Annotated in this window: 49 protein-coding genes (1 of these 49 running past the window's edge); 17 read left to right on the top strand and 32 right to left on the bottom strand. The window is 65.4% G+C overall.

Annotated features, from left to right (window positions below; genetic code table 11):
• Positions 1-55: 55 nt before the first annotated feature.
• Both glmU and KW830_RS10440 read left to right on the top strand, forming a co-directional pair.
• A complete protein-coding gene (glmU, locus tag KW830_RS10445; RefSeq protein ID WP_218333099.1) occupies positions 56-1486 on the top strand; it encodes a bifunctional UDP-N-acetylglucosamine diphosphorylase/glucosamine-1-phosphate N-acetyltransferase GlmU in 1431 nt (476 codons plus the stop codon).
• A 3-nt stretch (positions 1487-1489) separates the two neighbouring features.
• Positions 1490-2284, top strand: a complete 795-nt coding sequence (locus KW830_RS10440; RefSeq protein ID WP_218333098.1) for an ATP-binding protein — start codon at positions 1490-1492, stop codon at positions 2282-2284.
• Between the two features lie 100 nt (positions 2285-2384).
• Here KW830_RS10440 and KW830_RS10435 read toward each other — a convergent pair whose 3' ends face one another.
• The gene (locus KW830_RS10435) at positions 2385-2921 is read right to left on the bottom strand and encodes an Lrp/AsnC family transcriptional regulator (protein WP_218333097.1); all 537 of its coding nucleotides are present in this window, start codon (positions 2919-2921) and stop codon (positions 2385-2387) included.
• A gap of 137 nt (positions 2922-3058) precedes the next feature.
• On the opposite strand from KW830_RS10435, the gene glmS reads away from it, so the two are divergent.
• Together glmS and KW830_RS10425 are read left to right on the top strand one after the other, a co-directional pair.
• Positions 3059-4957, top strand: a complete 1899-nt coding sequence (gene glmS, locus KW830_RS10430; protein WP_218333096.1) for a glutamine--fructose-6-phosphate transaminase (isomerizing) — start codon at positions 3059-3061, stop codon at positions 4955-4957.
• Between the two features lie 254 nt (positions 4958-5211).
• Positions 5212-5466 (top strand): hypothetical protein, encoded by a 255-nt coding sequence (locus tag KW830_RS10425; protein WP_218333095.1) that lies wholly within the window; start codon positions 5212-5214, stop codon positions 5464-5466.
• A gap of 214 nt (positions 5467-5680) precedes the next feature.
• On the opposite strand, the gene KW830_RS10420 is transcribed toward KW830_RS10425, so the two are convergent.
• Positions 5681-6658 (bottom strand): bile acid:sodium symporter family protein, encoded by a 978-nt coding sequence (locus KW830_RS10420; protein ID WP_218333094.1) that lies wholly within the window; start codon positions 6656-6658, stop codon positions 5681-5683.
• Between the two features lie 112 nt (positions 6659-6770).
• Between KW830_RS10420 and KW830_RS10415 the strand changes: the two genes are divergently transcribed.
• From KW830_RS10415 to KW830_RS10390, 6 genes are all read left to right on the top strand, one after another.
• Complete coding sequence (locus KW830_RS10415; protein WP_218333093.1) at positions 6771-7580, top strand: helix-turn-helix transcriptional regulator; 810 nt, start codon at positions 6771-6773, stop codon at positions 7578-7580.
• A 246-nt stretch (positions 7581-7826) separates the two neighbouring features.
• Complete coding sequence (locus tag KW830_RS10410; RefSeq protein WP_255578269.1) at positions 7827-8330, top strand: sigma-70 family RNA polymerase sigma factor; 504 nt, start codon at positions 7827-7829, stop codon at positions 8328-8330.
• Positions 8327-9337, top strand: coding sequence for a FecR domain-containing protein (locus KW830_RS10405; protein ID WP_370626111.1), 1011 nt, complete (start codon positions 8327-8329; stop codon positions 9335-9337). Before KW830_RS10410 ends, KW830_RS10405 begins: the two co-directional genes overlap by 4 nt.
• 115 nt (positions 9338-9452) lie before the next feature.
• Positions 9453-11906, top strand: a complete 2454-nt coding sequence (locus tag KW830_RS10400; protein WP_218333090.1) for a TonB-dependent receptor — start codon at positions 9453-9455, stop codon at positions 11904-11906.
• Positions 11907-12034: 128 nt separating this feature from the next.
• Entirely contained in the window at positions 12035-12757 is a 723-nt protein-coding gene (locus tag KW830_RS10395) for a hypothetical protein (RefSeq protein WP_255578268.1), read from the top strand.
• A gap of 47 nt (positions 12758-12804) precedes the next feature.
• Complete coding sequence (locus tag KW830_RS10390; protein WP_218333088.1) at positions 12805-14961, top strand: TonB-dependent siderophore receptor; 2157 nt, start codon at positions 12805-12807, stop codon at positions 14959-14961.
• Positions 14962-15072: 111 nt separating this feature from the next.
• Here the strand turns inward: KW830_RS10390 and KW830_RS10385 are convergent, their stop codons facing one another.
• Genes KW830_RS10385 through KW830_RS10375 form a run of 3 tightly spaced genes read right to left on the bottom strand, consistent with a single transcriptional unit; the run spans position 15073 to position 18700 of the window.
• Entirely contained in the window at positions 15073-16791 is a 1719-nt protein-coding gene (locus KW830_RS10385; protein ID WP_218333087.1) for an ABC transporter ATP-binding protein, read from the bottom strand.
• Positions 16788-17717: an ABC transporter permease gene (locus KW830_RS10380; protein ID WP_218333086.1), complete on the bottom strand. Its 930-nt coding sequence runs from the start codon at positions 17715-17717 to the stop codon at positions 16788-16790. Before KW830_RS10380 ends, KW830_RS10385 begins: the two co-directional genes overlap by 4 nt.
• Positions 17718-17740: 23 nt before the next feature.
• Positions 17741-18700 carry an ABC transporter permease gene (locus tag KW830_RS10375; RefSeq protein ID WP_370626110.1) on the bottom strand — a complete coding sequence of 320 codons (960 nt, stop codon included), beginning with the start codon at positions 18698-18700 and terminating at the stop codon, positions 17741-17743.
• A gap of 273 nt (positions 18701-18973) precedes the next feature.
• Between KW830_RS10375 and KW830_RS10370 the strand changes: the two genes are divergently transcribed.
• From KW830_RS10370 to KW830_RS10360, 3 genes are all read left to right on the top strand, one after another.
• Positions 18974-20554: an ABC transporter substrate-binding protein gene (locus tag KW830_RS10370; protein ID WP_370626109.1), complete on the top strand. Its 1581-nt coding sequence runs from the start codon at positions 18974-18976 to the stop codon at positions 20552-20554.
• A gap of 10 nt (positions 20555-20564) precedes the next feature.
• Entirely contained in the window at positions 20565-22058 is a 1494-nt protein-coding gene (locus KW830_RS10365) for an amidase (protein ID WP_218333083.1), read from the top strand.
• Between the two features lie 441 nt (positions 22059-22499).
• Positions 22500-23498: a tripartite tricarboxylate transporter substrate binding protein gene (locus tag KW830_RS10360; RefSeq protein WP_218333082.1), complete on the top strand. Its 999-nt coding sequence runs from the start codon at positions 22500-22502 to the stop codon at positions 23496-23498.
• Positions 23499-23717: 219 nt separating this feature from the next.
• On the opposite strand, the gene KW830_RS10355 is transcribed toward KW830_RS10360, so the two are convergent.
• The 27 genes from KW830_RS10355 to KW830_RS10225 form a co-directional block, all read right to left on the bottom strand.
• On the bottom strand, positions 23718-25346 hold the full coding sequence (locus tag KW830_RS10355) for an ABC transporter ATP-binding protein (protein ID WP_218333081.1): 1629 nt from the start codon (positions 25344-25346) through the stop codon (positions 23718-23720).
• 66 nt (positions 25347-25412) lie between these two features.
• Positions 25413-26177 carry an SDR family oxidoreductase gene (locus tag KW830_RS10350; RefSeq protein WP_218333080.1) on the bottom strand — a complete coding sequence of 255 codons (765 nt, stop codon included), beginning with the start codon at positions 26175-26177 and terminating at the stop codon, positions 25413-25415.
• Positions 26174-27712, bottom strand: coding sequence for a class I adenylate-forming enzyme family protein (locus tag KW830_RS10345; RefSeq protein ID WP_218333079.1), 1539 nt, complete (start codon positions 27710-27712; stop codon positions 26174-26176). The genes KW830_RS10350 and KW830_RS10345 overlap by 4 nt, the downstream gene beginning before the upstream one ends.
• 29 nt (positions 27713-27741) lie before the next feature.
• Positions 27742-28647, bottom strand: a complete 906-nt coding sequence (locus KW830_RS10340) for an ABC transporter permease (protein ID WP_218333078.1) — start codon at positions 28645-28647, stop codon at positions 27742-27744.
• 1 nt (position 28648) lies between these two features.
• Positions 28649-29620 (bottom strand): ABC transporter permease, encoded by a 972-nt coding sequence (locus tag KW830_RS10335; protein WP_218333077.1) that lies wholly within the window; start codon positions 29618-29620, stop codon positions 28649-28651.
• A 9-nt stretch (positions 29621-29629) separates the two neighbouring features.
• The gene (locus KW830_RS10330; protein ID WP_218333076.1) at positions 29630-31252 is read right to left on the bottom strand and encodes an ABC transporter substrate-binding protein; all 1623 of its coding nucleotides are present in this window, start codon (positions 31250-31252) and stop codon (positions 29630-29632) included.
• A 24-nt stretch (positions 31253-31276) separates the two neighbouring features.
• Entirely contained in the window at positions 31277-31738 is a 462-nt protein-coding gene (locus tag KW830_RS10325) for a PaaI family thioesterase (protein ID WP_218333075.1), read from the bottom strand.
• Positions 31735-32748: a zinc-binding dehydrogenase gene (locus KW830_RS10320; protein WP_218333074.1), complete on the bottom strand. Its 1014-nt coding sequence runs from the start codon at positions 32746-32748 to the stop codon at positions 31735-31737. Before KW830_RS10320 ends, KW830_RS10325 begins: the two co-directional genes overlap by 4 nt.
• A gap of 25 nt (positions 32749-32773) precedes the next feature.
• A complete protein-coding gene (locus KW830_RS10315) occupies positions 32774-33883 on the bottom strand; it encodes a M14 family metallopeptidase (protein WP_218333073.1) in 1110 nt (369 codons plus the stop codon).
• Entirely contained in the window at positions 33880-34746 is an 867-nt protein-coding gene (locus tag KW830_RS10310; protein WP_218333072.1) for a VOC family protein, read from the bottom strand. The genes KW830_RS10315 and KW830_RS10310 overlap by 4 nt, the downstream gene beginning before the upstream one ends.
• A 547-nt stretch (positions 34747-35293) precedes the next feature.
• Positions 35294-36205: a type II secretion system F family protein gene (locus KW830_RS10305; protein WP_218333071.1), complete on the bottom strand. Its 912-nt coding sequence runs from the start codon at positions 36203-36205 to the stop codon at positions 35294-35296.
• 26 nt (positions 36206-36231) lie between these two features.
• Positions 36232-37221: a type II secretion system F family protein gene (locus tag KW830_RS10300; protein WP_218333070.1), complete on the bottom strand. Its 990-nt coding sequence runs from the start codon at positions 37219-37221 to the stop codon at positions 36232-36234.
• Between the two features lie 21 nt (positions 37222-37242).
• Positions 37243-38661, bottom strand: coding sequence for a CpaF family protein (locus KW830_RS10295; RefSeq protein ID WP_218333174.1), 1419 nt, complete (start codon positions 38659-38661; stop codon positions 37243-37245).
• A gap of 28 nt (positions 38662-38689) precedes the next feature.
• Complete coding sequence (locus tag KW830_RS10290) at positions 38690-39850, bottom strand: AAA family ATPase (RefSeq protein WP_218333069.1); 1161 nt, start codon at positions 39848-39850, stop codon at positions 38690-38692.
• A gap of 18 nt (positions 39851-39868) precedes the next feature.
• A complete protein-coding gene (locus KW830_RS10285) occupies positions 39869-40318 on the bottom strand; it encodes a TadE/TadG family type IV pilus assembly protein (RefSeq protein ID WP_218333068.1) in 450 nt (149 codons plus the stop codon).
• Entirely contained in the window at positions 40315-40758 is a 444-nt protein-coding gene (locus KW830_RS10280; RefSeq protein WP_218333067.1) for a TadE/TadG family type IV pilus assembly protein, read from the bottom strand. Before KW830_RS10280 ends, KW830_RS10285 begins: the two co-directional genes overlap by 4 nt.
• A 4-nt stretch (positions 40759-40762) precedes the next feature.
• The gene (locus KW830_RS10275) at positions 40763-42019 is read right to left on the bottom strand and encodes a pilus assembly protein TadG-related protein (RefSeq protein ID WP_218333066.1); all 1257 of its coding nucleotides are present in this window, start codon (positions 42017-42019) and stop codon (positions 40763-40765) included.
• Between the two features lie 99 nt (positions 42020-42118).
• Positions 42119-42316 carry a Flp family type IVb pilin gene (locus KW830_RS10270; RefSeq protein WP_218333065.1) on the bottom strand — a complete coding sequence of 66 codons (198 nt, stop codon included), beginning with the start codon at positions 42314-42316 and terminating at the stop codon, positions 42119-42121.
• Positions 42317-42363: 47 nt separating this feature from the next.
• The gene (locus tag KW830_RS10265) at positions 42364-42573 is read right to left on the bottom strand and encodes a Flp family type IVb pilin (RefSeq protein ID WP_218333064.1); all 210 of its coding nucleotides are present in this window, start codon (positions 42571-42573) and stop codon (positions 42364-42366) included.
• Positions 42574-42730: 157 nt separating this feature from the next.
• A complete protein-coding gene (locus tag KW830_RS10260) occupies positions 42731-43057 on the bottom strand; it encodes a hypothetical protein (RefSeq protein WP_218333063.1) in 327 nt (108 codons plus the stop codon).
• A gap of 13 nt (positions 43058-43070) precedes the next feature.
• Positions 43071-44570, bottom strand: a complete 1500-nt coding sequence (locus KW830_RS10255) for a type II and III secretion system protein family protein (RefSeq protein WP_255578297.1) — start codon at positions 44568-44570, stop codon at positions 43071-43073.
• A gap of 139 nt (positions 44571-44709) precedes the next feature.
• Positions 44710-45558, bottom strand: coding sequence for a Flp pilus assembly protein CpaB (gene cpaB, locus KW830_RS10250; protein WP_218333062.1), 849 nt, complete (start codon positions 45556-45558; stop codon positions 44710-44712).
• Between the two features lie 29 nt (positions 45559-45587).
• Complete coding sequence (locus tag KW830_RS10245) at positions 45588-46178, bottom strand: prepilin peptidase (RefSeq protein ID WP_218333061.1); 591 nt, start codon at positions 46176-46178, stop codon at positions 45588-45590.
• A gap of 1018 nt (positions 46179-47196) precedes the next feature.
• Entirely contained in the window at positions 47197-48492 is a 1296-nt protein-coding gene (locus KW830_RS10240) for a TRAP transporter large permease (RefSeq protein ID WP_218333060.1), read from the bottom strand.
• Entirely contained in the window at positions 48485-48991 is a 507-nt protein-coding gene (locus KW830_RS10235) for a TRAP transporter small permease (RefSeq protein ID WP_218333059.1), read from the bottom strand. The genes KW830_RS10240 and KW830_RS10235 overlap by 8 nt, the downstream gene beginning before the upstream one ends.
• Before the next feature lie 97 nt (positions 48992-49088).
• Positions 49089-50072 carry a TRAP transporter substrate-binding protein gene (locus tag KW830_RS10230; protein ID WP_066540150.1) on the bottom strand — a complete coding sequence of 328 codons (984 nt, stop codon included), beginning with the start codon at positions 50070-50072 and terminating at the stop codon, positions 49089-49091.
• A gap of 217 nt (positions 50073-50289) precedes the next feature.
• Positions 50290-50961, bottom strand: coding sequence for a GntR family transcriptional regulator (locus KW830_RS10225; RefSeq protein WP_066540152.1), 672 nt, complete (start codon positions 50959-50961; stop codon positions 50290-50292).
• A 71-nt stretch (positions 50962-51032) separates the two neighbouring features.
• Here KW830_RS10225 and KW830_RS10220 point away from each other — a divergent pair, with 71 nt between their 5' ends.
• The 4 genes from KW830_RS10220 to KW830_RS10205 form a co-directional block, all read left to right on the top strand.
• Positions 51033-51785 (top strand): LamB/YcsF family protein, encoded by a 753-nt coding sequence (locus KW830_RS10220; protein ID WP_218333058.1) that lies wholly within the window; start codon positions 51033-51035, stop codon positions 51783-51785.
• Positions 51786-51790: 5 nt separating this feature from the next.
• On the top strand, positions 51791-53407 hold the full coding sequence (locus KW830_RS10215; protein WP_218333057.1) for an urea amidolyase family protein: 1617 nt from the start codon (positions 51791-51793) through the stop codon (positions 53405-53407).
• A gap of 9 nt (positions 53408-53416) precedes the next feature.
• Positions 53417-55156 carry a biotin carboxylase N-terminal domain-containing protein gene (locus KW830_RS10210; protein WP_218333056.1) on the top strand — a complete coding sequence of 580 codons (1740 nt, stop codon included), beginning with the start codon at positions 53417-53419 and terminating at the stop codon, positions 55154-55156.
• A gap of 92 nt (positions 55157-55248) precedes the next feature.
• On the top strand, positions 55249-57671 hold the 5' portion of the coding sequence (locus KW830_RS10205; protein ID WP_218333055.1) for a heavy metal translocating P-type ATPase. The gene runs 67 nt beyond the window's last position; the window shows 2423 of its 2490 coding nt (coding positions 1-2423); its start codon is at positions 55249-55251; the stop codon falls past the right edge of the window.

Below are 57671 nucleotides of genomic sequence, written 5' to 3'. Positions count from 1 at the left end.
TGTGCCTGCCATGCAGCGCCCGGTTCTGCCTTCTGTCCACCACACACCATCCTCTATGACCGCAGCATTGGACCTCATCATCATGGCCGCCGGCAAAGGCACGCGCATGAAAAGCCGCCACCCCAAAGTCTTGCAGAAGCTGGCGGGACGGGCACTGCTGCAGCATGTGCTGCACACGGCGGGCCAGTTGCAGGCACGTTCGGCGGTGGTGGTGACCGGCCATGGTGCCGTGGACGTCGAAGCGGCCCTGGCCAGTGGCCCGGGCGCCGATGCCGGTTTTGAACTGAAGTTTGTGCGCCAGGAGCCGCAGCTGGGAACCGGCCATGCCGTGCAGCAGGCCGTGCCCGCGCTGGCGGGCGATGGTATGGCCATCGTGCTGTCGGGCGATGTGCCGCTGACGCAGGCCGATACCCTGCAAGGGCTGCTGGATGCGGCGGGCGGCGACAAGATGGCGCTGCTGACGGTGGCCATGCCCGATCCGACGGGCTACGGCCGCATCGTGCGCAACAGTGCGGGCACCGTGCAGCGCATCGTGGAGCAGAAGGACGCCAGCGAGGCCGAGCGCGCCATCACCGAGATCTACAGCGGCATCATGGCCGTGCCGGTCCGGCACCTGACGCAGTGGCTGGCCAAGCTGAACAACAACAACGCCCAGGGCGAGTACTACCTGACCGACATCGTGGCCATGGCCGTGGCCGACGGCGTGCCCGTGGTGGGCCACCGCATCAGCGATGTGCTGCAGGTGGCCGGTGTGAACAGCCCGCTGCAGCTGGCCGAACTGGAGCGGGCCCACCAGTTGCGCGCCGCCAAGGCGCTGATGGAGCAAGGCGTGCGCCTGGCCGATCCGGCACGCTTTGACCTGCGTGACGACGCCCGTGGCACATTGGCCCAGCTGCAGTGCGGCCAGGACGTGGATATCGATGTGGGCTGCATATTTACCGGCCAGGTGCGCATTGGCGACGGCGCGCAGATCGGTGCCTACTGCCACATCAGCAATGCCACGATTGCGGCGGGCGCGGTGATCCACCCCTTCACCCATATCGACGGCGAAAAGGCCGGTGCCAGCGTGGGCGAAGGCGCGCTGATCGGCCCGTTTGCCCGTCTGCGCCCCGGTGCGCAGCTGGGCCGCGAAGTGCACATCGGCAACTTTGTGGAAGTGAAGAATTCCACGCTGGCCGATGGGGCCAAGGCCAACCACCTGGCCTATCTGGGGGACGCCACCGTGGGCGAGCGCGTGAACTACGGCGCCGGCTCCATCACCGCCAACTACGACGGGGCCAACAAGCACCGCACGGTGATCGAGGCCGATGTGCACATCGGCAGCAACTGCGTGCTGGTGGCGCCCGTGACCATTGGCGCGGGCGGCACCGTGGGCGGCGGCTCCACCATCACCAAGAGCACCGAGCCGGGTGCCCTGAGCGTGGCCCGTGGCAAGCAGATCAGCAAGGCCAACTGGGCGCGCCCGGTCAAGCCCCCCAAGGCCTGAGCCATGGAGCGCGACTGCCTGCCCGATGGCGCTGCCGTCCCGTCGCCCCAGGAAACAGTGCGGGCCGAGCTGGCGGCCTGCCAGCAGCAACTGGCGCAGTTGCAGGACGCGCACGAAGGGCTGCTGCGTGCCGTCTCGCACGATCTGCGTGCGCCGCTGCGGCATCTGACCTCGTTTGCGCCGCTGCTGCGCGAGTCCGTGGAGCAACTGGCCGCGGCTGCACCCGGGGAGGCCGCAGATGAGGCCCAGGAATTTCTGGGCACCATGGAGCAGTCTGCCCACAAGATGGGCCGCATGCTGGATGCGCTGATGCAGCTGTCCCGCGCGGTGCGCCAGCCCTTGGATCCGCAGCCCGTGGATGTGTGTGGCGTGCTGCAGTCCTGCGCCGCCCGCAGCCTGCCACGGGGGGACACCGTGGCCTGGGAGCTGCCGGCCCAGCCTGCGCTGCTGCAGGCCGATCCCACCGCGCTGCACACGGTGCTGGGCGAGCTGCTGGGCAATGCTGCCAAGTTCACCGCCCGGCAGATGCTGCCCCAGGTGCAGGTCAGCCTGTCCATGCCCGTTCCCCGCTTGTGGCGCATTGCCATCCGTGACCAGGGCGTGGGCTTTGAATCGTCCCGCATGGCGGTCAGCTGGCCGCCGTTCCAGCGCATGCACCGCGAGAACGACTTTGCCGGCATGGGCTGTGGCCTGGCCCTGGTGCACGCCCTGGCCCAGCGCCATGGCGCCAGCTTGCAGCTGCACTCCCGTCCCGGCGAAGGCTGCACGGCGGTGCTGGAGTGGCCGGCCGCGGGCTGATTGATGTGACCGCGGTGGTGCCGCGTTCCTGCCGGGCAGTGCTGCATGGCATGGGATGCCTGGACCTTGCTAGCGCCCCGCGCACCCGCGGTGCGGGTGTTCAGCGGGGCAGGGTGTGCTGGTCGCCGCGGTCCGGCTCCGCTGCCAGCAGCGGCAGGTGCGGGCTGAACTTGGCGCGCTTGGTGGCGAAGAACGCCTTCACATTGCGCACATTGGCATGCTGGGCAAACAGGCGCTGTGACAGCGCCAGATAGGCCGGCATGTCCCAGCAATGCAGCACCAGCATGAAGTCTGGTCCGGGCGAGACCCTCCAGCACTGCTGCACCGCATCTTCGGCTACGGCCAGGGCCTCGAAGGCGCCCAGCGCCTCGGCACTCTGGCGGTCCAGCGTGATTTCCACCAGCGCCTGCAGACCGTGGCCCAGCAGGCTGGCCGCCCGCTCGGGTTGCAGCACCGTCACCGAGCGTTCGATCAGACCCAGTGCATGCAGCCGGCGAACGCGGCGCAGGCAGGTGGGGGCCGACAGACCCAGCCGTTCAGCCAGTGTCTGGTTGCTCAGGCTGGCATCGCGCTGCAAGGTATCGAGCAACTGCAGGTCTGTGTAATCGAGTGTTTCGTTTTCTTTATTTTCTTTCATTTGAAATTGATTATAGAAATTTAATTTCAGAATCGATGTGGGGTGAAAGAAGTTTTCAAAAATTGCATTTTAGTTTTTTAAAAATTACTTTTTAAAGCTTCTAGCATTCGCCATCCTTTTGAACCGGAGCTTGTTTTATGTGTGGCATCGTCGGCGCCGTCTCTACCCGCAACATCGTTCCCCTGCTGGTGCAGGGCCTGCAACGCCTGGAATACCGGGGCTATGACTCCTGCGGCGTGGCGGTGCACCGCCTGGTGCAGGGTAGCCCCATCAGCCAGGGCCTGCAGCGCGCCCGCAGCACTTCCCGTGTGGCCGAACTGCTGGAGCAGGTGCGGACCGAAGACCTGCAGGGCCTGACGGGCATTGCCCACACCCGCTGGGCCACCCATGGTGCGCCGGCCGTGCACAACGCCCACCCGCATTTCAGCTATGGCCCGGGCCTGACGGCCGAATCGGGTAAACCGGCCCGCGTGGCTCTGGTGCACAACGGCATCATCGAAAATTACGAACAGCTGCGCGCCAAGCTGCAGGACAAGGGCTATATCTTTGCCAGCCAGACGGACACCGAAGTCATTGCCCACCTGCTGGACAGTCACTACAACGGCGACCTGTTCGACGCCCTGAAAGCCACACGCGCCGAGCTGCACGGCGCCTATGCGCTGGCCGTGATGCACAAGGACGAGCCCCACCGCGTGGTGGGCGCGCGCGCCGGCTCGCCCCTGATCCTGGGGGTGGGCGTGGACAACAGCGAATTCTTCCTGGCCAGCGACGCCATGGCCCTGGCCGGTGTGACGGACCAGATCGTCTATCTGGAAGAAGGCGACCTGGTGGACCTGCAGCCCGGGCGCTACTGGATTGCCGCCAAGGACGGCCATGTGGTGCTGCCCGAGCAGCGCCCCGTCAAGACCGTGCACGCCCACAGCGGCGCAGCCGAGCTGGGTCCGTACCGCCACTACATGCAAAAGGAAATCTTCGAGCAGCCGCGCGCGATCGGTGACACGCTGGAAGGCATCGTCAACATCGCCCCCGAGCTGTTTGACGGTGCCGACGGCACCGCGGCGTGGCGCGTGTTCAAGGAGATCGACCAGGTGCTGATCCTGGCCTGCGGCACCAGCTACTACAGCGGCTGCACCGCCAAGTACTGGCTGGAAGCCATTGCCGGCATTCCCTGCGCGGTGGAAGTGGCCAGCGAATACCGCTACCGCACCAGCGTGCCCAACCCGCGGACCCTGGTGGTCACCATTACCCAGTCCGGTGAAACCGCCGACACCCTGGCCGCACTGCGCCACGCCCAGAGCCTGGGCATGACGCAGACGCTGACCATCTGCAACGTGGGCTCCAGCGCCATGGTGCGCGAATGCAAGCTGGCCTACATCACCCGCGCGGGCGTGGAGATCGGCGTGGCGTCCACCAAGGCGTTCACCACCCAGCTGGCGGGGCTGTTCCTGCTGACATTGGCGCTGGCCCAGTCCAAGGGCCGGCTGAGCGAAGAAAAGGAACAGCAGTATCTGACCGCCATGCGCCACCTGCCCGTGGCCCTGCAGGCCGTGCTGGCGCTGGAGCCCCAGGTCATCAGCTGGGCTGAGGACTTCGCCAAGATGCAGAACGCCCTGTTCCTGGGCCGTGGTGCGCACTATCCGATTGCCCTGGAAGGGGCGCTCAAGCTCAAGGAGATCAGCTACATCCACGCCGAAGCCTACCCGGCCGGCGAGCTCAAGCATGGCCCGTTGGCGCTGGTGGACAGTGCCATGCCGGTGGTCACCGTAGCGCCCAATGATGAGCTGCTGGAAAAGCTCAAGAGCAATATGCAGGAAGTGCGCGCGCGCGGCGGTGTGCTGTATGTGCTGGCCGACGCCAAGACCAACATCGAAAGCGAAGAAGGCATGCATGTGATCCGCATGCCCGAGAACTATGGCGCGCTCAGCCCCATCCTGCACGTGGTGCCGCTGCAGCTGCTGGCCTACCACACGGCCGTGGCACGCGGTACCGATGTCGACAAGCCGCGCAATCTGGCCAAGAGCGTGACGGTGGAGTAAGAGCCGCGACACCTCTTCCTGCTGGGACGGGCATCAGGCATCGGTGCAGACCTTCCGCTGGCACAGCGCTGAGGCGGCAGCGATGCCCCTGTGGGATGGGCGGGGTTCGCCACGTTCTGGCGGGTCGATTTCGTCAGCGCTTTTCCACTCCTTGCCGCAGCATGTCGACAGCTCTCTCAATGTAGGTTCTTTGCTGCTCGGGTGAGCCCACATCGAGTCCCAGCACTGCATGGGCTTGGGACGGGGCCGCAATCATGGACGTGAAGACTCTCACCGTGGTGAAGTCTATGGGCTGCTCCAGCTCGCCAAATTCCATGCGCAGGATATCTCAAGAAAAGCATGGAAGAAGTCATTCAGCGCGGGTGCAGGGGCCCTTCTACCGCCTGGAGCATTCGCGCAATGCGGACTTGAGCGGCGTGGGGTTCGGCATGTCCATTGCGCAGACCGTGGCGCATGCGCAGGGTGGCCAGTTGCTGCTGCGCAATGTGCCAGAGGGGGCTTCGAGGTGACGCTGAAGCTACCGCAACGGTGATGGCTTGGGGTGGCTGCGGTTTCAGTCTGTTAGCAGCTGGCTATTCTTTCGCCACCGCTTGGCAGCTGCTGAGCACGTCACGCCGAGAATACCCGGGGTCGCGATCTGCGTTTCTTGCCCAGCAGTGACTGCATCCTCGATCTGGAGGAAGTCTCGGGGGATTTACAGGCCCCCGAATCCTGTGTGCCGCTTCAGGCGTGCACCTCATCCGCGCGGTCTGCCAAGCGCTTGGAAAGCACCGCGCAGACAAACAGCTGAATCTGGTGAAACAGCATCAGCGGCAGCAGCAGCGTGCCCATGGCTCCGCCTACGAACAGCACCTGGGCCATGGGGACGCCCGTGGCCAGGCTTTTCTTGGAGCCGCAGAACAGGATGGTGATGCGGTCGGCCAGGTCAAAGCCCAGGCGGCGGCCCAACCACCAGGTCGTGCCCAGCACCAGAGCCAGCAGCACGCAGCAGGCCAGGGCCAGCACCAGAATCTGCTGCAGCGGCAGCTGTGACCACAGGCCCTCGACCACGGCGCTGCTGAAGGCCGTGTAGACCACCAGATAGATCGAGGTCTGGTCCACATGCTTGAGCACGGCCTTGTGGCGGTCCACCCAGGCGCCGATCCAGTGGCGCGCCAGCTGACCCAGCACAAACGGCAGCAGCAGCTGCAGCATGATCTTGAGGACGGCATCGCCAAACGGCAGGCTGTGCGCGCTCTGCCCCAGCATCAGCAGCACCAGCAGGGGGGTGATGAAGATGCCCATCAGGCTGGAGGTTGCGGCCGAGCAGATGGCCGCCGGGATGTTGCCGCGGGCGATCGAGGTGAAGGCGATGGACGACTGCACGGTGGAGGGCAGGGCGCTGAGGTAAAGCATGCCGCGGAACAGGTCCGGCCCCAGCAGCGGCAGCAGCACCGGCTTGAGCGCCAGCGTCAGCAGCGGAAAAAGCAGGAAGGTGCAGGCGAACACCAGCGAATGCAGGCGCCAGTGCCCCATGCCCTTGACAATGGCATTCAGTGACAACTTGGCACCGTGCAGGAAGAACAGCAGGGCGATGGCCAGGTTGGTCACGGTGCTCGCGTAGTCGGCATAGACGCCGCGCACGGGCAGCACGCTGGCCAGCGCCAGCATGGCCAGCAGGATGAGCATGAAATTGTCGGGAAGAAAACGGGGGCGTCGCATGGCAGAAGCGGAAAGACAAAGCCGCAAGCGGATTGCGGCCAAAAACGGCACGGGGCCGCGATGAACCACACTCTAGTACGCTAAGAAATTTCCTGCTAACGACATCGGGCGCATGAATATCGCTGAAACGACAAAACGCAGGGACCTGGCCTCGCGCCCTGTGCCGGTGCTGGCCCGGCTCCCGCGGACCGTCTATGCCCGCGCCGAGCAGATGCAGCGCAAGGCCGCCACCGTGGCGCATGCCCACGACTGGGTGCAGTTCTCCTATGCCAGCCAGGGCGTGCTGCAGGTACAGACGCACCAGGGCCTGTTCATTGCGCCGCCGCAGTGGGCCATCCTGATTCCGCAGCAGCTGGTGCACAGCGTGGTCAATGCGCCGCGCACCGAAATTCGCAGCCTGTACATCGCGACCCATGCCCTGCACGACCTGGGCGGGGAGTGTCGGGTGCTGGAGGTGTCGCCGCTGCTGCGCGAGATGATCCGACACTTTGCCACCCTGCCCGTGGAATATGCCGAGGAGGGGGCCGACGGGCGCCTGGTGCAGGTGCTGCTGGACCAGATCCACGCCGCGCCCCACGCTGCGCTGCGCTTGCCCTGGCCGGAGGACGAACGCCTGCGTGCCTGGTGCCGCCACCTGCTGGACGTACCCGATGCCCCGCTGCAGCTGGCGCAGTGGAGCCAGGAGCTGGGCGTGTCCGAGCGCACGCTGGGCCGCTGGTTCCAGAGGCAGACCCAGATGAGCTTTCGCCAATGGCGCCAGCGCGCACGCCTGCTGGCGGCCCTGCCGCAGTTGCAGGAGCTGCAGAGCGTGACCGAGGTGGCGCTGGTCTGCGGCTATGACTCGACCTCGGCCTTCATTGCGGCCTTTCGCCAGCTTTTCGGGCGTACGCCGGGACAGTTGTTGCGCGGTGCGGAGGCTTGACGTCTACGCCCCTGGCCGTGCGCAGCCGGCAAACGCAGGGCGTGCCGCCACCACGCTGATGTGGAGAAGCCTGCCTGAGCGCCGCAGTCTGCCGGCCTGTGGCTCCGGGGGGAACGCAACAGTTCTGGCAGTACGGGGATACCGGCAAGGGGGCTGCAAAAAAGGAACAAGTTGTAGAATGAGAAGCAATCGCATTATTCGGGTTGTGTCTGCTTGCGATGATGGAAAGTAATCATGGCATCCGGTATGTCCACTCTGCAATGCGAAGCCCAGGCGCTTTACCGTGACCATCATGGATGGCTCAGGGACTGGTTGCGCGCCAAACTGGGCTGCTCCCACAACGCGGCGGACCTGGCGCACGACACTTTCCTGCGGCTGCTGAGCCGACGCGAGCGGGTGGAGCTGGTCGACCCCCGCGCCTACCTGACGACCATTGCGCACGGGCTGGTGGTGGACTTTCACCGCCGCAGGGCGCTGGAGCGGGCCTATCTGGCTTCGCTGGCCGCTTTGCCTGAACCCCAGACGCCGTCTCCCGAGGAGCGCGCCATCGTGCTGGAGGCCCTGGTCGCGATCGATGCCATGCTCGATGGCATGAAGCCGGGTGTGCGGCAGGCGTTCATCCTGTCCCAGCTGGAAGGTCTGACCTATGCGCAGATCGCTGCGCAGCTGGGGGTGACGGTGCGCACGGTCAACAACTACATGCTCAAGGCATTGGAGCATTGCTATCTCATTGTGGCGGACGGTGCGTGAACCCGGCATCTTCCACCGGTGACCGCCCGGGCCACACCGCGGCAGGCGCCGAAGCCCGGATTCGCAAGGAGGCCATCGCCTGGTACGCACGCCTGTGCTCCGGGGAGGCCACCGATGCCGACCGCGCGGACTGGCAGCGCTGGCATGAGGCACACCCCGATCACCAGCGTGCATGGCGGCATTTCGATGCGCTGGCGGGCATGTTGCAGCGGGTGCCAGGCCATCTGGCCGCTTCCACCCTGCAGGCCAGTCGACGCAGCCGGCGCCGCGTCCTGCGCAGCTTTGCTGCATTGGTCGGGGTGGGGACCGCGGCCGGACTGTCCTGGCAGATCGGCAGCCAGCATGGCGGCATGCAGGCCTGGCTTGCGGACTATCGCACCGGCACAGGGGAACGGCTGACCGTGATGCTGGACGATGGGTCCGAACTGACCTTGAACACCCGCACTGCGGTCGATGTGTCCATGGACGGCGCAAGCCGGCGCATTGTGCTGCGCGAGGGGGAGATCCTGGTGCAGACCGCTGCCCGCAATGGCGGCGCCAAAGATGGCCGTCCCTTCACGGTGCACACGCCCCATGGCCGTGTTCTGGCGCTGGGCACCCGCTTCACGGTCCGCTGCGAAGCGGGCGACACCATGGTCAGCGTGCTGCAGGATGCCGTGGAAATTCAGGCATCGCAGGGGGACGGCCGCTCCGTGCGTCTGCAGGCGGGCCAGCGGGCCACGTTCAGCCGCGCAGCGCTGCAGAGCCCGCAGCAGGTCGATCCGGCTCTGGTGAGCTGGGTGGGCGGCAGTCTGGTCGTGGAGAGCTGGCGCCTGGAGGATGTGGTGCACGAGCTCAGGCGCTACCGGCCCGGCCGGCTGGTCTGTGACCCCGCGGTGGCCGACCTCCGCGTGTCTGGCGTTTTCCCGCTGGCAGACACTGAGAAGGCGCTGGCCGTCATCACCCGCGCCTTTCCGGTACGCCAGCTCGGCATGTCGCGCTACTGGGTCACCCTGGCTCCAGCGTAGGCGTGGTCCATGCCGTGTGCACTTTTTTTGCGGCAAATTTTCATCTTTTGCGATCTCGTTCGGCTCCCTTCATGAAAGCCCTTCTCTGCTTGCTGTTCATGACCAAGAGATCCGAATGCCAACGCCCCTCCCTTCCACCTCCGTCCGCGCACCGTTGCTGACAGGCCTGCTGGCTGCAGCGGTGACGTGGGCGGCTGCCAGCCATGCAGCGGAGCGGGCGCCGCAAGCCGTCCAGGCTGCCCGGAACTACCAGATCGACGCCGGTCCGATGGGGACCGTGCTCGGCCAGTTTGCCGCCGCCGCCGGCATTGCCCTGTCTTACGACCCTGCCAGCACGCGCCATCTGCGCTCCAGCGGGATCCGCGGCAGCTATACCGTGGGCGGAGGGTTTGCGGCCATCCTGGCGGGCTCCGGCATGGAGGCGGTGGAGGGCGAGCCGGGTGAATTCATCGTGCGCAAGACCGCCGGGTTGCCGGCTGCCGCCGAGGCGGCCGACCTGCCTGCCGTGCGTGTGGTGGCGCGGGCCGCTCCTGCGCCGGCCGAGGCCGACGAGCGCTACCAGCCCACACCCGATGCCTCCACCTTGCGCACCACCGCTTCCATGCTGGAAATTGCGCAGGTGGTCAATGTGGTGCCGGCCCAGGTGGTGCGCGACCAGCGGCCGCGCACCCTTGACGAGGCGCTGGTCAACGTGAGCGGCATCACCCAGGGCAACACCCTGGGCAGCACGCAGGACACCATCATGAAGCGCGGTTTCGGCGCCAACCGCGATGGCTCGGTCATGCACAACGGCATGCCTTTGGTGCAGGGCCGTGGCATGAACGCTGCTGCCGAGAGTGTGGAAGTGCTCAAGGGGCCGTCTTCGTTGCTCTACGGGCTCATGGACCCCGGCGGCGTCATCAACGTGGTGAGCAAGAAACCGCAGCTGCGCCAGCGCACCGCACTGTCGCTGTATGGATCGGGTTATGCGGCCAACCGCCATGGCGCGGGCGCCACGCTGGACATGACCGGGCCCATCGGCGAGCACGGGCTGGCCTACCGCCTGATCGCCGACCATGTCGATGAAGACTACTGGCGCAATTTTGGTCGGCACCGTGAAACGCTGGTGGCGCCGTCGATGGCCTGGTACGGCGACAGCACGCAGGCCGTGTTCTGGTACGAGTACCGCACCTACCTGACGCCTTTCGATCGGGGCACGGCCCTGAATCCGGTCACCCGGCGCCCGCTGGACCTGCCGGCCAGGCGCCGCCTGGATGAGCCGTTCAACAAGATGACCGGCGAGAGCCACCTGGGCCAGCTGTCGGTGGACCACCAGCTGGGCGACGGCTGGGCTGCACACGTCAACCTCAGCTACAACCGTGAGACCTACGACGCCAACCAGTTGCGTGTGAACGGCGTGGACACCACGCGCGGCACGCTGGCGCGCAGCAATGACGCCACCCATGGCGCGCTCAGCACCGACAGCTACGGCACTTTCTATGTGGATGGCGACCTGGAGTTGGCCGGCATGCGCCATGGCCTGCAGATGGGGGGCGATGCCGAGTACCGGCGGATCTACCGGGCCGATCTGCTGCGCCAGGCCGTCACCTCCACCTTCAGCTATCTGGACCCGGTCTACGGCAGGGAGCAACCCTCTTCCACGGTGTCCGCAAGCGACAGCGACCAGATGGACAGCTTGCACAACCGGTCGTGGTTCTTGCTGGACACCATCCATCTGAACGAACAGTGGATCGTGACCGGAGGGCTGCGTTACCAGACGTGGCGGCAGACGGCCGGCCGAGGGCGGCCGTTCAAGGCAAATACCCAGGCCGACGGTTCGGCCTGGTTGCCGCGTGCAGGCGTGGTCTACCGTGTCGATCCGGCCTTGTCGCTTTATGTGAACTACGCACAGTCGCTGAGGCCGACCTCCACCATCGCCCCGCTGACCAGTGGAACAGTGATTGATTCCAGCATCGCCCCGGAGGAGGCCAGGTCCTGGGAGATCGGGGCCAAGCTGGACCTGCCCGGACAGCTCACGGGGACGCTGGCCGTGTTTGACATCCGCAAGCGCAACGTGCTGGTCTCGCAGTTCAACGACACCACCAAGCTGACCGACTGGCGCACCTCGGGGGCGGCCCGCTCACGTGGGCTGGAGCTGGATGTGGCCGGGGAACTGGGCCGCAACTGGAGTGTGATTGCGGCGTATGCCTATGTGGACGCACAGACCACCAAAGACCCGCTGTACCAGGGCAATCGGCTGTGGAATGTGGCGCGGCAGACGGCATCCCTGTCGGTGGTGCACGACTTCGGCACGGTGATGGGCACGCAAGGGCGGCTGCGCGTGGGCGGTGGCGTGCAGTACGTGGGAAAGCGCCCGGGCGATTCCGCCAACTCCTTCTGGCTTCCGGCCTACACCGTCGCCAACGCATTCGCGACCTATGACACCCGGGTGGGTGGCTACCCAACGCGGTTCCAGCTCAATGTGAAGAACCTCTTTGACCGCAGCTACTACCCATCGAGTGCCAACACCTACCTGATCTCGATGGGCGACGCGCGCCAGGTATTGCTGCGCGCCACGGTCGAGTTCTGAACCGGCGCCCGCCGCCAACCCCCTTTTTCGCCGCCAGGGCAACCGGTGTCCGCAGACCACCGTGTGCTGCCCGGCACGCACCACGTGTCACGCACCACGCATCCATGAACTTTCAGGAAAGTACTTCCATGCATCCACAGCAACTCTCTTCACTCTCACGCCGTCTGGCCTTGCTTGCGAGCATCGGGCTGCTGGCGGGCAGCCTGTCGGCGAATGCCCTCGCGGCCCCGCCGCCCAAAAAGGTGCTGCTGGTGGTGCGCATGGAAGGCAAAAGCCTGCCCATCGACCAGAAGATCCAGCAACACCTGGTGGCGCGTGGCTACGCCGTCACCTTGCACAGCCAGTACGCGCCTGTGGAGGCCGCGCTGGACGCGGACCTGGTCATCCTTTCCTCCACCATCCGCTCGCACGACCTGCTGGGTGCATACCGCCATGTGCCCGTACCGCTGCTGACCTGGGAGAACGACCTGCTGGACGATCTGGCCATGACCGGCAAGCGGGCGGGCAGCGATTTCGGCAGTGTGGACAAGAACCGGTACGTCTGGCTGGTCAACGCCCCGCACCCCATGGCGGCGGGGCTGCCGGCAGGGGTGGTCGATGTCTACGAAAAGCAGGCCACCATGAGCTGGGGCAAGCCGGGACTGGGCGCCACCGTCATCGCCACCCTGCATGGCCAGCCTGAGAAGGCGGCCATCTTCGGCTACGAGAAGGGCGCCACCATGGACTACGAATCGCTGGCGCCGGCGCGCCGCGTCATGTTCTTCCTGGACAACGAAACCTTCCCCAATCTGTCGGCGGCCGGACTCCAGCTGTTCGATGCCGCCGTGGCGTGGGCCCTTCAAGCGCGATGAACACGCGCGCTCCCCGTTTCTTTCTGCCGCAAGCCAACCGTTTTTCCATGCCATCCTTTCTCCATCTTCTTTCGCCTGTGGTTCCCGGCCTGCCCCGAACCTGTCTGTGTCTGACACTGGCTGCCATTCCCGCTCTCGCGTTTTCCCAGACTTCGGGCACGGCGGGAACGCCTGCCCAGCAGGCCGCCGGGGCGGTGCCCGCTGCCGAGCTGGAGACCATCCAGATCCGGGCGGAAAAACAGTCTGACAATGAAAACCGCTTTGTGGCACAGACCGCCACGGGGGTGCTGCGTTCCGATGCACCGCTGTTCGAGACCGCACAGTCCATCAGCGTGGTGACCCAGCAGCAGATCGAAGAGAAGCAGCTCAAGACCGTGGCCGAGGCCCTGGAGGGGGTTGCCGGCGTCTCGTCGGGGTCCTACGGCCGGCGCGGGTGGGACGATTTCATCATCCGGGGGCAGATCTCCAGCGCCCAGACCTATGTGGATGGTTTGCGGACGCAGACATCCACCAATGTGCTGCGCTCCGAGGACATCTTCGGGGTCGGCTCCATCGAGGTGGTGAAGGGTCCCACGTCGGTCGGATTTGGTCTGGCGCTTCCCGGCGGGCTGGTGAATCTGACCACCAAGCGGCCACAGGCCGAGAGCTTTGCCCGGTCCAGCGTCAGCTACGGTAGCTATGGGCTGAAGGAAGCGAACTTCGACCTGAACTACTCTCCCAACGGAAGCCGCAAAGGCGCCGTGCGCATTGTGGGGCGGGCTTCGGACCAGCAGGACCCCACGGACTACGTCTATTTCAAGAACCAGTACCTTGCTACGTCCTACAACTTCGATCTGGATGGCCGCAACGACCTCTCCGTCATCGCCAGCTACCAGCACCGCGACTACATCCGCAACCAGGGCATTCCGCAGAATTACCAGAACTATGGGCGCAAGGTATTCATCGGCGAGCCTGACCGGAGCTACAAGGTGGACGCCTATCGCCTGGGCGCCAACTACGCGCACTATTTCGACAATGAATGGGTGTTCAAGCAGAACTTTGCGGTCAGCAAGGGAAGCAGCTTCAGTGATTCCGTGTTTGCCGCGGCAAATGCCAAGTTTCCGCTGGTGACACGTCAGATCAACTACCAGGACAAACAGGACACCAACATCGCCTTGGACAGCTATCTGCAACGCCAGTTCAAGCTGGGGCGGGTGGGCTACGAGCTGACCGCCGGCGTCGACATGATGCAGGAGCGCAGCGACTACTACCAGCGCGTGGACAACATCAACGCCTTCAATGCCAACAATCCGGTCTACGGCGTCACCTCCATCAAGGAGGGCAAGCCTTCCCACAACCTGACCTACAACCAATACGTCGGCCTGTACCTGCGCAACACACTCAAGATCGACGAGAAATGGATCGTGGGGTTGTCGGGGCGCCATGACTGGACGCGGGTGGAGGTCCAGAACATGCTGACGGGAGGGAACCTCCGGAACAACAACACGGCTTTCACGGGCAGTGCTTCGCTGATGTACCAGGTCAACGATTTCATCGCGCCGTATGTCAGCTATTCGACCTCGTTCATGCCTGTCACGGATACGGGCATCAATGGCTCGCTGCTCAGCCCCGAAGAGGGCAAGCAAACAGAGCTGGGGGTGAAGTTCCAGGCACTGGATCGACGGGTGCAGGGCTATGTGGCGTTGTACGACCTCCAACGCAAAAACGTCACGGAGTCCGATGCGACACTGGGCTACTCGGTGCAGACGGGCGAGCAGACCACCAAGGGCTTCGAGGCGGAAATCACGGCCGCAGTGACCCGGCAGTGGAATGTATCGGCCGCCTACAGCTATATCCCCACAGCCCGTATTTCCGAAAGCCTGACGGCCAGCGAGATCGGCAAGCGCATCAACCATGTGCCAAGGAATGCCGGTACCGTCTTCACGCAGTACTACTTTCAGCCCGACCGACTGGGCTGGAACATGGGCGCGGGTCTGCGCCTGCAGGGCGAGCGTACGGCGCAGCGCGGCACCTATTTCGTCCGCCTGCCCAAGTACACGCTGTTCGATCTGAACCTGGGGTATGAAGCGCAGTCATGGGGGATGAACCTGGCGATCAAGAACCTGCTCGACAAAGGCTACATCCAGGGCACCACGCCGAATGCGCAGCTGATCAGCTTTGGCAGCCCCCGGACGCTGGTCCTGACGGCGAAGTTCAAATACTGACGCCATGCGGGGGTAGCAGACCTTGGTCCAGGACGGTGACTGCCTGCGGTCACCGTCCTGGCTGCCAGAGCCATCCGGGCTGTGCAACAGCCAAGCCTCGGAAGGGCCTGCCTAGTGGGCCCGCTGCACGGACGGCGCAGAGGCCAGCAAGGTCTGTGTATAGGGGTGCTGCGGTGCCTGCCAGATTTGCTGGTGGTCACCGCGCTCCACGATCTTTCCGTGCTGCATGACGAGAATGCGGTCGGCGATGTAGCGCACCACGGCGAGGTCGTGCGAGATGAACAGGTAGGAGAGCCCGAACTCTTCCTTCAACTCGGAGAGCAGGTTGAGGATTTGCGCCTGGATGGACACATCCAGTGCCGACACCGGCTCATCCAGTACCAGCAACGACGGCCGCAAGATCAACGCACGGGCGATGCCAATGCGCTGGCGCTGGCCACCGGAAAATTCATGGGGATAGCGGTGCAGCGCCGACGGTGGCAGGCCCACACGGTCCAGCAGCAGGGCGATGCGGCGGGAGCGCTCCGCGCTGTCTTTGACGCCATGCAGTGCCAGTACGGCATCCAGCGTATCGGCGACCGTGCGCCGCGGGTTCAGCGAGGCAAACGGGTCCTGAAACACCATCTGCATGCGGCGGCGCCAGGGGGAAAGCTGTTTTTCAGTCAGCACCGCCAGATCGGTGCCATCGAAATCGATGCGGCCGCTGGCGGGTGCAATCAGACGCAGCAAGGTGCGGGACAGGGACGACTTGCCGCAGCCGGATTCGCCCACCAGCCCGACCGTCTCTCCGGGCTGGATCGTGAAGGAAACGTCGTCCACCGCGTGGAACAGACTGCCATCGCGCTTCCGGTAGGCTGTGTGCAGCGATTCCACCGACAGCAGCGGCCGCGGTGCGGGCTTGGCGTGGTGCGTCTCCCGTGTGCTGGAAGCGGCCGGGAGCGGCGGCGTGACCAGCTGTATCGTGCGGTGCAGACCGGAGTGGCCTGCGGTGCGGCGTATTTCCGCCAAACGTGCGCGGCGGTAATGCCGGTCTTCGCCGCCATGCAGCGAGGCCCCGAGCAGGCCGGCGGTATAGGGGTGCGCAGGCGCCTTGAACAAGGTCTCGACCTTGCCTTCCTCGACGTTCTCGCCATCCAGCATCACCAGCACGCGGTCGGCCCAGTGCGAGACCACCCCGAGGTCGTGGGTGATCAGAATCAGGCCCATCGACAACTCCCGTCGCAGCGTGTGCAATAGCTCCAGGATGTGGGCCTGCACCGTCACATCCAGCGCCGTGGTGGGCTCGTCGGCGATGAGTAGCTTGGGCGTGCACGCCACGGCCATGGCGATCATGACGCGCTGGCGCTGTCCCCCCGAAAGATGGTGCGGGAAATCGTCGACGCGCCGCTGCGGTTCGGGAATCCTCACCAGTTCCAGCAGCTCGATGGCGCGTGTGCGTGCAGCGGCCGGTGTCAGCCCCTGGTGCAGGCGCAACACCTCGCTGATCTGCGCACCGATGGTGTGCACGGGGTTCAGCGATGTCATTGGCTCCTGGAAAATCATCGAGACGTCGCTGCCGCGCAGGCGGCGCACTTCTGCCGCGGCAAGCGCCTGGATGTCACGGCCTTCCAGCAGGATCTCACCGCTGACCTTGGCTTGCGGACCCAGCAGCTGGAGCAGCGACAAGGCGGTGGTCGACTTGCCGCAACCCGACTCGCCGACCAGGGCCAGTGTTTCGCCGCGACCGACGGTGAATGACAGGTCCTTCACCGCCGCATGGTCTGCGCCGTGGAAGTGGATGTTCAGGTGGCGGACATCCAGCAGGGCGGGAGGGGGTGCTTGTGTATTCATGGCCGGCCCACCAGGCGTGGGTTGTAGGTGTCGTTGATGGCATCGCCCACCAGGTTCAGCGCCAGGATGGTGAGCACAATGGCCACGCCCGGGACGGCGGACAGGTACCAGGCCGTGCGCAGCATCTCGCGGCCTTCGCCGATCATGCTGCCCCAGGACATGGCGTTGGGGTCTCCCAGGCCGAGAAAGGACAGGCCGGACTCGATCAGGATGGCGTTGGCCACCAGCACCGAGGTGCTGACGATGACCGGCGGCAGGGCGTTGGGCAGAATCTCGCGAAAGATGATCCAGGCGTTGCCGAAGCCCTGGCTGCGCGCGGCGATGACGTATTCCGATTCGCGCAGGGTGCGGAATTCGGCGCGGACCAGGCGTGCCGTCACCGGCCAGCAGGCCGCGCCAATGGCGAAGATGATCATCGGTGCCGAAGGGCGGGCGATGGTCACGACCACAATGATGAAGAGGAAGGTCGGCACGGTCTGCACCAGCTCGGTCAGGCGCACCAGCACGTCATCGATCCAGCCGCCGAAGTAACCGGAGAGGGCGCCAATCAGCAGGCCGATCGTCAGGCTGAGGGCCGCGGCCACGGCGCCGGTGGTGAGCGAAACGCGCGCACCGTACATCACCCCTGCGGCAACGTCGCGCCCCAGCGAGTCGGTGCCGAGCAGGAAACTCGCATCCTCGCCCGGCCAGAGCAGGGCCGGCCCGACGATGTCCTGCGGATCGCCGGGGTAGACCAGCGAAGCGGACACCGCCACGGCGACCACCAGCAGCAGAATCGCCAGCCCCAGCACGGTGGCAGGATTTTTCGAGAAGGCCTTGAGCAGGCCGCGCCGTGGCGGTCCACCCGGTGGAACGAAGCCCGGCGCGAGGGCGGCAGCGTCGGCGGCCGAGGCCAGGGCGACGGTGGAAGACGTGTGGTCAGTCATGCTATGAACCTCTTGGCGGCGGGTCAGCGCACGTGGATGCGTGGGTCGAGCGCGGCATGCAGCAGGTCGACCAGCACGTTGACGGCGATCACCAGCAGCGAGGAGCAGAACAGCACGCCCAGCAGCACCGGATAGTCGCGTGCCAGGATGGAATCCAGCACCAGGCTGCCCATGCCCGGCCAGTTGAAGACGGTCTCGATCACGGTGGCGCCGCCCAGCAGCGCGCCGAAGTACACGCCGATCAGCGTGGTGACGGGGATCAGCGCATTGCGCAGCACGTGGTGCACCGTCACACGCAACGGAGCAAGGCCTTTGGCATGGGCGGTGCGCACAAAGTCCTGCTTGCTCACTTCCAGCATGGCGGCCCGCGTGAGGCGGGAAAAAATGGCGATGTAGAACCCGGCCGTGGTCAGCATGGGAAGCAGCAGGTGCGAAAATCTATCCTGCACCGCGGCCCAGCCTGTCAGCGACGCACCGATGGTGTGGCTGCCGCTGGTGGGCAGCCAGCCCAGCTTGACCGAGAACAGCACGATGGCCATCAGGCCGATCCAGAAGGTCGGGACCGAATACAGCAGCAAGGCCACGATGGACACAAGTCGGTCTTGCCAGCGCCCGACGTGGACCGCCATCAAGGTGCCCAGCACGGTGCCGATCACGGCGGCGAGCAGCAAGGCCGAACCCATTAGCAGCAGCGAGTTGCCCAGGCGTTCTCCGATCAGCGTGAGCACCGGCAGGTTGTGGCGCTGCGACATGCCCAGATCGAGCTGCAGAAGGTGCAGCAGGTAGCTGGACAGCCGTTCTGCCATCGACAGGTCGAGGCCGAAATGGCGCTGCAGCTGGGCCATGCTTTCTGCCGTGGCGCCGCCGGACTCCGCTGCGATGACGTCGGCCGCGTTGCCGGGAACCCATTCCAGCAGCAGGAAATTCAGCACGACGATGCCGAAGACGGTGGGAATGGCCTGCAGCAAATTCCTGCGCAGCACTGGAAGCAATCTGGACAATTTTCTACCCTGCCGGCCGGGTCCTGCCGGCCATTCGCTTCGGAATGCAGGCAGGCCGTTCGGCCCTCGTTTCAATGAAAAGAGCCAGAAGTTTGGGTTGGCTGGCGCAGCAGGGTCAACGAAGTTTTTTGAGCATGCAAATACGTTATCGATCTTTGCTGCGCACAGATGCTGCACCTAGCATCGCTTTCCTTTTTCACGCACTCATCGTCGACGCGTTGCGGTGCGCGACGCAAGCAAAGGCTAGGTATGAAAATGAACCAACTCGTGGGACGGCTGGCACTGACGCTGGCCGGTCTCGCTCCCTTCAGCGGCGCTGTCGCCGCCAACCCGGCGCCACAGCCCGGCGGCACGCTCACCTACCTGATAGGCACGGAGCCGACGGCCCTGGTATCGCTGTTCAACCCCAAGGTCGAAAACCGCAACATCAGCGCCAAGGTCACCGAAGGCTTGCTGCGCTACGACCGCTCGTTCAAGCCGCAGCCGCTGCTGGCCACCGAGTGGAAGGTCAGCGAAGACGGCCTGCGCTACACCTTTCAGCTGCGCAAAGGCGTGAAGTTCCACGATGGATCGGACTTCACAGCGGCCGACGTCAAATACTCCATCCAGACGCAGCGTGAGACCGGCGCCCGCGGACGCATCACCTTTGCCAACCTGAAGGATGTGCAGACACCGGATGCACATACCGTCACCCTGGTGCTGGCAAAACCTGCGCCGTACCTGCTGCGTGCCTTGTCGTCGGCAGAGACGCCGATCGTGCCGCACCAGCGTTATGCCCAGGGCGATCCCCTGGCTGCAGAGAACAACAGCCGTCCCATCGGCACCGGGCCATTCAAGTTCAAGGAGTGGGTGAAAGGCAGCCATGTGGTGCTGGAGAAGAACGCCAGCTACTGGCGTGCCGGCCACCCGCATCTGGACCGCGTCATCTATCGCTTCATCAAGAACCCGGCATCGATCTCGGCCGCCATCGAAGCGGGCGAAGCGAATGTGGCGCAGAACGTGGCGATCTCGGATCTGAATCGCCTGTCTCAGAACCCCAAGCTGGCGGTGGACGATTCCTACGATGAATTCCTCTCCAACGTGCTGTTCCTGGAATTCAATCTGGAGAACCAGATTCTGGCCAATGTGAAAGTGCGCCAGGCACTGGCGCTGGCGGTCGACCGCAACTTCATTGCCAACACGGTCTACTACAAGCGCGCACAGGTGGTGCATTCACCGATCCCGTCGGTGCTGAAGAACTACTACGACGACAGTGCCTTCAACTACCCGTTCGATGCCGCGCGCGCCAATGCCCTGCTGGATGAAGCCGGTTATCCGCGCAAGGGCAGTGACGGTCGCTTTGCGCTGCGCCTGGTGTTCATGCCGTCGGCGGATTTCAAGCGCACGGCGGAGTACGTTCGTGCCGCGCTGAACAAGGTCGGGGTGAAAGTCGAGATCATCGACGGCGACCTGCCCACCTTCATCAACCGCGTCTACAAGGAACGGGGCTTCGATCTCAGCGTGAACGGCCTGGGCCGCCTGTTCGATCCGACCGTGGGCGTGCAGCGCCTGTACTGGTCTGACGGCATCAAGAACCCGCTGCCGTTCCTCAATGGGCCGCACTACCACAACCCGCAGGTCGACGAGCTGTTCCGCGCAGCCGCCATCGAAACGGATGAGACCAAGCGCGCCAAGCTGTTCAAGGACATCCAGGCCATTGTGGGCAAGGAACTGCCGACCCTGCCGCTGGTCACCGTGCCATCGGCCCTGCTGGTGCACCAGAAGCGCGTACACCAGCTGCACAACAGCATCGACCTGACAGCAGGCGACTTTTCGGATACCTGGCTGGAGCAGTAAGGAGCGAAGCATGAGCCAAACCACAGCGAAGAACTTACTGGAGGCGCTGGTGTTTGCACCGGCCCATGAGCAGGCGCGTGCACTGGCCGACGGCGAAGTGCGGTCCATCGATTTGCTGGAGCACATCCTGGCGCGCATCGCGCAGCACAACCCGGCACTCAATGCCATCGTGGCCCGTGACGACGAGGGCGCGCGCCAGGCCGCGCGCCAGGCCGATGCGGCACTGGCAAGGGGCGAACGCAAGCCCCTGCTGGGAGTGCCTGTGACGGTGAAGGAGAACTTCCATGTGGCGGGGCTGGTGACCAGCGTCGGCAACCTGGACTACGCGGGCAATGTCTCTTCCCAGGACGCGCCGGCCGTGGCCGCCCTGCGGGAAGCGGGTGCAGTCGTCGTTGGTAAAACCAATGTCCCGCTGGCACTGGCCGACCTGCAGACCTACAACGCCGTGTATGGCGTGACGTCCAATCCCTGGGATCTGGCGCGCACGCCGGGCGGCTCTTCCGGGGGCTCTGCCGTGGCCATTGCGGCGGGGCTGAGCGCGCTGGAGGTGGGAACGGACATCGGTGGTTCCATCCGCGTTCCGGCGCATTTCACCGGCATCTACGGCCACAAGCCGACCTATGGCCTGGTGCACAACGGCGGCACCGGGGTGCCGGCCGGCAAGCAGGCCTTGCGCGATTTGACGGTGGCCGGTCCCTTGGCCCGCAGTGCCGAAGATCTGGAACTGGCGCTGCAGATACTGCTCAACCGGGATCCGCTGGCGAACAAGGCCTGGCGCGTGGAGCTGCCGCCTGCCCGCCATGACAGCCTGGCACCGTTCCGCGTGCTGCTGCTGACCCGCTGGCCCGGGCGCCCCCAGTCCACTGCCGAGAAGCTGGTGGAGGCACGCCTGCAGCAGGGGCTGGAGGCGGCGGGTGCGCGCGTGGTGCTGCCGGAAGACCTGGGGGCCTATGTGCCCGACCTGGAGGCCGCCCACCACAACTACCGCACCTTGCTGGGTGCATCGCTGGCGGCGCCGACCCATGGCCGTGCCGCACAGGTGCAGACAGCGGAGGGTACGCAAGCCGATGGCCAGGATGTCCGCAAAGTGGCGGAGCACATTTCGCACGGGGACTGGCTGGTGCAGAACGAACGCCGCCTGCAGTTCCGCGCGCAATGGGAACAGCTGTTCACGCAGGTGGACGTGGTCCTGAGCCCGGTGCTGGTGGAGACGGCTTTTCTGCACGACCACAGCGAGCCGAAGGACGCCCGCCGCTTCCCGGTGGACTTTGGTGCCGAGACGGCGCAACTGAAGTTCGCCGATCTGTTCGAGTGGGCCGGCTTGCCGGTGCTGCCCGGTCTGCCGGCCACGAGTTTCCCGATCGGGCTGGATGACGCCGGCTTGCCGGTCGGTGCGCAGGCCGTAGGGCCGTTCCTGGAAGACCTGACGCCGATCCGGTTTGCCCAGCTGTATACCGCTTTGCAGGGCGGGTTCACTGCACCGCCGAACTTCGGCGGGGCATGAGCCTGTCGATCGTCCTTTCCACCGTGCGGTAAAGCGCGGCGTCGATCCGCTCTTCCTGGTCCGCATGGGTCTACAACCAGAGGGTTTGAGCGTTCACGCCATGGGGTGAACATGCGAGGCCGCGTGTGATGTCCCAGGCCTCGCGTCGCTGCTGGATTGCGGTTGACGGCCTCAGGTAGGCGAAACATCCGCTGCAGCCCTTGCCTGTGTCGTGCAGGCAAGGGCTTTTTCATGCTCGCACGGCAGAGCGCTGTACGGCGGCGCACATTGACGCGTGCGTCACCGCCGGTGTCACCTGGAGGACGATGCAAAAGGGTTTGCCCCACAAACACCCGTACCGTGTACACGCACTAATGCACCGGTGGACAGCAATTCGCACGCCGGTGGCGGCCCACCCGCCGCTGGCGCCTGATCGCAAGCTGCTTGTGCAAGGAGGTACACATGGTGAAGTTGTGGAACCAGACCGGTTGGATGGCATGGACGGTGGCTGTGGCGGCGGGATGGAGTGCAGGGGCCATGGCCGCGGAGACCTTTCCGTCCAAGCCCATCCGCATCGTGGTGGGCAATGCCGTGGGCGGCGTCGATGACATCTGGGCGCGCCGCTATGCACAGCAGATGAGCGAGCGGCTGCAGCAGACGGTGGTGGTGGACAACCGCCCCGGTGCCTCAGGCACGCTGGCGGCGATGGAGGTGCTCAAGGCCCCCAAGGACGGTTACACGCTGCTGTACGGCGGCATGGCTTCGCTGATCCAGTATCCGTCGGCCGGTGGGACGGTGCGCTACAAGCCCAAGGAAGACTTCGAACCCGTGGCCATGGCCACGCTGGGCTATCCGGTGCTGACGGCGGGCAGCAACTCCTGGGCCAAGAGCATCCAGGACCTGGTGCAAAAAGCCAAGGCCGCGCCAGCCAACGCGGATGCCTACAGCTGCGGCACCAGCGGCCAGGCGGCCACCAGCCACTTTGCCTGCATGATGGTGGCCAAGGCCGTGGGCGCAGAGTTCAAGCCCGTGCCCTACAAGGGCGGCTCGTTGGCGGCCACGGATGCCGCTTCCGGGCATGTGGATTTTGCGGTGGGCTTCTACGGCGAAATCAGTCCGCTGACCTCGGGCAAGCGCCTGACGCCCCTGGTGGTGTTCAGCCCGAAGCGCTTTCCGCTGTACCCCGATACGCCGACCGTGAAGGAGGTGGGCCTGGAAGGGCTGGAAATGGTCAGCTTCAGCGCCTTCTTTGCGCCCAAGGGGACGCCGGCCGATGTGGTGCAGCGGCTCAATACGACCGTGATCCAGTCGTTCCACACGCCGCAGATGGAGCGCTGGTTGAGCGATGCCGGGGCCTTCTACCAGGACATGTCTCCGGCCGAGCTCAAGGCGTTCTACTTCAAGGAGATCGACCTGTGGAAACAGCGCTCGGTGGAGCACGGCATCCGGGTGGAGCAGTGAGCGCGCGTGCAACGCAGGGGAGCTTGGGTTACGGAGGCTGTGAATCCTCTCCGTGAAGCTGGCTTCCTCCGTGGATCTTGGATCCCACGCTTCATCCCTTTCCTGGTGGGTGTCGGCATGAAAAAAGCGCTCCACCGGAGCGCTTGGTCTGTGTCAGTCCTGTGATGAGGACTGCGTTGGCAGCCAGGGCGCCAGGCCCTTCAGGAGGCGCGGATGGCTTCAGGCCGCCTTCTGGGCGTAGGCATCGGAAATCCAAGCCCTGCCTGGAATCGCCTCCAGCAGCGCCCGTGTGTAGGGGTGCTGGGGGTGGCTGAAGACGCGGGCGGTGTGGCCGGACTCCACAATCTCGCCGGACTTCATGACGATGAGCTGGTCGCATATCTGCGCTGCCACGCGCAGATCGTGGGTGATGAAGACCATCGACAGCCCCATCTGCTCGCGCAGGCGGGTGAGCAGGTCCAGCACCTGTGCCTGCACCGAGACGTCCAGGGCGGACACCGGCTCGTCGGCGATGAGTATCTGCGGCCGCATGGCCAGCGCCCGGGCGATGCCGATGCGCTGGCGCTGGCCGCCCGAGAATTCGTGCGGGTAGCGGTCCAGCGCCTCGGGTGACAGGCCGGTGAGGGCGAACAGCTCGCGTGCATGTGCCAGGGCCTGGGCGCGGGACTCCCCATGGGCGATGGGCCCCTGGGTGACGATGTCGCCCACGCGCTGTCGCGGGTTGAGGGAGCTGTACGGGTCCTGGAACACCATCTGCACGCGGGTGGCGTGCAGCCGGCGCTGGGCAATGTTGCGAAACTGCACGGTGTCGTTGCCGATCCGGAACTCGCCTTCATCCGGCACCAGCAGGCCCATCAGGTTGCGCGCGAGGGTCGACTTGCCCGATCCGCTCTCGCCCACCACCCCCAGCGTCGTTCCCGCCGGCAGGCTGAACGATACGTCCTTGACCGCGTGCGTGGTGCGGCTGGTGCGACCCAGCCAGTTGCGCTGGTGGTAGGTCTTGGACAGGCGCGCGACTGACAGCGCGGTGGGCGCCTGGCTGGCCGCACCGCGCACGGGGGCCTGCAGCGGAGGCACCGCCGCAATCAGGGCCCGGGTGTAGCCATGCTGCGGGTGCTCCAGCACGGCCTGGGCTTCCCCGCTCTCGACCAGCACGCCGTGCTGCATGACGGCCACGCGGTCGGCAATCTCGGCCACCACGCCAAAGTCGTGCGTGATGAAGAGCACGGCCATGCCTTTGCGCCGCTGCAGGTCGTGGATGAGGTGCAGGATCTCGGCCTGCGTGGTGACGTCCAGCGCCGTGGTCGGTTCGTCGGCGATCAGCAGGGCCGGCTCCAGCGCCAGGGCCATGGCGATCATGGCGCGCTGGCGCTGGCCGCCCGAGAGCTCGTGGGGGTAGGCTTTCAGGGCCTTGTCCGGATCGGGGATCTTCACGGATTCCAGCAAGCCCAGGGTGCGCGCACGGATGGTCTTGCGGGACAGCCGGGTGTGCGTGCGGAACACCTCGCCGATCTGGTCGCCGATGGTGCGCAGCGGATTCAGCGCGGTCATCGGCTCCTGGAAGATCATGCCGATCTCGCTGCCGCGCAGCCTGCGCAAGCCCTCGGCACCGAGCTGCAGCAGATCCTGCCCGCGCCACAGAATCTGGCCGCTGCGGACCTGGACGCCTTCGGGCAGCAGGCCCAGTACCGCACTGGTGGTGAGCGACTTGCCGGAGCCGCTTTCGCCCACGACACACACGATCTCACCCGGGTGCAGGTCCAGGTTCACCTGCTGCAGCGCGTGCGGACGGTCCCCCCCGGCGGGCAGGTCGATGGTCAGGTTCTGGATGGACAGCAAGGCATTCATAGAAGGTCTTCGGAATTCAAACGGCGGAACATGCAATGCGACACAAGCGGCACCTGCGGTCGGCGCTCAGATGCGCTGGCCGCCGCTGGCGTCGATGCGCTGCGCGGTCACCCAGCGGGCGGCATCGCTGGCGAGGAAAGCCACGATCCCCGCGATGTCGCCTGGCTGGCCCACGCGGCCCAAGGCCACGCTCTGGGCAATGACGGCCGCCTGCGCGGGGTCTTTGGCCCGGGTGTTCAGGTCGGTGGCGGTCGCGCCGGGCAGCACCGCATTCACGGTGATGCCGCGCGCGCCCAGCTCGCTGGCCAGCAGCAGCGTCAGTGCTTCCAGGCCGGCCTTGGCGGGGGCGTAGACGCTCATCTCCGGATAGGCTGCACGCGTGCCCATCGACGAGATGTTGATGATGCGACCCCCATCCTTCAGCACGGGTAGCAGGCGCTGGATCAGGAAGAACGGTGTTTTCAGGTTCACCTGCAGCACGTGGTCGAAATCGGCGGGCTGCACATCGGCAATGCGTGCCTTCAGGCCCACCCCGGCGTTGTTCACCAGAATGTCCAGACCGCCAAGGCCTGCGGCCTGCAATTGCCCGATGAGGGCATCGGCGAGCTGCTCCGCGCCTTGCGGGAGGCTCAGGTCGGCGGCCAGCACCGATGCCTGGCCACCGCTCTGCGCGATCTCGGCCTGCAGCGACCGGGCGGCCTCGGCCGCCTGGTGGTAGTGGATGAACACCTGTGCACCCTGCTGCGCCAGCGCCAGGGCAATGCTGCGCCCGATGCCGCGGCTGGCGCCGGTGACCAGGGCCGTCTTGCCGGTAAGGTCAAAGCTGCTCATGCCAGCACCTCCGTGCCGTGCTGGTGCCAGGCCTGGCGCTTTTCCAGATCGCGGGCCAGGTGCACCAGGGCATGCCGGTCCACCTTGTTGGTGCCGGCCCAGGGCAGCTCCTGCACAAAGCAGACGCGGCGTGGGTGCTGGTAGGCCGGGCCGTTGGCCAGGGCATGCTGCTTCAGGGTTTCCGCATCCACCGAAGCGCCTTCGCGCCGGACCACAAAGGCCACGGGCACCTGCGCGCGTTCCTCGTCGGGCAGCGGCACCACGCTGCACTGGGCCACGTCGGGGTGCTTTTCCAGCAGCTTCTCCACTTCCACGGGGTAGATGTTCTCGCCCGCGCAGACAAACATGTCATCGGCACGGCCGATGAAGTAGTAAAAGCCGTCGGCATCGCGCCGCATCACATCACCGCTGTAGTACCAGCCGTTTTGCAGCACCTGGGCGCTTTTCTCCGGCAGGTTGTGGTAGCCGGACAGCAGGGCCGGATTGCGCATCAGCAGTACCCCTTCGTCGTCGCTGGGGCCGTCCACCAGCCGCACCTGGGCCGGGTCGATGGGGTGGCCCAAGGCCAGTCCGGGCGTGGGAATGCCGGCAGGGTGCGGTCCGAACACGGCGGGGCCGGCCTCGGTCGTGCCATAGCCATGCGTCACGCGGGCGTCGGGGAAGGCGTGCTGGATGCGCTGGAGCAGGTCCAGCGTCATCGGGGCCGAGCCCAGCATGACCCGCTTGAGCGCGGAGAAGTCCCGTCCTTGCAGCTTGAGGGGATCCTTGATGATGCGTGCGAACATGGTCGGCACCGCCGTCAGCACCGTGATGCGGTAGCGCTCCAGCGCGTCGATGTAGGCATCCACATCGAACCCGGGCTGGATCACCAGCAGCCCATGCACGGCAAATGCGCGCTTGGACATGAAGAGTCCGTTCATGTGGAACAGCGGCTGCGCCAGCAGGTAGCGCGCCTGTGCGGCACCGGGGGCCTCCGTGGTGGCCTGCAGCGCCCAGAGCTGCCCCGCATGCGTGAGCGGGACGCCTTTGGGCTTGCCGGTGGAGCCGGAGGTGTAGAGCATCTGCGCCACATCGTCGTGCGCAGGGCGTGTGCTTTGGAACTCGGCTGGCGCAATGCGTGCGGCAAAGCCGTCGGGGCCGGCATCATCGAAATCGATCACCGGCACATGGCTGGCCAGCGCGGCGCGGCGCGCGCCATCGGTGAAGGCCAGCACCACATCGGCATCCTGCAGCACATATTCCAGAATCTCCGGCGACTGCTTGATGTTGAGGGGCACGGCCACATGGCCGGCACGCATGATGCCGAAATACGTGATGAGGTATTCGGCGCGGTTCAGCGAGGCGATGGCAATCCGCGAGCCTGCGGGGAATGCCTGTTCCGCCAGCCAGCGGGCCACCCCGCCGGCCAGTGCCCGCACCTGCGCATGGGTGTACTGGCGCGGCTGGGCGGGTTCGCGCAGGTCGATGATGGCGGTGCTTTCCAGCGAAAGCGCGGGATCGTTGAGATCCCCCAGGTTGTAGCGGTGAGAGGTCATGGTTCGAGGGGGGATGGAGCTGCTGCGCCTTAGCGCTTGCGCAGCTTGGGGTTGAGGGCGTCGTTGAGCCCGTCGCCGACCAGATTCAGAGAGAGAACCGCCAGCATGATGGCCACGCCGGGCACGGCGCACAGGTACCAGGAGGTGCGGATCAGGCTGCGCCCTTCGCCCACCAGCCGTCCCCAGCTGGCGACATTGGGGTCGCCGAGGCCGAGGAACGACACCACGGATTCGTAGAGGATGGCGCCCGCCACCACCAGCGACGACATGACGATCACCGGGGGCAGCGCATTGGGCAGGATTTCCTTGAAGATGATGTGTGCCGGGTGCAGACCGACCGAACGGCAGGCCTGGACGAACTCCCGCTCCTTGAAGGACAGGAATTCCGCACGCGTGAGCCGTGCGATCGGGGGCCAGGAGACCAGGCCGATGGCCAGGGTGATGGCTTCGATGTGGGGACCGAGAATCGACACCACCGTGAGCACGAAGACGACATTCGGGATGATCTGGAACAGCTCCGTCACCCGCATCAGCACCTCATCTACCCAGCCGCCGGCCCAGGCGGATGCCGCGCCTATGCCCACGCCCAGCAGGGTGGCGGTGGTGGCCGCCACCAGGCCGATGAGCAAGGTGGCGCGGGCACCGTGGGCGATCATGGCGGCAATGTCCCGGCCCAGCGAATCGGTGCCCAGTGGATGGCTCCACTGGGTCAAAGGCCAGATCTCGGGCGTCGCCACGATGCGCAAGGGATCGGTGGGGAACAGCAGGTCGGCCGCCAGGGCCACGACCGCGATGGTGCACAGGATTACCGCGCCAATCACGGCGCCGCGGTTGCGCGCAAAGCGGCGCAGGAACGGGCCGATGGCGCCCGCCGCCTTGCGGATGGCAGGGGAGGAACTGGGCCCCGCAGGAATGGGGGTAGGAATGGAACGCATGTCAGAGCGCCTTGATGCGCGGGTCAAGCCGTGCGTACAGAATGTCCACGGCAATATTGGCCAGAATCACCACGGCCGAGCTCAGAACCAGAATGCCCAGCACGACCGGGTAGTTGCGGCTCATCACGCTGTCGAACAGCACACTGCCGATACCGGGCCAGCTGAAGACGGCTTCCACCACGATGCTGCCGCCCAGCACGGCACCCAGCTGGAGCCCCAGCAGCGTGACGATGGGAAGCACCGCATTGCGGGCCATGTGCCGCAGCACGATGGCCACGTTCTTCAGGCCCTTGGCCTTGGCCGTGCGCACATAGTCCATGCGGCTGACCTCCAGCATGGAAGCGCGCATGACACGGGCGTAGCTGGCGCTGTAGAACAGCCCCAGGGTGATGGCCGGCAGTGCCAGGTGGTGGAGCACATCCAGGGTCTGTTGCCAGAGCCCGCCATCCAGCCCGATGGTGACCATGCCGCCCACCGGGAACCAGCCCAGCTTCACCGCGAACAGGACGATGAGCATGATGCCCAGCCAGAAACTGGGCGCCGCAAAGCACAGCGTGGCAAACAGGGAGACCGCCGTGTCCCACCAGGTGTTGACCTTGATGGACGAGACGATGCCCGCAGCCACTCCCACCAGCACCGCAATCGCCAATGCGGACAGCATCAGGATCAGCGTGGCCGGCAGGTGGGCGCCGATCACGTCGATGACCTGGGTGTTGTGCCGGTAGGAATAGCCCAGGTCCAGCTGCGCCACCGAAGCGATGTACTTGAGCAGCTGCACGCTGGCAGGCTGGTCCATGCCATAGGTCACGCGCAAGCGCTCGATGAGTGCTGGATCGGTGACCTGGCGCTCTGCCGTCATGACATCCAGAAAGGTGCCGGGCACCATCTGAATGAGCAGGAAGTTGAGCACTACCACCCCCAGCAGGAGCGGCACCGCCTGTCCCAGCCGCCGCAAGATGAGGTTTAACAGCATGCTGCCACCTCAGGCACCGATCCAGACATCGTCCAGCGAGCCGCCCTGGACATCGGCCACGGAGGTGAAGTTGTGCAGCTTCTTGCTGGCCAGCGTGAAGGCTTGGATTTCCACCAGGGGCACCAGCGGGACCTCGGTGGATGCCAGCTTGGCAAAGGCATGCACCAGCTTCTTGCGTTCCTGGGGCTTGGTTTCCACCGTGATGCGGCCGACCAGCGCATCCATCTCGGGGTGGGAGAAGCCGGTCGCGTTGCGGAACGCACCGCCACGGACAATGCCGTCGGTGGTGAAGAACTGCGTGACGGTGGGAACCGGCTCCAGCGGCGCCGTGAAGTTGGAAATGGCGATGTCGTAGTCGTAGTCGCTGTAGATGCGCTTCAAGGCGGTCGCCCGGTCCACCGAGTCCAGCTTCACCGCAATCCCCACATCCTCCAGCGCCTGCTTGAGGTACTGCCCCAGCTTGGCGTTCTCTTCAAACCATGCAGCGGCCAGCAGATTCACGCTGAAGCGCTTGCCATCCTTGAGCGGCAGACCTGCTGCATCCAGCAGTGCGCCGGCTTTCTTGGGGTCGAAGGCATAGCGCGGCACGTCGTCTGTGAAGAACACAGGGTTGCTGCTGAAAATCGGCGCAATGGCAGGCTTGCCGCGGCCGTAGTAGATGGTGTCCACAATGAACTGGCGGTTGATGGCGTGCAGGATGGCCTGCCGCACCTCACGGCGCTTGACATGCTCGCGGCGCTGGTTGAATTCGGCGGTGACCGTCCAGGCTGCGTTCTCGTAGCCACGGGTCTCCAGCGTCACCTTGCCGGTCTTGACCAGCCGGTCGATGTCACGGGCCGGCACGGGGCTGGAATAGGCCAGGCCCAGCTCGCCGGTTTCCAGTGCGGCGCCGCGGGAGGCAGCATCCGCCCACCAGCGCACGATGAGCTTGTCGATATAGGGCTGCCCCTGGCGCCAGTACTGTTCATTGCGCTGGTACTGCACGTGGCTGCCTCGCACCCATTGCCCGTACTTCCAGGGCCCGGTGCCGACCGGGGTGTTGTTGGCCGGGTTGGTGATGATGTCCTTGCCTTCGTACAGGTGGCGCGGCAGCACCAGCTGGTACGCGCCGGCCAGGGTGGACTTCAGGAAGAACTCCGGCACCGGGGTGCTGAAGGTCAGCAGCACGGTGTGGCTGTCCACCGCCTTGGCGTCCGCCAGGGATTTCAGCGCAATGCCGGCAGAAACCGGTTTCCAGTGCTGCAGCGCGTTGTAGACCACATCCTGCGCGGTGAAGTCCTTGCCGTCATGCCACTTCACCCCCTGGCGCAGCTTGATGGTGTACTGCTTGAAGTCGGCGGAAGGCGTCACCGACTCGGCCAGCACGGGCTGGAACTGCAGCTTGTCGTCGATGCGCAGCAGGCGCTCCAGGATCTTGGTGGATGTCTGGTAGGGCGCCGAGCCGCCACCGCCGGGCACATAGAGCGCCTGGGGCTCCAGCCCCCCCCAGGAGATGACCAGGGTGCCCCCGCGCTTGGGGGCCGTGGTCTGGGCCTGGGCGGGTGTCAACCAGCTGTAACTGGCGGCGGCGGAGATGCCGGCAGCGCTGCGGATCAGAACGTCACGGCGCGACAAAGCGGTGGGTTGGGTCATGGTAGTTTTCACTTGTTTGCGTGGTCAGCCCAGCGTGGCATAGCTGGCGCGACCGATGGCGACCAGGACGCCCTGGTCATTGAACAGATCGACATCGGCCACGCCCACCGTCTTGCCCACGCGGCGGGCCTTGGCGACCGCCTTGAGGTGGGTGCCGATGGCAGGGCGCAGGTAGTCCACCCGGAAGTTGATGGTGGGCAGGCCGCGTCCCACCAGCATGCCGACGGCGAAGTCGCCCACGGTGTCGATCACGGCGGCCAGCGGACCGCCATGCCATTGACCGGTGTTGGCGCTGCGGCCCAGCGCCTCCTGGAACGGTGCATGCACCGTCAGCTCGCCTGCTTCGTGGTCCACCTCCAGCGCTTGCAGCTGCAGCCAGGCAATGAAGGGGGAGCGGTCAAAGTGCGCTTGGATCTGCTGCAGATCCAGGCGCTCCGGGGAGGCAGAAGCCTGCGTCTGCGCAGGCAGGGTGGCGGCTTCGCTCATGCGGCCACCAGCACCTTGCCGAAGACCTTGCGGTCTTCCAGGGAGGCCAGCGCCTTGGCACCGTCATCCAGCGGCCACTGGCGGTCGATCAGGACCTTGAGCTGCCTGGACTGCACCAGCTCCAGCAGCTCGTGCAGGTCCTCGCGCTCCCAGCCGTTGGAGCCACGGATCTGCAGCTCGAACGTCCAGATGAAGCGCAGATCTTCCTTGGGGTCATAGCCTGCCGTGGCACCGCAGGTCAGGGCCCGTCCGCCCAGGCGCAGGCAGCGCAGCGACTTCACCCAGGTGTCGCCACCGGTGAAGTTCACCACCACATCCACGCCACCACCGGCCTGGCCGCGCCGGCGCGCGGGCTTGCCGTAGCGCGTCTGCACCGCCTTGAGGAAGTCTTCTTCCGTGTAGAGGATCACATCATCGGCGCCCAGCTGGCGCAGCTGTTCGGCTTTCTCCGGGGTGCCTGCACAGGCAATCACCGTGGCGCCGGCCAGCTTGGCCAGCTGCACCGCGCAGACGCCCACACCGCCGCTGGCGCCCAGGATCAGCACCTTCTCGCCGGCCTTGACCTGGCCGATGCGGTTCATCATGCGCAGCGCCGTGCCGTAGGCCACCGGCAGCGCGGCGGCTTCACCGAAGCTGACCTGGTCAGGCAAGCGGATGAGCTGGTGCGCGGGCACCCGGCACAGCTCGGCCAGGCCGCCGTGGATGGTTTCGCCGACCAGCCCGCCATCGACACGGTCGATGGGGTCCACCAGCACCCGGTCGCCGGGCTTCCAGTCGGTGACATTGGCGCCCACCTGTTCGACCTCGCCGGCCACGTCGAGGCCGATGATGACGGGAAAGGACAGGCGGATGCCGGGCATGCCGCGGCGGGTGAAGACGTCGTGGTAGTTCAGCGACGAGGCCTTGACGCGGATCACCACGTCATCGGCGCCCGGTGTCGGGTTGGGGAATTGGGGTTCCAGCGTCAACTTTTCGTTGTCGCCGTGTTCACGCAGTACGAGAGCTTTCATGGGGATGTATGTCGCTTGGGTTCAATCAGTTCCACTGGGCCAGGCCATGCAGCGCCTGGTCGGTGATTTCCACGCCGTGCCGCAGAACGGACTGGCGCCAGACGCCGGAATAGGGAACGTAGGTGTCGATCAGGTCGTGGCGCAGCTGTGCATCACGGGCCGCATTGGCCTGCTGAGGGGCGCGAAAGCGCAGCCACTGGTCTAGGCGCAGGGATTCGCTGGTGTTGGTGCCGCGTGTGCCGAACTCGATCACGGCGCCGGCGACCTTGCGGCCCGGTAGGAAGGCCTCCACACCGCGAAAGACCAGTCCCTGGTAGTCGGGGCGCGCCAGCCCATGCGGGCGCTGGCCCAGCACGCGCTCATGGCTCCACCACTGGGCGGCTTGCTGCTGTTCTTCGCTGCCATCGGCGTTGAAGCACAGGAAGAAGGGCTCGCCGTACTCCCCGATGCCGGTGTGCCAGTCGATCAGGGCCACCCGCTCGGTGTGTGCCAGGTGCTCGCCGAGAATGCGCTCCAGCGTGAGGTTGGACCATTCGCGCTGCTGGCCGCCAAACGCCAGGCCCTGGGCGTGGCGGTACTGGCCGCTGGCCATGGCATTGAACGTGGCATCGGCCCCATGCGCGTCGCGGAAGGCCTGGATGGCGTTCTGCACGCCTTGGCGCTCGGTGGCCGTCCAGTTGTCCGGGACCAGCTGTGCATGCAGCGCGTCGTAGGCGGTGTTGGAGGGTCGGGGGGCAGCGTGGTCGATGAAGTTGCGGTTCAGGTCGACATTGCTTTCGTTGGTGCGGGTGTCGTGCGACCAGCCGAAGGGGTTGAGCGCATGCACCAGCAGCACATTGGTGTCGGGCGGCAAGTCGCGCGCGGCCTGGCTGGCCAGCCAGGCGTTCTGTACGGCAGAGCCGGCCGCGCCTTCCAGGCCGTGCGTGCCGCTGATGAGCAGCAGCGTGCGGGTGGCGTCCGCAGGGCCCAGGCGGGCCACATCCAGGGTCAGGGGCTGCCCATCGGGGGTGGTCAACGTCGGGTGGGCGTAGTGCGACAGCTCTGCACCGGCGCGCTGCGCCTGGGCGATGAAGCGCTGGCGGCCATCGTTGTAGTCGTTCGCAAAGGCTTCCCAGATTTCCAGACCGGTGCTCATGTGTGGGACTCCTGCACAAACACTTGCAGGGCACCTGCCGCATCGGCGGGGTTCACGACCAGCTCGCCATAGGCTTTGTCCTGGGCCTGCACGCCGTTGACGGCGAGGACGTGGCGGGTCTGCGCCAGATCGCGCACACCGATGATGGAACCGGCAAACCATGCGCCTTCTTCCGCAGAGGCCGGTGGTGTGATGTCCGGGAACCGGGCCTGGAAGGCCAGGGGCGTGAGAAACAGCAGCCGCAGCGAGCCACGGCGCAGCGTCCAGCCATCCGGGCCGGTGTTGCCGATGGAAATGCGGCCAAAGGCCTGTTCGTAGGCACTGCGCAGGCTCAGCGGATCGGGGTGGACCACGACGAGCGCTTCGATGCGGCGCGCCGTGTTGGGATGGTCCTGCCACTCGGGACGGTAGACCAGGTGGCGTGTGAGATGCCCGCAGGTGAAGAAGTCCGGCGCGCCCAAGGCCCCGGTGGGAAAACGCGTGTTCAGCCAGGCCGCATCCTCGGCACCATCCGGCAGATGCACCGGGCGGCCGCCGCCTTCGGGCGCTTCGGCGTGGATGCCGACCTGGGCCAGCTCACGGTGCACCGCCGCACTGTCGGTGGTCTGCAGCGCCACCGCCACGGGCCCTTGGTACGCATCGGGGTAATGCGCGAAGCGCGAGGTGGCTTGCAGTGCGGGCGGGAAGTACAGCAGCTCCAGGTAGTTGGCATCCAGAATCAGCGTCTGGTTGCGGGTGCCCTGGTGGTGCACGCCCTGTGGCGCCAGCGCGAATCCCAGCTTGCGGTACTGCGCGGTGGCAGCGTTCAGGTCGTTGACCCGGATGATGTAGTGGTCCAACCCTGTGACCGATGGCAAAGACATATGTTTTCCTCGCTTGGCAGCTAAGGCAGCGAGGTTCCCACCGGGCCGGTTTTTCGAAAAAGAATGCTTGTGCGTATCGATATGCGGAACCGTTCATTGACACGCCGGGATGTGGTTTGTAAGCAGCGCGTAGGGTTGCCCGACATTTCAATGCGGATGGCAGCCTGCCCAGAGGGCAGGGCGCCACTGGGAGTTCCGGTGGCCGGCCCAGCACCGGCGTGCGGATGACCGGTCCATGGCGGGTGAGGGGCAGGCCCAAGCCGGCGCTTCTGGCCGCCGTGTGGGCGGCATGTCCCGGAGGCTGAAAGGGTGTTTGCGGCGCAGGAGGCCGCGCTGGGCAGTTCCAGGGGGGAGGAACTGCGAAGGTCCTGGGGGTGGCCCGGCGGTATTGGGCAGGTGCGCACCAGGCCGGGCAGGACTGCCCGTTCCCAGCACTGCGGCGGGCCCTGCAAGGGATGCGTGACCCGGGCCGCAGAACCAGAGCGGCGCCCTCGGCAGGCGCGTCACGAGCCGCGGGGAACGCGGGCCGTGGCGCAGGCCGCCGGTATCACGCCGTGCCGGATACCATGGGAAGGGCCATGCGGATGATGCGGATCACCGCAGGCCCCAGGACGACCATCACAATCGCCGGGAAGATGCAGGTCACCAGGGGCAGCAGCATCTTGGTGGGGATCTTGGAGGCCAGTTCTTCGGCGCGCATCTGGCGTTTGTGGCGCAGGTCTTCCGAGAACACGCGCAGCGACTCGCCAATGCTGGTGCCAAACCGGTCGGCCTGCGTCAGCATGGCGGCAAAGGTGTGGATCTCGTCCACGCCGGTGCGTGCGGCCAGGTTGCGTAGGGCTTTTTCACGGGCACTGCCGGCCCGCATCTCCAGGTTGGTCCAGTGCAGTTCCTCGGCCAGGGCGTCGCTCTGCAGGCGGATTTCCTCGGCCACCTTGGTCAGGGCCGCGTCCAGACCCAGCCCGGCCTCGACGCACACCAGCATCAGATCGGCCGCGTCCGGAAAATTCTCGAAGATTTCGCGTTTGCGACGCGAGGCCATCCAGCGCAGGACCAGGTTGGGCAGGTAGCAGGCCACCAGGGCCGCCACCAGCGGGTAGAACATGCGTTCGTTGCTGCTGGCCTTGCTGACGGTCAGCATGAAGGAGTAGACGGCCAGGGCGGCGCCCACGGGCAGCAGCGTTTTGATGCCGAAGTACAGCATGGGGGCGCTGTGGTGGCGGATGCCGGCATTCAGAAAGCGCAGGCGCAAAGGCGTGGCATCGATGCCCGCAGTAGGCGATGACAGGTGGGCGAAGGGGCCGATCAACCTGACGGCCGTCTCGGTCCAGTTGCTGTGGCCGGCCGTTGGTGCCAGTGCTTGCAGGCGTTGCGCCGCGGCGGTGGGGGTGAGCCAGAAGAACAGAGCCCCCGCAGTGAGCATGACCGCAGCAAAGGTGAGCAGGGCGAAGATCAGCATGGTGACTCCTTGCATTCAAGACAGGCTCATACCCGGATACGGATGATGCGGCGCAGCATCAGCATGCCGATCACCATCATGACGGCCAGCCATTTCAGGATGGTGATCCCAATGGGGTCCTTCCACATGGCCGACATGAATTCCGGATTCATCAGGTTGAGCAGGGCGGCCAGGGCAAAGGGCATCAGCCCCAGGATCCAGGCGGACATGCGGCCTTCGGAGGAGAGCACCCGCACCTTGGCGTAGAGCTTGTGTCGCTCCCGGATCAGGTGGCTCAGGTTGGACAGGATTTCGGTGAGATTGCCCCCGGATTCGCGCTGGATCAGCACCGCCACAATGAAGTAGCGCAGGTCCGTGATCGGCACCCGTTCCCCCAGGTTGTTCAGGGCCTGCTGCAAGGAGGTGCCGTAGTTGATCTCGTCGTGCACCAGACGGAACTCACCGGCAATGGGGTCGGGCAGCTCGTCGCCGGCCATCTGCAGGCCCGCCGAGAAGGCATGGCCGGCACGCAGCGCCCGCCCGATCAGGTCCAGGGCCTCGGGGAGCTGGCGCTCCATCAGCACCAGGCGCTGGTGCCGCCTGCGCTGCAAATAGAGCCAGGGCAGTGCGGCCAGCGCGGCGCCGCCGGCCACCGCCAACTCCAGCGGCTGGCGGAGCATGCTCAGGGTCAGCGCTCCTGCGGCCCACAGCACGGCGCTGGTGAGCAGCAGCCCCGACACCGTCCACTCCAGGCCCGACTGCACGATCAGCCGGTCCAGCTGGTGTGCATGGGGCATGCGCTGCAGCGTGCGTTGCAGCCCCGGCATGTCGCTGAGCACGCGTTCCTTGACCAGCTTGGACGGGGTGCTGCGGTCATCGGCTGCCGAGAGGGCGCGCAAACGGCGTTCCAGCTGCTTGGCTTCCGGGCTCTTGTACTGTCGCCACAGCACCTGGCAGGCTTCCAGCAGCAGCAGCATGGCCACAAACACCAGGGCGACGATCACCAGTGCCGAATGGGTGGAAAAAAAGGATGACATGGCGGCTCCTTTTCGGGGTGATCACTGGTAGTGGCGTGTCGGGTCGAAGACGGTGTCCGGCAGCGCAATGCCGAAGCCTTTGAGCCGCTCGGCAAACTTGGGGCGTACACCCGTGGCATGGAAGTACCCCTGCACGTCGCCGCCGGAACCGATGCCGGTCTGGGTGAAAGCGAAGATTTCCTGCATGGTGACCACATCGCCTTCCATGCCGGTGATCTCCTGGATGCTGGTGATCTTGCGCTTGCCGTCGGTGAGGCGCAGTGCCTGCACGATCACGGTGATGGCCGAGGCGATCTGCTGGCGGGCCGCCTGGTGCGGCAGATTCAGCCCTGCCATGCCGATCATGTTCTCCAGCCGGGACAGCGAGTCGCGCGGGGTGTTGGCGTGGATGGTCGTCAGCGATCCTTCGTGGCCCGTGTTCATGGCCTGGAGCATGTCCACGGCCTCGGCGCCGCGCACTTCGCCAATGATGATGCGGTCCGGCCGCATGCGCAGCGCATTGCGCACCAGGGAGCGCTGCGTGATCTCGCCCCGGCCTTCGATGTTGGGCGGGCGGGTTTCCATGCGCACCACATGGGGCTGCTGCAGCTGCAGTTCGGCGGCATCTTCGATGGTGACTATCCGTTCCGCCTCGGGGATGAAGCCCGAGAGGATGTTGAGCAGGGTGGTCTTGCCAGCGCCGGTGCCGCCCGAGATGATCATGTTCACCTTGGCCTTGGCCAGCGCTTCCAGTACCAGGGCCATGTTCGGTGTCAGGCTCTTGAGGTCATGGATCAGGTTCTCCATGCGCAGCGGGGTGTGGGCAAAGCGCCGGATGGACATCATCGGCCCATCCAGTGCGACGGGGGAGATGACCGCATTCACACGCGAACCGTCGGGCAGCCGGGCGTCCACCATGGGGCTGGATTCATCGATGCGCCGCCCGATGCGCGAGACGATCTTGTCGATGATGCGCAGCAGGTGCTTTTCATCGGTGAAGACCACCGGTGTCAGTTCCAGGCGCCCCAGGCGTTCCACATAGATCTGGTCGTGTCGGTTGACCAGGATGTCCGATACCGCCGGGTCCGCCATCAGCAGCTCCAGGGGGCCAAAGCCCAGCATCTCGTGCTGGATGTCGCGGATCAGCAGCTTGCGTTCCAGATCGTTGACCGCCGCCGAGTCTTCTGCCAGCAACCGTTCGGTCATGGCGGCGATTTCCTGGAGCAGTGTGGGCTTGGGAAGGGTTTCCAGCGCCGCCAGGTCGAAGCGCTCCACCATCTTGGCGTGGATCCGGCCACGCAGCGCCAGGTAGGCCGGAGACTGACCGTAGAGCGGTGGTGCAGGAGGCTGGGCGACCTCTGCCACCGGTGCATCCGGCGTGTCGGGATTGTCGGCCACGAGCTGAAGCGACGGCTTGGGGTTCCGGGCGGCAGAGGTGGCAAGAAAGTCTCGTAGCGACATGGCGGTCTCCTGGTAGGCGGTGGGGTGTTCAGGCACGGCGGAAGAGGCGGTTGAGCAGGCCGCTGTGGCCTTCATGCAGCGTGGGGGACAGCGTCTCGGCCCAGGCGCCCAACTCGCGCACCACCGTGCAGTTGCGGCTGGATTCGGCCAGTGCGACGCCGGCGTTGATGGCGGCCTGGACTTCCTGGGGGGCATCGGAGATGGTCTGCCACTGCAGCGTCTGGCCCAGGGTCCGCCGGACTTCGTTCAGGCCGATGTCGCTGCGCTTGTCCACCCGGTTCAGCACCGGGTGCAGCCGGTCTTCTGCATAGCCCAGGTCCTGGAGCATGTGCAGCAGCTTCTGCGCATTGCGTACCGCGGGCACATTGGGCAGCAGCACGGGTGCAATGGTCTGCGCCCGGTCGAGCACGCGCAGGGCCAGGGGGTCCAGCACACGGCCCATGTCCAGTAGCACGAAGTCATAGTGGGCGGTGGCCAGCGCCACGATGGCATCCACATGTTCGGGCGTGACGCCCATGGCCTGGATGGCGTTGTCCGGTGCCGCCAGCACATGCAGATTGGGGCTCACCTTGACGGCGCAGGCGGTGAGGAAAGAGGCATCGAGACGGTGGATGTCCGTTGCGATGTCGCCCAGTGTCAGGTTGGGTCTGCCTTCGTGCAGATAGGACAGTGCATCGCCGTACTGCAGATTCAGGTCGATCAGCAGCACAGAGTGTTTGCGTGCCAGCGCCCACCCCAGGTTGGTGGTCAGGAACGTGGCCCCGGCACCGCCCTTGCAAGGCAGGAGCGCCACGGTCTGGCCTTGGGCCGCGTGGGGCGTGGCATCCTGCAGCTTGGCTGCAATGCGTTGCACGGCGTCCAGCAAGGTCTGGGGCGCGGCGGTGGAGGGCAGGACTTCCCGCACCCCGGCACGCATGGATTGCAGCAGGAACTCGGGCGACTGCTGGGCGCACAGCAGCAGCACGGCGGTGCGTGGGTAGCGCGTGGTCACCTGCTCCACCGGTGCCAGGTCGGCCGGGTCGCAGCACATGCCGTCCACCATCATCAGGTCGGGGCGCTCGTGTTCGGCAATCGCTGGCATGCGGGTCTTGCCGCCCTCGAAGACATGCACCTGGTGAGCGTGGGTCTGCAGCACCTGCACCATCTCTTGCAGATGGGCAGGGCGGGGGGAGATGATGACGATCTTCATGGTGTGGGGACTCGCGGTTTAGTTGGTGCAAGCGGTGTTGCTGTTGGGGTCCTGCCGCATGATTTCCCGTGGGAGCGTGGTGGAAAAGCTGGGAGTCGGAATCGCGGCCCGCATGCCGGAGCCCACGATGGGGGAAATCCACTGAAACTGCAGGCCGGTGACCGCCACGGTGACGCTCTGGCAGGTGGCTGCCGTGCAGCCGGTCGGAGTCCAGCTGGTGCTGATGCTCTGGATCTGGGGCAGCAGCGCCTGCATGCGGGCCAGCACCTGGGCCTGTTTGGTGGTGTCGTCGCAGACCGCGGCATAGCGTGCACCGGCACGCGCCGTCTCGTTGGCGGCCACCCAGGTGAAGAGCATGCGGCTGAAGTCCAGGATGCCCAGCAGGAACATCAGGAAGACCAGCAGGGCCAGGGCGAATTCGATGATGGTGGCGCCGCGCTCTGTACGGCGGTGGTGTGAGGCTCTCATGTCTGGGTCCTCATGGTGGCGGCGATGTTGCTGAGGGTCAGTCCGTCGTTGGCATCGCCGAGCCTCAGCCCGAAGACACTGGCCGTCATGAACTGGAAGCGGTAGTTGTTGACGGTGACGGTGACGGTATTGATCAGCGGATAGGTGCCTGCGGTCTGCCAGGAACAGGTCACTGAACCGGTGGTCAGGCCGCGGGCCAGTGGCGTGGTGCCGGCGGTGGTCTTGCCGTACACCACCAGGTTCTGGGCCTGGGCGCAGTTGGTGTTGGGCAGCTGGACCGACAGGTAGCGCACCGCGTCACGGACCGATTTGGCGACGGTGTTGTATTCGTAGAGTGCGCGGCCGAATTCCACGACCAGCATGCTCAACAGAATCAGGAAGGGCAGGATCAGCGCGAGCTCTACCAGCTCCACGCCTTGTTGACGGTGGTGGGCGCGCATGACATCACCTCACGAGGACAGGGACCAGGGGGCCGGCCGATCCGCCAGCGAGTCCGCTGGTGGTGCAAGGGCTGCCAACCGCCCCCGCATTGCCCAGGAATTCCAGCTGCACGTCATTGACGGGAATGGTCATGGGCTGGAGCATCAGCATGCAGGCAAAGTCGATCAGTCTGCGGCTGGAGTTGACGATGGGCACGGTCACGATGCGGCGGTCTGCCCCGTAGGCCTGGTGCTGGGCGGAGGTGGCAATTTTGGAGAAACCGCCGCCCTGCATGCCGCACTGCGAAGCGTTGTTGCCGCAGCGCGTGAACGCCAGGCGCTGGGCGAGGAAGTTGGGCGTGCTGCCGGAAGTGCCGCTGTAGGCGTTGCGCCCTGCCGACCAGCTGGACGAGGTGTAGATGAAGCCGGTGTAGTCGGGCCGGTTGACGGCGGGATCGCTGTTGTTCTTGTAGATGCCGAAGCGGTAGTTCCAGATTTCCACCACGGAGGCCTGCACGCCGGGCGTACCCAGGGTGTCGCCAATCTTGCTGCCGCAGTGGCCGTTGAGCTCATTCGCCGTCTCCGATGCACTGTTGGAGCCGTCCAGATTGGCCCAGCCAAACGTGCTGCCGCCACTCGATTTAGACAGCAGGGTCAGCCAGTCGCCCACGGTATAGCCATAGTTCGGGCTGGTGGCGCCGGGCGTTTTTGGCTGCAGTGCGACGGGTATGGGGCAGGCGCTCTGTGCGCTGGCGCGGGTGGCCACGGCCGTGGTGCGTACGCTGCGGGACGATGGATAGTCGGCCGTGTTGCCGGAGAAGGCGCCCATGGCCTGCAGCAGCCACAGGCGGATGTTGGGCTGGGTGTGGGTGCACTGGGCGTAGACCGCCGCAGCCGGGGCGGTGGTGTCGATGTAGCTGCTGTTGCGGAAGGTGATGTCGCCCGCTGTCACCTTGCCCTCGCCACTCCAGGTGGCGGACTGTAGGTTCACTCTGTTCACGTTGGCGGCGGCGCTGCCGGCGCTTACGGCGCGGGTGATGGCATCGGACTTGCCGTTGAGTTCACGTGCGGCCGCCAGTGCGCAGCTGTCCAGGGCGGTCTGCAGTTCGGTCTTGACGATGAACAGGCGGCCGAAATCCAGCGCGATGCCCATGAAGCCCAGCAGCAGCAGCAGGGCCAGTGCGGCGGTGATGATGATGGCTCCGCGCTGGCGCCGGTGTCCGCGGCAGCCAGTGAGTCCGGCAGGCCGCGCCAATGTGGGGGCAAGTGTGCGGGTGCTCATGATGGAACCTCATCGCATGCTTAAAGGGTGGTGTGTGTGTGGACGCCGGGGGTGTCGGCACGGCAGCAGGCTGCCGTGCCGACCCCGTCGACATGGCCCCTAGGTGCATGTGCCCGTCAGGCAGTCCGAGACTCGGGTGATGAAGTCCGCGAACTGGCCGCCGGCCAAGCCCTGCAGTGCCAGCACCAGTGCAATGGAAACCACTGCAATGATCAGCGCGTATTCCACGACCTGTGCGCCTTCTTCATCCTGGAGGAAGTGGTGCACAGCGCCGCTCCATTGAGGTGATAAGTACATGGTTTCCTCCTGTGAGGGGTGTCTGGGCGAACGCTTGCTGCGTCAAATCATTCGCAGGTCGACGTGGTCAGGCAGTTGGAGACCCGGGTGATGAATTCGCTGAAGCCGCCACCGTCTTCAGTGAGCGCCTTGAGTGCAATCACCAGCGCAATGGAGACCACGGCGATGATCAGTGCGTACTCGACGACCTGTGCGCCTTCGTCGTCGCGGACAAAGGACAGCAGGGAATTGCCAAATTGATGAGCGATATGGGACATGGTGAACCTCAGTGTGTTGAAAGGTGGGAGACACATACGAAACATTGGCTCTAGGCCGGTAGCTGGCGTGCAAGGCCGGTGTGCGGTCTGGACTCCTTTCGAACTCAAGTGGTTGTGATAGACAGTGATGGGTCAGGTGCTACTGGGAATCGGGGCGTCAGGGGGTGCCGCCGCCGCCCCCTCCCGCACCGGAGTTGCTGGAGCTCAATGAGCCGCCAATATTGATGACGTTGACGGCCTGGGGCGGGTTCTTGTAGCTTTGCTCGTACCGCTCCAGGGTGTGCCGGGTGGCACGGCCATCCATGCCGCTGGCGGCATCGGCGCCGATGCCCGGCGTCTTGCCCGCATCAGGGTTGATGGTCATCTGCATGCGGGCAGAGCGGACGGCGTCTCCGAAGCGGGCGTCGTAGTGGGGGGTGGTGCTGCCGCAGCCCGCCAGCAGTGCGGCGGTGGCCAGGGGAAGCAAGGTGGTGCGAATGGACATGGCGGCCTCCGGTTCAGGTGGGCGGGTTTTGGGGGGCCGGGCGGCTGGCCGGGGGCTCAGCCGAAGGCAGCGTCTGCACTTCCGGTGTGGCGGTTGCAGGAACCGGTGTCGCCATGGTGGCCGGTGCATCCGCCGGGGCTTGCTTGGGCGATGGCGGCGGCGTGGAGCTTTCCAGCGCACCGTTCAGGTACACCTCGGCACGCGAAGGCGGCACATGGTTGTCGGTGGGTACGGAGGGCGCTTGGGCCAGTGCCTGTACCAGGCGCGGGGTGATGATGAACATCAGCTCGGTCTGGTCCGTCTGGAACTCGGTGCTGCGGGCCAGTGCCCCCAGCACGGGAATCTCGCCCAGTCCCGGAAAGCGCTTGATGGCTTCGGTGATGTTGTTCTTGATCAGCCCTGCAATGACCAGGCTCTGGCCGTCATTGAGCTGCACCGTGGTATCGGCCCGGCGCACCGACAGCGAGGGGATGACGGAGGTGACCCCGTTGATGGAGGTGAACGGTGAGCCGGTCTGGGACAGGTCGGACACTTCGGACACCAGCTTCAGGTTGACGCGTGCATTGCCCAGCACCGTGGGGGTGAACTTGACGCCGATGCCGAACTCTTTTTCTTCCAGCGTCATCACCGGCACACCGTTGGTGTTGGTCTGCGCCACGGGAATGAAGATCTTCCCGCCGGACAGGAAGCTGGCCTGCTGGCCACTGATGGCCATGATGTTGGGTTCGGCCAGGATGCGGACCAGGCCATCGTCCTTCTGCCCATCGATGTTCAGCGCGCCTTTGCCGACGCGCAGGGCGCTCAGCAGGCCGCCGCCGCCGCTCAGGAAATTCGACACGACGGAGTAGGTGTTCATGCCACCGCTGGTGATGCGCTGGCCGCTGAAGCTGGAGCCCAGCTTGTCGAGCAGGGTCTTGCTCACTTCGGCGATCTTGACTTCCAGCATCACCTGGTGGGGCGAGGTGGTGCGCAGCAGGTTGACGATCTTCTTGCTGTCGCTGTAGGCCCCGGCCAGGGTGACGATGTCGTCCAGGCGCAGCGGATTGCTGATCTCGCCGCTGAGCACCAGGGCGTTGTCGGCGCCCTGGATACGGATGCCGCGTTCCTCGGGCATCAGTTCAGCGAGCTTGGCCTGCAGTGGGCCCGGATCGATGGTGACGACCACATCCTTGATGAAGCAGGTGCCCTGGGCGTTCTGCAGGATGACGTTCATGGCACCCGACTTGCGGCCCCGGAAGAACAGGTCGCGGGGGCTGAGCAGCTGCACCTCGATGTCCGCGATGCCGTTCTGTGCCTGTGCCTGGCCGGCCATGGCGGTGGCGGGGGCTGCCTGGCCGGCTGCGGGTGTCTGGCCGCTCACCAGGATGCGCGCCATGGGCGAGCTCAGGGGAATGACGACGGATTTGCCCAGCGTGACGGTGGCGGGCTCCTCCATGCGGATGGCGGTACATTGCCGGGTGGGCGAGGCGGCACGCGGTGCCGCAGACGCTGCGGCAGGTGCCGCCATGGCCATGGCAGGGGATGCGCCAGCGGGCTGGGCATCGGCGGCCAGCGCGGATGATGCGCTGACCAGCAGCAGGTTCACTGCTGCACAGAGATGGTGGTATTTCACGGCCGGCCTCTCTCTCTTGGATATGTGGGTAGCGTGGATGTCAGAAGCAGTTGAGGGTGCTGGTGCCGCCCTGGATGACTTCGACACAGGTGGCTGCCGATGGCAGTGGTGCGGGCCGGGCGCGGGGCGCGGCGGGCTTGGCCACAGCCACCTTGACGGGGGCGCTGGGCGGTGTGGGTTCGGCCGTGCCGAACAGCTGGTGCTTGGTGATGCCCGCAGTGCTGACGGGATCCTTGTCAATCTGGTTGCGCAGCACCAGGGACAGGTTGCCTACGCTGCGTGCCAGATCCAGTTTCTCGGCCTCTTCCGGGCTGAGTTCGAGCGTGACGGCGCTGACCACCTTGGGCTTGGTTTCGTCGCGATCGGCTTCCTGGGCCACGGCCAGTACCAGCACGTTCTCCAGCACGGTCTTGCTGATCTGGCGCGCATCGTCCGATTTGCCACCTTGCTCGGTTTGGGCGTTGACCACCACATCCACGTGGTTGCCTGGCAGGGCGAAGCCCGCCACGCCCACCACATCGTTCACCCGCACGGTCATGGCCCGCTTGCCCGGGGCAATGACGGCGGCCAGGCCGCCCCGGGTTCCCACGGGGGCCAGCTTGCCTTCCAGCACCGCCTCCCCGCGCAGCACGCCGACCTTGACGACACGGTCCTGCAACTGCTGGATGTCATGGAAGGCGCCGTTCGGGATTGACCCCCGGGGCCAGTCCACCGTGCTGAGCATGGTGGGAAGAATCTTGCTGCCCAGAGGGATGTCGCTGACAGCGACCACCACCTTGTCGGCATCGATGCTGCCGCGCTGGGCAACCCAGTTGGCGGCGTAGACCGCAGCGGCCAGGCTGGCAAGTGCAGCGAGGACGAACAGACCCAGGGCCTTGAGGTTTTTCATGGGGACCTCCCGCTATACCGTAGTGATGGTTAAACCCAGGTGAATTGCCGGGCGATGAGAAACGATGCGGTGCCCAGCGCAATGCTCACCCCGTAGGGCAGCGTGCCCACGGATGGCGCTGAACTGGCGCGTGCATCGGGACGGATCCCCGCGGCGACGGAGATGAACAGCAGCTGTGTGGTCTGCCGTGTGTTGTGCAGCAGCTTCCTGGCGGCCCTGTGCCACAGTGCGTAGGCCAGGGCAGCAATACCGCCAGCGATGAAGACGAAGATCACGGCATGCCAAGTGCCGTCAGGACCCAGGAATGCGCCCGCCATGGCCATCAGCTTGACGTCCCCCGCGCCCATGGCGCGCAGCAGGTACAGCGGCAGCATGAGCACCAGCCCCAGGCCCAGACCGCCCAGTGCCCAGAGAAATCCGCCGCCGTGGTGGGAGGAGGTGGTCAGGCTGTAGAGCAGGGCGGTGGCTGCACCACCGAAGGTGAGGGCATTGGGAATGCGGCGGGTGCGCAGATCGCAGATGGCGGCGGCCAGCAAAAGCAGCAGCAGCAGCAGCGAGCGTGGCTCGGTGAGCAGTGCGCCCACCAGGTCGGCTCCGGCGCGAAGTTCTGAAAAGTCCATGACCAGCCTCCACTCTCTGTGCTTGCTGAACCGTGTCCGTCACCGTGGCCGGTGTTGATCGGATGCGATCCAAAAGTGACATTGCAAGATAGATAATCTCTATCGGAATATTTATCTTGTTTTGAGAAATATTAGGCCTGGTGGATATTTTTCACAATCGAATAGTGCGTAAGAAATCTCCGATACCCATCGACGCAGTTACATAACCGTCGCTGTAGGCTAAATCGCATCTGACCCCATATGTAATTGCGACGTATTTGTATTTTGTTTACGGTTGGTCGATTCAATAAAGTGGAAAAGACCTTGTATGTCCGGGTGTGCCTGCGCTGGTCGCCAGGTGGGTCGGAGGGGCGGCTACCTGGCCCTACCTGGTTTGCGCCGGATGCCCAGGGTTTGCGCGCCGTGTAGGGCAAATTCCTGTGGGCTTTGGCGCTCCACTTTTGCAAGCAAATCCAGTCTGCCGGCGGCCGATCATCTAGGGATTTAATGGGTATTTATTATTTAAAAAAGATAAATATAAGTGGCAATCTATATGCAGAAATGAGAATTTTTTGAGATGTGAATAGTAGTTTCTTGTGTAACTGGAAAAATATATATTCACAATTCGTTCAGGTGATATTTGGTTTTTACCAACCAGATAAATATTCAGAATCCGTTCAGGTCAATCACATGGTCCATGGTATTTCCACCTATTTGGAAGTGGCTGCTGGAAAATGCGAGCCAGAAAAAAATCTGCTGTCGCGGAACGCGAACCATCCTTGCGTATCTCCACGCTGCTTTCGGAAAGGTCCGGTGGAAGGGGCCAGGGGGCAGGCCGCAGTGCTTCACCGCAGATTGCGGCGTGCTTTGCCGGTGCATTCCTGCTGGGAGTGCAGGGCACAGCGGTGGCGCGGCATGCTGCAGAAGCGGCATGGGGAAAGCCGCTGTGGAGGCTGGAGCCGGCACCGCACCGTTGCACCGCCAAGAAAAAAAAGAGCGCTTCACAGGAAGCGCTCTGGGTGCGGGGCGTAGACGGGGTCTACATGTTGTTGGGCAGTGCAGTCACGATCTGCGGGAAGAACCACAGGATCACCAGGGCCAGCACCATCAGGAAGAAGTAGGGTGCGCAGACGCGGGCGATATAGGTGATCTGCTTGCCCGTCATGCCTTGCAGCACAAACAGGTTGAAGCCCACGGGCGGCGTGATCTGCGCGGTCTCCACGGTGATCACCAGGAAGATGCCGAACCACAGGGGGTCGATGCCAGCGGCCTGGATGATGGGCAGCACCACGCTCATGGTCAGCACGATGGTGGAGATGCCGTCCAGGAAGCAGCCGATCACGATGTAGAAGATGCCCAGCACGATGATCAGCATGGCGGGCGACAGGTGGAGGCTGCCCACGAATTCCGCCAGCTGGCGCGGCAGGCCGATGTAGCCCATGGACAAGGTCATGAAGGCAGCCCCGGCCAGGATCAGCGCGATCATGCAGTACAGGCGCGTGGCACCGAACAGGGCGTCCTTGAAGTTCTTCCAGGTCAGCGCGCCTTGCACGGCCGACAGCACCAGCGAGCCGACCACTCCAATGGCGGCGGCCTCGGTTGCCGTGGCAATGCCCGAATAGATGCTGGCGATCACTGCCGCAATCAGCAGCACGACCGGAATCAGGTGGCGCGATTCGTAGATCTTCTCCTTGAAACTCATGGTCCCGTCGGCCTTGGGCACCTTGCCGGGGTTGAGCAGCGCCCAGATCATGATCCAGCCGCTGAACATGACCGCCAGCATGATGCCCGGCAGTACGCCGGCCATGAACAGCTTGGAGATCGACATCTCGGCCGACACGCCGTAGACGATCAGGATGATCGATGGCGGAATCAACAGGCCCAGGGTGGCCGGGCCGCCCAGCGAGCCGATCACCTGGTCCTGCGGGTAGCCGCGCTTGAGCAGCTCGGGCACATTCATCTTGCCCACGGTGGCGCAGGTCGCGGCGGAGGAGCCCGACACGGCCGCAAAGATGGTGCAGCCAATCACATTGGTGTGCAGCAGGCGGCCGGGCAGGGCGTTGACCCAGGGGGCCAGGCCGCGGAACATGCTCTCGGACAGGTTGGTGCGGTAGAGGATTTCGCCCATCCACACAAACAGCGGCAGGGCGGTCAGCGTCCAGCTGCTGGCCGACCCCCAGATGGTCATGGCCATGGCATCACCGGCGGCGCGCGCGGTGAAGAACTCCATGCCGAACCAGGCCACGCCGGCCAGGGTCAGGCCGACCCAGACGCCGCCCGTGAGCAGGGCTAGCAGCACCACGATCAGTGCAATGCTTGCGGTAATTTCATTCATGGTGCGCGTCCTCGTTCGCAACGGCCTGGCGCTTGCCCATCAGCTCCAGCACCAGTTCGTCGCAAAAAGCGATGAAGAAAACAATGGTGCCCAGGGCCATGAAGATCTGGGGAATCCACATCGGCGTGGCATCGATGCCCACCGAGATATCGTCAATCTCCCACGACTGGAACACTAGGCGTGTGGAATAGAACGCCAGAAAGCCGGCCAGCGTGGTGGCGATCACCAGGGCAGTCACTTCCATGGTCTTGAGCGCCTTGCCTTTGAGGGCGCCCAGCAGCAGGGTGACGCGGATGTGTTCGCCCTTCTTGAGCGTGCTGGCCAGGGCCATGAAGCCGCAGCCGGCCATGGCATAGCCTGCATAGGCATCGGTGCCCGGGGCGTTGAAACCGATGACACGGCTCAACACCGTGAGCAGCACCATCACCAGAATTCCGATCATTCCCAGGCCTGCCAGCCAGGCGGCAGCGTCGTACAGACCATCTAAAAATTTGCGCATGCTTGTGTTCCGCAGCAGGGGTTGAACCGGTCCCATCGGACAAGGCCCTTGCGCTGCCTGGTGCAATGCAAGGGCCTTGTTTCAGGGCTGCAACCTATTACTTGGCCTTCTTGTAAGCGTCCAGAATGGCCTGGCCGTCCGCACCGGCCTTTTCGGTCCACTCCTTGACCACGGTCTCGCCGACCTTGGCCAGATCGGCCTTCAGCTGGGCGGAGCCGGTTTCGATGCTCATGCCACCGGCCTTGAGCGCGGCGATGGACTTGGCATCCACTTCCTTGGATTCCTTCCAGCCGCGGGCTTCCGCGTCGGCTGCGGCCTTCAGCACGGCGTCCTGCGTGGCTTTGTCCAGCGCGGCAAAAGCCTTCTTGCTCACGGTCACGGCATTCTTGGGGATCCAGGCCTGCACGTTGTAGTAGTACTTCAGGTTTTCAAACAGCTTGTTGTCGGCACCGGTGGCGCTGGAGGTGATCAGGCCGTCCACCACACCAGTGGCCAGGGCTTGCGACAGCTCGGCTTCCTGCACGGTCACAGGCTGTGCGCCGATCAGCTCGCCGATGCGGGCGGTGGTGGGCGAGTACACGCGCCACTTCATGCCCTTGAGGTCGGCCACCGAGTTGACGGGCTTCTTGGTGTAGATGCCCTGGGGCGGCCAGGCCACCGAATACAGCAGCACCTGGCCTTGCTTGTCCAGCAGCTTCTGCAGCGCAGGCTTTTGCGCCTGGTAGAGCTTGAAGGCTTCGTCGTAGCTGCTCACCAGGAAGGGCAGGCCGTCTGCGCCGAAGATCTGCGATTCGTTCTGGAAGCTCACCAGAAAGAACTCGCCCATCTGCGCATTGCCGGTTTGCACGGCGCGCTTGATCTCGGGCATCTTGAACAACGATGCGCCGAAGTGCGGCGTGATCTTGAGCTTGCCGCCGGTGGCAGCGTCCACCTCTTTCACAAACAGCTCGTTGTTCTTGGAGTGGAAGTTGCCGGGGCCGTAAGCGGTGGCGAAATCCCACTTGGTTTGGGCAGCGGCCGCACCGGCAAAACCGATGCTGGCGACCAAGGTGGCGGTAGCGCAAAAGATGCGACGCTTCATGTTGACTCCTTGAGGAAGGGCTGAAAGATGCAGGTGGTCACGTAAGGCAAGTTACGTGCCAAAAGTAGCATTGGTTTCAACAATCATCCATAGGGGATTTCAACGATGATGCAGTTGCGTAGGTGTTGTAGCTTCTTATTGTTGAGAGTCTGAATTCAGATTGTTCAACTAAATTGGTGCATATCCCTGTGGCGGTGCACCTTCCTGGGGATTGGAATCACGGCAGCTGGCGGGCATAGACGGCCAGCACCATGCGTTCGGATTGCACCAGATAGGTCTCCAATTCCTGGGCAGCCTCCTTGGTCTGCCCATCCATCAACATCTGCAGCAGGCGCGCGTTATGGTCGACATAGGGGGCATGAAGGTATTCGGGATCGTCCAGCATGCCGAAGGCCAGCCGCAGTTCGGCGGCCAGGTGGGCAAACATGGAGGACAGGCGTGCACTGTCGCTGAGCGCCACGATGCCCGCATGGAAAGCCATATTGGCCGAGCCCACGGTGCGCCAGTCCTTCACCTGGCGGGCGGCCAGGGCGTCGTCCACGGCCTGGCGCATGCGTTTGTGCGCAGGGTGCAGCGGCCATGCCTTCTCCAGCGACTGGCATTCGATCAGCCGGCGCACCCGGTAGATGTCAATGATGTCGGCAATGGAGGGGGTGGCCACGGAGACCCCGCGGTTGGGTTCATGCCGCAGCAGGCCTTCCTTGATCAGCGTGCGGAAGACCTCCCGCAAGGTGTTGCGCGAGATGTCCAGTTGCTGGCTCAGTGCGGCTTCCGACAGGCGCTGCCCGGCGCGCAACTCGCCGTGGATCAGCTGTTGGCGGATGCGCTCGGCCACGGCATCGCTCAGGCTCGTGGATTCGTTGCTGGAGGGGTCGCGTGGGCTTGGCATGGCAGATTGGTAAGGAATTTGCTAGATATTGTTGAACAAAGCGCTGGCATGTGGCGCAAGGAGCATACAAGATGGATTTGAACAGCGATCTGGGCGAAAGCTTTGGTGCCTGGAGCATGGGCGACGATACCGCCATGCTCGATATCGTCAGCAGCGCTAATGTGGCATGCGGCTTCCATGCCGGTGATGCCGCGGGCATTCTCGCCACCCTGAAGGCGGCCAAGGCGCGCAATGTGGTCGTGGGCGCCCATGTGGCCTACCGCGATCTGGCCGGTTTCGGCCGCCGCAACATGGATGTGGCCAGCAGCGATCTGGTGGCCGACGTGATCTACCAGATCGGCGCGCTGCAGGGCCTGGCCCAGGCGGCGGGCACCACGGTGCGGTATGTGAAGCCGCATGGCGCGCTCTACAACACCATTGCCCAGGACCGGCGCCAGGCCACCGACGTGATCAACGCCATCAAAGCGATCGATCCCTCGCTGGTGCTGATGGCGCTGGCGGGAGCACCGCTGATCGGCTTGGCGCGCGACGCCGGCCTGACCGTGGTGGCCGAAGCCTTTGCCGACCGTGCCTACACCCCCCAGGGGGCCCTGGTTTCGCGCCGCGAAGCCGGTGCCGTGCTGCACGATGAAACCCTGATCGCCCAGCGCATGCTGACCCTGGTGCGCGAAGGCGTGATCGAGGCCGTGGATGGCTCCATGGTGCGCGTGGAGGCCGATTCGATTTGCGTGCATGGCGACAGCCCCGGGGCGGTGTCCATTGCCCGTGCGCTGCGCCAGCGCTTTGAAGCAGAAGGCGTGCAGATCGCCTCGTTCGTGGCATGAGCGGCATGCGTTTTCTGCCGGTCCACCGCCAAGCCCTCATGGTGGAGCTGGACGATCTGCAGCAGACCCTGGTGCTGCTCCAGTCCCTGCAGGCCGAGCCGATTGACGGCGTGCAGGAGCTGGTGCCTGCTGCGCGCACCATCCTGGTGTACTTTGCTCCGCACCGGGTAACGGCGGCGCAGCTGGTGCAGGCAATTGCGGGCCGCAATCTGCAGGGCAGCGTGCAGCGCTCGGATGTGCTGGTGGAAATTCCCGTGCGCTATGACGGCGAAGACTTGGCCGATGTGGCGCAGATGCTGGGCATCAGCGTGCACGAGGTGGTGCAGCGCCACACCGGCAGCGAATGGTCGGTGGCGTTCACCGGCTTTGCACCGGGCTTTGCCTATCTGTCAGGGGGCGACCCCATTTTCAACGTGGTGCGCCGTACCACCCCGCGCACCAAGGTGCCGGCGGGCGCGGTGGCGCTGGCCGGTACGTTCAGCGCGGTCTACCCCCAGGCCAGCCCGGGCGGCTGGCAGATCATCGGCGTGACGGATGCCGCCATGTGGGATCTGGCGCGTGACCTGCCCGCGCTGCTGCAGCCGGGCTACCGCGTGCGGTTTGTCGATGCCTCCACCGTCAGCGCCGGGGCAGACCCGTGCGCGGCGGATGCGGCACCCGTCCAGGCAGCGGCGGCGGTGCCCACCGCAGCCATGGCGGAGACCGGCCAGGCACTGCGGGTGCGTGCCACCGGGTTGCTGACCGTGTTCCAGGACCGTGGCCGCCATGGACAGGCGGGCCAGGGGGTTTCGGCTTCCGGCGCCATGGACCAGGCGGCTTTCAAGAGCGCCAACCGCCTGGTTGGCAATGCCAGCCACCTGCCGGTGCTGGAGACCGTGGGCGGCGGCTTGGTGCTGCAGAGCGTGGGCGAGAACGTGGTGGCCGTGACCGGCGCCGACGCGCCCCTCACTATCACCACCGCAGCCGGCCGCCGCTGGAATGCGCCGCGGTACGCGGCCATTGCGCTGGCCGATGGCGACAGCCTGGGCCTGGGGCAGCCCACGACCGGTGCCCGCTGTTATGTGGCGGTGCGCGGCGGCTACCGGGTGACCCCGGTGCTGGGCAGCGCATCCACCGATACCTTGGCCCAGGTGGGCCCGCCCGCCCTGCACAGCGGTCAGCTGCTGCCTGTGGAAGCGGCCTTGCATGCCGTGGTGGGCGATGCGGCCCTGGCACCAGACCTGCTGCCGGCCCCCGGCCAGGAGGTGGTGCTGGATGTGGAGCTGGGCCCGCGCACCGACTGGTTCACGCCCGAGGCCGTGGCCCTGCTGGCCAGTCAGCGCTGGCAGGTCACGCCCCAGTCCAACCGGGTGGGCCTGCGCCTGGCCGGTGACGAGGCCTTGGCGCGTGCCATCACCAGCGAGCTGCCCAGCGAAGGCACTGCCCTGGGCGCCATCCAGGTGCCTGCCAGCGGCCAGCCGGTGCTGTTCCTGGCGGACCACCCTCTGACCGGGGGCTACCCGGTGATCGGCTGTGTGGCCCCCCACCACCTGGATCTGGCGGGGCAGATCCCGGTGGGTGCATGGATTCGTTTTAACCCCGTTCGTGCATTCGCAGTGTTGAACCCTGCGGTGGCGGACTGAGGAAGCGGTATGAAAAAAGTCCTGATAGCGAACCGCGGCGAGATTGCCGTGCGCATTGCCCGTGCCTGCGCCGACTACGGCGTGAAGTCCGTGGCGGTGTATGCCAATGCCGACATCGATGCCTTGCATGCCCGCACGGCCGACGAAGCCTATGGCCTGGATGGCGACCAGCCTGCCGACAGCTATCTGCACATCGGCAAGCTGCTGGCGATTGCCCAGAAATCCGGCGCCGATGCGGTGCATCCCGGCTATGGCTTTCTGTCGGAAAGCGAAGCCTTTGCGCGCGCGGTGCTGGATGCCGGCCTGATCTGGATCGGACCCCGGCCCGAGACCATTGCCCAGTTGGGCGACAAGGTGGAAGCCCGCAAGATTGCGCTGAAGGTGGGCGCGCCGCTGGTGGCGGGCACGCCCGGCCCGGTGCAGAACGCCGATGAGGTGCTGGTCTTTGCACAGCAGCATGGCCTGCCCATCATCATCAAGGCGGCGTTCGGAGGCGGTGGCCGCGGCATGAAGATCGCGTGGCGCATGGACGAGGTGGCCGAGCTCTATGCATCGGCCGTGCGCGAGGCCGTGACCGCCTTTGGCCGCGGCGAGTGCTTTGTGGAACAGTTCCTGGACAAGCCCCGCCATATCGAGGCGCAGGTGATGGCGGACACCCACGGCCACGTGGTGGTGATGGGCACGCGGGACTGTTCGCTGCAGCGCCGCAACCAGAAGCTGGTGGAAGAGGCGCCTGCGCCCTTCATCACCGAGGAGCAGCGGGCACGCATCCACAACGCCGCCAAGGCGATCTGTGCCGAGGCGGGCTATGTCGGCGCCGGTACCGTGGAGTTTCTGCTCAGCGACAACGGCCAGGCCGGGGGCGCCATCTCTTTCCTGGAGGTCAACACCCGCCTGCAGGTGGAACACACGGTGACCGAGGAAACCACGGGCGTGGACCTGGTGATCGAGCAGCTGCGCGTGGCCGACGGCCTGCCGCTGTCCGTCACCGAGACCCCGGTGCCACGCGCGCACTCCATCGAGTTCCGCATCAATGCCGAGGATGTGGGGCGCGGCTTTCTGCCCACGCCCGGCCCGGTGCTGAAGTTTGTTCCGCCATCCGGCCCCGGTGTGCGCCTGGACTCCGGGGTGGAATCGGGTTCGGTCATTCCCGGCAGCTTTGACTCCATGATGGCCAAGCTCATCGTGACGGGCGCCACGCGGGAACAGGCCCTGGCCCGTGCCCGCCGTGCGCTGCGCGAGTTCCAGATCGAAGGCGTGGCATCGGTGCTGCCCTTCCACCAGGCGGTGATCGGGCACCCGGATTTTGTGGGACAGGACGGCTTCAAGGTGCACACGCGCTGGATCGAATCGGGCTTTGCCGAGCCGCTGGCCGCTGCCGTGCGTGCGGAGCCGCTTCCCGACGCCAGCCTGGTGCGCACCGCCATCGAGATGGACGGCCGCCGCGTACAGCTGGGCTTGCCCGCGGTGCTGCTGCAAGGGCTGGCCGCAGGCACTGGTGGTGCAGTGTCGGTGTCTTCTGCCCCGGAGGCGGTGGATGCAGCGGCCGTGCAGTCCCCGATTGCAGGCAATCTGCACGCCTGGAAGGTGGCGGATGGCGATGCGGTCCAGGAAGGCGATGTGATCGCCGTGATGGAAGCCATGAAGATGGAAATGCAGGTCACGGCGCACTGCAGCGGGCGCATCACGCTGGCGGCGGCCGCCGGCACGGCCCAGACGCTGGGGGCGGTGATCGCGCACATCCGCTGAATGGAAGGGGCGGCAGATCAGGCTGGGCACCGTGCTTGACATTGACATGATGTCAATCTCTACAGTCATACTCCACAACCTTGGAGAGTGTGATGAACGCTGCAAACAGACTGCCTGCCCATTTCGATTTCACCGTAGAGGGAATGACCTGCGCGTCCTGCGTGGGCCGGGTGGAGCGTGCGCTCAAGAAGGTGCCCGGTGTGCAGGAGGCGGTGGTCAATCTGGCTACGGAAAAAGCCAGCCTGCAGCTGGATGATCCGGCGCAGGCTGCCACCATCCTGCCGTTGGCGGTGGCGGCCATCGAGAAGGCCGGCTATGCCGTGCCCCAGCAGACCGTGGATCTGCAGGTCGGCGGCATGACCTGCGCGTCCTGCGTGGGCCGGGTCGAGCGGGCGCTGAAGAAAGTGCCCGGCGTGCAGGGCGCCAGTGTCAATCTGGCCACGGAGCGCGCGGCCGTGCAGGTCAACGACGGCACCGATGTGGGGGCGCTGATTGCCGCCGTGGCCAAGGCTGGCTACGAGGCCAGCGTGGTGCCGCAGGCCGGCTCCGGCAAGGCGGTGGACGACGCGGCGGCCGAGCGCCAGGCGCAGGAGCGGGCCTCACTGCAGCGCGCGCTGATTTTTGCCGCGGTGTTTGCATTGCCCGTGTTCCTGCTGGAAATGGGCGGCCACATGGTGCCGGCTTTCCACCATTGGGTGTCCCATACCATCGGCACGCAGAACAGCTGGTACCTGCAGTTTGCACTGACGGCCGTGGTGCTGTGCGGCCCGGGCCGCCGCTTCTTTGAAAAAGGCATTCCCGCCTTGCTGCGCGGGGCGCCGGACATGAATTCGCTGGTCGCCGTGGGTACCTCGGCCGCCTTTGCCTATTCGGTGGTGGCCACCTTTGTGCCGCAATGGCTGCCGGCCGGCACCGTGAATGTGTACTACGAGGCGGCCGCCGTCATCGTGGCGCTGATCCTGCTGGGGCGCTTCATGGAAGCGCGCGCCAAGGGCAATACCTCCGAAGCCATCCGCCGCCTGGTGCAGCTGCAGGCCAAGACCGCCCGCGTGCGCCGCGATGGTACGGTGCTGGAGCTGGACATTGCCCAGGTGCATGCCGGTGATGTGATCGAAGTGCGGCCGGGCGAGCGCATTCCGGTGGACGGGGAGGTGGTCGAGGGCCAGAGCTTTGTCGATGAATCCATGATCAGCGGCGAACCCGTGCCGGTGGAAAAGACCGTGGGCGCCGAAGTCGTGGGCGGCACGGTGAACCAGAACGGTGCCCTGGTGTTCCGGGCCACCAAGGTGGGGGCCGACACGCTGCTGGCGCAGATCATCCGCATGGTGGAGCAGGCCCAGGGCAGCAAGCTGCCGATCCAGGCGCTGGTGGACAAGATCACCATGTGGTTTGTGCCTGCGGTGATGGCGGCGGCGCTGCTGACCTTTGCCGTCTGGCTGGTCTGGGGCCCAGCGCCTGCGCTGAGCTTTGCGCTGGTGAATGCCGTGGCCGTGCTCATCATTGCCTGCCCCTGCGCCATGGGGCTGGCCACGCCGACGTCCATCATGGTCGGCACCGGCCGCGCCGCGCAGATGGGGGTGCTGCTGCGCAAGGGCGAGGCGCTGCAGCAGCTCAAGGATGCCAAGGTGGTGGCGGTGGACAAGACCGGCACGCTGACCAAGGGCCGCCCGGAGCTGACCGATCTGGTGCTATCTGATGGGCTGCAGCGCAGCCAGGTGCTGGCGCAGGTGGCGGCCGTGGAGGACCGCAGCGAGCACCCGATTGCCCGCGCCATCGTGGATGCGGCGCGTGCCGAAGGTCTGCAGATCCCGGCGATCAGCGGGTTTGAATCCGTCACCGGCTTTGGCGTGCGCGCGGTGGTCGACGGCCACCGGGTGGAGATCGGCGCGGACCGCTTCATGCGCGAACTGGGCCTGGGTGTGGACGGTTTTGCGGCCGAGGCGCTGCGCCTGGGCGGCGAAGGCAAGACGCCGCTGTATGCGGCCATCGATGGCAGGCTGGCTGCCATGATTGCCGTGGCCGACCCCATCAAGCCCACGACCCGGCCCGCGATTGAGGCGCTGCATGCGCTGGGTCTGAAGGTGGCGATGATCACCGGCGACAACCGCCACACCGCCGAAGCGATTGCCCGGCAACTGGGCATTGACGAAGTGGTGGCCGAGGTCCTGCCCGGCGGCAAGGTGGAGACCGTGCAGCGCCTGAAGGCCGAGCACGGCACGCTGGCCTATGTGGGGGACGGCATCAACGACGCCCCCGCGCTGGCCGAGGCCGATGTGGGCATTGCCATTGGCACGGGCACCGACATTGCGATCGAGGCGGCCGATGTGGTGCTGATGTCGGGCGACCTGTCGGGCGTGCCGAATGCGATTGCGCTGTCCAAGGCCACGATGAAGAACATCGGTGAAAACCTGTTCTGGGCCTTTGCCTACAACGTGGCGCTGATCCCCGTGGCGGCGGGTCTGCTGTACCCGTTCAACGGCACGCTGCTGTCGCCCGTGTTTGCGGCCGGGGCCAT

Origin of the sequence: Comamonas sp. CMM03 (assembly GCF_019218715.1) — a bacterium.
Classification (GTDB): Bacteria; Pseudomonadota; Gammaproteobacteria; order Burkholderiales; family Burkholderiaceae_C; genus Comamonas; species Comamonas terrigena.
Note: the sequence above shows the minus strand (reverse complement) of the source record. Positions and strands in the feature narration are given on the sequence as shown.

What these genes read in the sequence shown, in the direction of transcription:
- glmU (WP_218333099.1), top strand. Translation starts at nt 56, where the DNA reads ATGACCGCAGCATTGGACCTCATCATCATGGCCGCCGGCAAAGGCACG.
- KW830_RS10440 (WP_218333098.1), top strand. Translation starts at nt 1,490, where the DNA reads ATGGAGCGCGACTGCCTGCCCGATGGCGCTGCCGTCCCGTCGCCCCAG.
- KW830_RS10435 (WP_218333097.1), bottom strand. Translation starts at nt 2,921, where the DNA reads ATGAAAGAAAATAAAGAAAACGAAACACTCGATTACACAGACCTGCAG.
- glmS (WP_218333096.1), top strand. Translation starts at nt 3,059, where the DNA reads ATGTGTGGCATCGTCGGCGCCGTCTCTACCCGCAACATCGTTCCCCTG.
- KW830_RS10425 (WP_218333095.1), top strand. Translation starts at nt 5,212, where the DNA reads ATGGACGTGAAGACTCTCACCGTGGTGAAGTCTATGGGCTGCTCCAGC.
- KW830_RS10420 (WP_218333094.1), bottom strand. Translation starts at nt 6,658, where the DNA reads ATGCGACGCCCCCGTTTTCTTCCCGACAATTTCATGCTCATCCTGCTG.
- KW830_RS10415 (WP_218333093.1), top strand. Translation starts at nt 6,771, where the DNA reads ATGAATATCGCTGAAACGACAAAACGCAGGGACCTGGCCTCGCGCCCT.
- KW830_RS10410 (WP_255578269.1), top strand. Translation starts at nt 7,827, where the DNA reads ATGTCCACTCTGCAATGCGAAGCCCAGGCGCTTTACCGTGACCATCAT.
- KW830_RS10400 (WP_218333090.1), top strand. Translation starts at nt 9,453, where the DNA reads ATGCCAACGCCCCTCCCTTCCACCTCCGTCCGCGCACCGTTGCTGACA.
- KW830_RS10395 (WP_255578268.1), top strand. Translation starts at nt 12,035, where the DNA reads ATGCATCCACAGCAACTCTCTTCACTCTCACGCCGTCTGGCCTTGCTT.
- KW830_RS10390 (WP_218333088.1), top strand. Translation starts at nt 12,805, where the DNA reads ATGCCATCCTTTCTCCATCTTCTTTCGCCTGTGGTTCCCGGCCTGCCC.
- KW830_RS10385 (WP_218333087.1), bottom strand. Translation starts at nt 16,791, where the DNA reads ATGAATACACAAGCACCCCCTCCCGCCCTGCTGGATGTCCGCCACCTG.
- KW830_RS10380 (WP_218333086.1), bottom strand. Translation starts at nt 17,717, where the DNA reads ATGACTGACCACACGTCTTCCACCGTCGCCCTGGCCTCGGCCGCCGAC.
- KW830_RS10370 (WP_370626109.1), top strand. Translation starts at nt 18,974, where the DNA reads ATGAACCAACTCGTGGGACGGCTGGCACTGACGCTGGCCGGTCTCGCT.
- KW830_RS10365 (WP_218333083.1), top strand. Translation starts at nt 20,565, where the DNA reads ATGAGCCAAACCACAGCGAAGAACTTACTGGAGGCGCTGGTGTTTGCA.
- KW830_RS10360 (WP_218333082.1), top strand. Translation starts at nt 22,500, where the DNA reads ATGGTGAAGTTGTGGAACCAGACCGGTTGGATGGCATGGACGGTGGCT.
- KW830_RS10355 (WP_218333081.1), bottom strand. Translation starts at nt 25,346, where the DNA reads ATGAATGCCTTGCTGTCCATCCAGAACCTGACCATCGACCTGCCCGCC.
- KW830_RS10350 (WP_218333080.1), bottom strand. Translation starts at nt 26,177, where the DNA reads ATGAGCAGCTTTGACCTTACCGGCAAGACGGCCCTGGTCACCGGCGCC.
- KW830_RS10345 (WP_218333079.1), bottom strand. Translation starts at nt 27,712, where the DNA reads ATGACCTCTCACCGCTACAACCTGGGGGATCTCAACGATCCCGCGCTT.
- KW830_RS10340 (WP_218333078.1), bottom strand. Translation starts at nt 28,647, where the DNA reads ATGCGTTCCATTCCTACCCCCATTCCTGCGGGGCCCAGTTCCTCCCCT.
- KW830_RS10335 (WP_218333077.1), bottom strand. Translation starts at nt 29,620, where the DNA reads ATGCTGTTAAACCTCATCTTGCGGCGGCTGGGACAGGCGGTGCCGCTC.
- KW830_RS10330 (WP_218333076.1), bottom strand. Translation starts at nt 31,252, where the DNA reads ATGACCCAACCCACCGCTTTGTCGCGCCGTGACGTTCTGATCCGCAGC.
- KW830_RS10325 (WP_218333075.1), bottom strand. Translation starts at nt 31,738, where the DNA reads ATGAGCGAAGCCGCCACCCTGCCTGCGCAGACGCAGGCTTCTGCCTCC.
- KW830_RS10320 (WP_218333074.1), bottom strand. Translation starts at nt 32,748, where the DNA reads ATGAAAGCTCTCGTACTGCGTGAACACGGCGACAACGAAAAGTTGACG.
- KW830_RS10315 (WP_218333073.1), bottom strand. Translation starts at nt 33,883, where the DNA reads ATGAGCACCGGTCTGGAAATCTGGGAAGCCTTTGCGAACGACTACAAC.
- KW830_RS10310 (WP_218333072.1), bottom strand. Translation starts at nt 34,746, where the DNA reads ATGTCTTTGCCATCGGTCACAGGGTTGGACCACTACATCATCCGGGTC.
- KW830_RS10305 (WP_218333071.1), bottom strand. Translation starts at nt 36,205, where the DNA reads ATGCTGATCTTCGCCCTGCTCACCTTTGCTGCGGTCATGCTCACTGCG.
- KW830_RS10300 (WP_218333070.1), bottom strand. Translation starts at nt 37,221, where the DNA reads ATGTCATCCTTTTTTTCCACCCATTCGGCACTGGTGATCGTCGCCCTG.
- KW830_RS10295 (WP_218333174.1), bottom strand. Translation starts at nt 38,661, where the DNA reads ATGTCGCTACGAGACTTTCTTGCCACCTCTGCCGCCCGGAACCCCAAG.
- KW830_RS10290 (WP_218333069.1), bottom strand. Translation starts at nt 39,850, where the DNA reads ATGAAGATCGTCATCATCTCCCCCCGCCCTGCCCATCTGCAAGAGATG.
- KW830_RS10285 (WP_218333068.1), bottom strand. Translation starts at nt 40,318, where the DNA reads ATGAGAGCCTCACACCACCGCCGTACAGAGCGCGGCGCCACCATCATC.
- KW830_RS10280 (WP_218333067.1), bottom strand. Translation starts at nt 40,758, where the DNA reads ATGCGCGCCCACCACCGTCAACAAGGCGTGGAGCTGGTAGAGCTCGCG.
- KW830_RS10275 (WP_218333066.1), bottom strand. Translation starts at nt 42,019, where the DNA reads ATGAGCACCCGCACACTTGCCCCCACATTGGCGCGGCCTGCCGGACTC.
- KW830_RS10270 (WP_218333065.1), bottom strand. Translation starts at nt 42,316, where the DNA reads ATGTACTTATCACCTCAATGGAGCGGCGCTGTGCACCACTTCCTCCAG.
- KW830_RS10265 (WP_218333064.1), bottom strand. Translation starts at nt 42,573, where the DNA reads ATGTCCCATATCGCTCATCAATTTGGCAATTCCCTGCTGTCCTTTGTC.
- KW830_RS10260 (WP_218333063.1), bottom strand. Translation starts at nt 43,057, where the DNA reads ATGTCCATTCGCACCACCTTGCTTCCCCTGGCCACCGCCGCACTGCTG.
- KW830_RS10255 (WP_255578297.1), bottom strand. Translation starts at nt 44,570, where the DNA reads ATGGCCATGGCGGCACCTGCCGCAGCGTCTGCGGCACCGCGTGCCGCC.
- cpaB (WP_218333062.1), bottom strand. Translation starts at nt 45,558, where the DNA reads ATGAAAAACCTCAAGGCCCTGGGTCTGTTCGTCCTCGCTGCACTTGCC.
- KW830_RS10245 (WP_218333061.1), bottom strand. Translation starts at nt 46,178, where the DNA reads ATGGACTTTTCAGAACTTCGCGCCGGAGCCGACCTGGTGGGCGCACTG.
- KW830_RS10240 (WP_218333060.1), bottom strand. Translation starts at nt 48,492, where the DNA reads ATGAATGAAATTACCGCAAGCATTGCACTGATCGTGGTGCTGCTAGCC.
- KW830_RS10235 (WP_218333059.1), bottom strand. Translation starts at nt 48,991, where the DNA reads ATGCGCAAATTTTTAGATGGTCTGTACGACGCTGCCGCCTGGCTGGCA.
- KW830_RS10230 (WP_066540150.1), bottom strand. Translation starts at nt 50,072, where the DNA reads ATGAAGCGTCGCATCTTTTGCGCTACCGCCACCTTGGTCGCCAGCATC.
- KW830_RS10225 (WP_066540152.1), bottom strand. Translation starts at nt 50,961, where the DNA reads ATGCCAAGCCCACGCGACCCCTCCAGCAACGAATCCACGAGCCTGAGC.
- KW830_RS10220 (WP_218333058.1), top strand. Translation starts at nt 51,033, where the DNA reads ATGGATTTGAACAGCGATCTGGGCGAAAGCTTTGGTGCCTGGAGCATG.
- KW830_RS10215 (WP_218333057.1), top strand. Translation starts at nt 51,791, where the DNA reads ATGCGTTTTCTGCCGGTCCACCGCCAAGCCCTCATGGTGGAGCTGGAC.
- KW830_RS10210 (WP_218333056.1), top strand. Translation starts at nt 53,417, where the DNA reads ATGAAAAAAGTCCTGATAGCGAACCGCGGCGAGATTGCCGTGCGCATT.